At 55.6% G+C, this 57,671-nt stretch carries 50 protein-coding genes and 1 pseudogene; 31 read left to right on the forward strand and 20 right to left on the reverse strand.

All coding sequences use genetic code 11. The features are described 5' to 3' along the window. Positions 1-273: 273 nt before the first annotated feature. Positions 274-1,395 carry an adenylate/guanylate cyclase domain-containing protein gene (locus tag AC2FNR_RS19665; protein WP_496850923.1) on the forward strand — a complete coding sequence of 374 codons (1,122 nt, stop codon included), beginning with the start codon at positions 274-276 and terminating at the stop codon, positions 1,393-1,395. Positions 1,396-1,510: 115 nt separating this feature from the next. Here AC2FNR_RS19665 and AC2FNR_RS19670 read toward each other — a convergent pair whose 3' ends face one another. Both AC2FNR_RS19670 and AC2FNR_RS19675 read right to left on the reverse strand, forming a co-directional pair. After that, the gene (locus AC2FNR_RS19670; protein WP_496850925.1) at positions 1,511-1,633 is read right to left on the reverse strand and encodes a hypothetical protein; all 123 of its coding nucleotides are present in this window, start codon (positions 1,631-1,633) and stop codon (positions 1,511-1,513) included. A gap of 188 nt (positions 1,634-1,821) precedes the next feature. Beyond that, the gene (locus tag AC2FNR_RS19675; protein ID WP_496850927.1) at positions 1,822-2,349 is read right to left on the reverse strand and encodes a universal stress protein; all 528 of its coding nucleotides are present in this window, start codon (positions 2,347-2,349) and stop codon (positions 1,822-1,824) included. Positions 2,350-2,694: 345 nt separating this feature from the next. Between AC2FNR_RS19675 and ftsH the strand changes: the two genes are divergently transcribed. The 3 genes from ftsH (at position 2,695) to AC2FNR_RS19690 (ending at position 7,609) form a co-directional block, all read left to right on the forward strand. Then, the gene (gene ftsH, locus AC2FNR_RS19680) at positions 2,695-4,608 is read left to right on the forward strand and encodes an ATP-dependent zinc metalloprotease FtsH (RefSeq protein WP_496850929.1); all 1,914 of its coding nucleotides are present in this window, start codon (positions 2,695-2,697) and stop codon (positions 4,606-4,608) included. 408 nt (positions 4,609-5,016) lie between these two features. Then, positions 5,017-6,561, forward strand: a complete 1,545-nt coding sequence (locus AC2FNR_RS19685; RefSeq protein WP_496850931.1) for a GH3 family acyl-acid amido synthetase — start codon at positions 5,017-5,019, stop codon at positions 6,559-6,561. After that, complete coding sequence (locus AC2FNR_RS19690; RefSeq protein WP_496850932.1) at positions 6,551-7,609, forward strand: hypothetical protein; 1,059 nt, start codon at positions 6,551-6,553, stop codon at positions 7,607-7,609. Before AC2FNR_RS19685 ends, AC2FNR_RS19690 begins: the two co-directional genes overlap by 11 nt. A 4-nt stretch (positions 7,610-7,613) precedes the next feature. Here AC2FNR_RS19690 and AC2FNR_RS19695 read toward each other — a convergent pair whose 3' ends face one another. Together AC2FNR_RS19695 and AC2FNR_RS19700 are read right to left on the reverse strand one after the other, a co-directional pair. Next, positions 7,614-8,396: an SDR family NAD(P)-dependent oxidoreductase gene (locus AC2FNR_RS19695; RefSeq protein WP_170603066.1), complete on the reverse strand. Its 783-nt coding sequence runs from the start codon at positions 8,394-8,396 to the stop codon at positions 7,614-7,616. 12 nt (positions 8,397-8,408) lie between these two features. Further along, positions 8,409-9,632, reverse strand: coding sequence for an aminotransferase class I/II-fold pyridoxal phosphate-dependent enzyme (locus AC2FNR_RS19700; protein WP_496850934.1), 1,224 nt, complete (start codon positions 9,630-9,632; stop codon positions 8,409-8,411). A 175-nt stretch (positions 9,633-9,807) separates the two neighbouring features. Between AC2FNR_RS19700 and AC2FNR_RS19705 the strand changes: the two genes are divergently transcribed. Together AC2FNR_RS19705 and AC2FNR_RS19710 are read left to right on the forward strand one after the other, a co-directional pair. Continuing rightward, complete coding sequence (locus tag AC2FNR_RS19705) at positions 9,808-11,592, forward strand: AMP-dependent synthetase/ligase (RefSeq protein WP_496850936.1); 1,785 nt, start codon at positions 9,808-9,810, stop codon at positions 11,590-11,592. Positions 11,593-12,096: 504 nt separating this feature from the next. Continuing rightward, entirely contained in the window at positions 12,097-12,552 is a 456-nt protein-coding gene (locus AC2FNR_RS19710) for a thioredoxin family protein (protein ID WP_496851470.1), read from the forward strand. 198 nt (positions 12,553-12,750) lie between these two features. Here AC2FNR_RS19710 and AC2FNR_RS19715 read toward each other — a convergent pair whose 3' ends face one another. The 6 genes from AC2FNR_RS19715 to acsA all read right to left on the reverse strand — a co-directional run bounded on the left by AC2FNR_RS19715 (position 12,751) and on the right by acsA (position 19,753). Beyond that, positions 12,751-13,596 carry a universal stress protein gene (locus tag AC2FNR_RS19715; RefSeq protein ID WP_170666514.1) on the reverse strand — a complete coding sequence of 282 codons (846 nt, stop codon included), beginning with the start codon at positions 13,594-13,596 and terminating at the stop codon, positions 12,751-12,753. A 250-nt stretch (positions 13,597-13,846) separates the two neighbouring features. After that, on the reverse strand, positions 13,847-14,263 hold the full coding sequence (locus AC2FNR_RS19720; protein WP_170603058.1) for an Hsp20/alpha crystallin family protein: 417 nt from the start codon (positions 14,261-14,263) through the stop codon (positions 13,847-13,849). A 346-nt stretch (positions 14,264-14,609) separates the two neighbouring features. Next, entirely contained in the window at positions 14,610-14,858 is a 249-nt protein-coding gene (locus tag AC2FNR_RS19725; RefSeq protein ID WP_170418664.1) for an acyl carrier protein, read from the reverse strand. After that, positions 14,855-16,021, reverse strand: a complete 1,167-nt coding sequence (locus AC2FNR_RS19730) for a dihydrolipoamide acetyltransferase family protein (protein ID WP_170418667.1) — start codon at positions 16,019-16,021, stop codon at positions 14,855-14,857. Before AC2FNR_RS19730 ends, AC2FNR_RS19725 begins: the two co-directional genes overlap by 4 nt. Position 16,022: 1 nt before the next feature. Then, positions 16,023-18,017 carry a pyruvate dehydrogenase (acetyl-transferring) E1 component subunit alpha gene (gene pdhA, locus AC2FNR_RS19735; protein WP_170418670.1) on the reverse strand — a complete coding sequence of 665 codons (1,995 nt, stop codon included), beginning with the start codon at positions 18,015-18,017 and terminating at the stop codon, positions 16,023-16,025. Further along, a complete protein-coding gene (gene acsA, locus AC2FNR_RS19740; RefSeq protein WP_496850940.1) occupies positions 18,014-19,753 on the reverse strand; it encodes an acetate--CoA ligase in 1,740 nt (579 codons plus the stop codon). Before acsA ends, pdhA begins: the two co-directional genes overlap by 4 nt. Before the next feature lie 343 nt (positions 19,754-20,096). Between acsA and AC2FNR_RS19745 the strand changes: the two genes are divergently transcribed. Further along, positions 20,097-20,864 carry a sulfite exporter TauE/SafE family protein gene (locus AC2FNR_RS19745; protein ID WP_170649321.1) on the forward strand — a complete coding sequence of 256 codons (768 nt, stop codon included), beginning with the start codon at positions 20,097-20,099 and terminating at the stop codon, positions 20,862-20,864. A 293-nt stretch (positions 20,865-21,157) separates the two neighbouring features. Here AC2FNR_RS19745 and AC2FNR_RS19750 read toward each other — a convergent pair whose 3' ends face one another. Further along, positions 21,158-22,723, reverse strand: coding sequence for an inorganic phosphate transporter (locus AC2FNR_RS19750; RefSeq protein WP_170418679.1), 1,566 nt, complete (start codon positions 22,721-22,723; stop codon positions 21,158-21,160). A 261-nt stretch (positions 22,724-22,984) separates the two neighbouring features. Here AC2FNR_RS19750 and AC2FNR_RS19755 point away from each other — a divergent pair, with 261 nt between their 5' ends. The 3 genes from AC2FNR_RS19755 (at position 22,985) to AC2FNR_RS19765 (ending at position 25,423) form a co-directional block, all read left to right on the forward strand. Further along, positions 22,985-24,844: a Na/Pi cotransporter family protein gene (locus AC2FNR_RS19755; RefSeq protein ID WP_496850943.1), complete on the forward strand. Its 1,860-nt coding sequence runs from the start codon at positions 22,985-22,987 to the stop codon at positions 24,842-24,844. 39 nt (positions 24,845-24,883) lie between these two features. Beyond that, the gene (locus AC2FNR_RS19760; RefSeq protein ID WP_170418685.1) at positions 24,884-25,132 is read left to right on the forward strand and encodes a hypothetical protein; all 249 of its coding nucleotides are present in this window, start codon (positions 24,884-24,886) and stop codon (positions 25,130-25,132) included. A 144-nt stretch (positions 25,133-25,276) separates the two neighbouring features. Then, the gene (locus AC2FNR_RS19765; protein ID WP_170623611.1) at positions 25,277-25,423 is read left to right on the forward strand and encodes a hypothetical protein; all 147 of its coding nucleotides are present in this window, start codon (positions 25,277-25,279) and stop codon (positions 25,421-25,423) included. Positions 25,424-25,529: 106 nt separating this feature from the next. Here AC2FNR_RS19765 and AC2FNR_RS19770 read toward each other — a convergent pair whose 3' ends face one another. Continuing rightward, a complete protein-coding gene (locus AC2FNR_RS19770; protein WP_170418688.1) occupies positions 25,530-26,702 on the reverse strand; it encodes a cation:proton antiporter domain-containing protein in 1,173 nt (390 codons plus the stop codon). A 198-nt stretch (positions 26,703-26,900) separates the two neighbouring features. On the opposite strand from AC2FNR_RS19770, the gene AC2FNR_RS19775 reads away from it, so the two are divergent. From AC2FNR_RS19775 to AC2FNR_RS19790, 4 genes and pseudogenes are all read left to right on the forward strand, one after another. Beyond that, positions 26,901-27,350 carry a phasin family protein gene (locus AC2FNR_RS19775; protein WP_496850946.1) on the forward strand — a complete coding sequence of 150 codons (450 nt, stop codon included), beginning with the start codon at positions 26,901-26,903 and terminating at the stop codon, positions 27,348-27,350. Between the two features lie 109 nt (positions 27,351-27,459). After that, positions 27,460-27,612 (forward strand): annotated as a pseudogene (locus AC2FNR_RS19780) (IS6 family transposase); the annotation flags it as partial. A gap of 19 nt (positions 27,613-27,631) precedes the next feature. Next, positions 27,632-27,841, forward strand: a complete 210-nt coding sequence (locus AC2FNR_RS19785; RefSeq protein ID WP_496850947.1) for a DDE-type integrase/transposase/recombinase — start codon at positions 27,632-27,634, stop codon at positions 27,839-27,841. Beyond that, positions 27,832-28,239: a TetR/AcrR family transcriptional regulator C-terminal domain-containing protein gene (locus tag AC2FNR_RS19790; RefSeq protein ID WP_496851472.1), complete on the forward strand. Its 408-nt coding sequence runs from the start codon at positions 27,832-27,834 to the stop codon at positions 28,237-28,239. Before AC2FNR_RS19785 ends, AC2FNR_RS19790 begins: the two co-directional genes overlap by 10 nt. 68 nt (positions 28,240-28,307) lie before the next feature. Here the strand turns inward: AC2FNR_RS19790 and AC2FNR_RS19795 are convergent, their stop codons facing one another. Both AC2FNR_RS19795 and AC2FNR_RS19800 read right to left on the reverse strand, forming a co-directional pair. After that, positions 28,308-28,826 (reverse strand): GNAT family N-acetyltransferase, encoded by a 519-nt coding sequence (locus AC2FNR_RS19795; protein WP_496850949.1) that lies wholly within the window; start codon positions 28,824-28,826, stop codon positions 28,308-28,310. A gap of 272 nt (positions 28,827-29,098) precedes the next feature. Further along, on the reverse strand, positions 29,099-30,064 hold the full coding sequence (locus tag AC2FNR_RS19800) for an SDR family oxidoreductase (protein WP_496850951.1): 966 nt from the start codon (positions 30,062-30,064) through the stop codon (positions 29,099-29,101). 161 nt (positions 30,065-30,225) lie between these two features. Here AC2FNR_RS19800 and AC2FNR_RS19805 point away from each other — a divergent pair, with 161 nt between their 5' ends. Further along, on the forward strand, positions 30,226-31,116 hold the full coding sequence (locus tag AC2FNR_RS19805; RefSeq protein ID WP_496850952.1) for an AraC family transcriptional regulator: 891 nt from the start codon (positions 30,226-30,228) through the stop codon (positions 31,114-31,116). Between the two features lie 532 nt (positions 31,117-31,648). Beyond that, positions 31,649-32,704: a tyrosine-type recombinase/integrase gene (locus AC2FNR_RS19810; protein ID WP_496850954.1), complete on the forward strand. Its 1,056-nt coding sequence runs from the start codon at positions 31,649-31,651 to the stop codon at positions 32,702-32,704. A 2-nt stretch (positions 32,705-32,706) separates the two neighbouring features. On the opposite strand, the gene AC2FNR_RS19815 is transcribed toward AC2FNR_RS19810, so the two are convergent. Together AC2FNR_RS19815 and AC2FNR_RS19820 are read right to left on the reverse strand one after the other, a co-directional pair. Further along, positions 32,707-33,021 (reverse strand): type II toxin-antitoxin system RelE/ParE family toxin, encoded by a 315-nt coding sequence (locus tag AC2FNR_RS19815; RefSeq protein WP_496850956.1) that lies wholly within the window; start codon positions 33,019-33,021, stop codon positions 32,707-32,709. Continuing rightward, positions 33,018-33,281: a type II toxin-antitoxin system ParD family antitoxin gene (locus tag AC2FNR_RS19820; protein ID WP_480968042.1), complete on the reverse strand. Its 264-nt coding sequence runs from the start codon at positions 33,279-33,281 to the stop codon at positions 33,018-33,020. Before AC2FNR_RS19820 ends, AC2FNR_RS19815 begins: the two co-directional genes overlap by 4 nt. A gap of 194 nt (positions 33,282-33,475) precedes the next feature. On the opposite strand from AC2FNR_RS19820, the gene repA reads away from it, so the two are divergent. The 4 genes from repA (at position 33,476) to proA (ending at position 43,094) form a co-directional block, all read left to right on the forward strand. Then, positions 33,476-34,711: a plasmid partitioning protein RepA gene (gene repA / locus AC2FNR_RS19825; RefSeq protein ID WP_496850958.1), complete on the forward strand. Its 1,236-nt coding sequence runs from the start codon at positions 33,476-33,478 to the stop codon at positions 34,709-34,711. Continuing rightward, positions 34,701-35,636, forward strand: a complete 936-nt coding sequence (repB, locus tag AC2FNR_RS19830; RefSeq protein ID WP_496850960.1) for a plasmid partitioning protein RepB — start codon at positions 34,701-34,703, stop codon at positions 35,634-35,636. The genes repA and repB overlap by 11 nt, the downstream gene beginning before the upstream one ends. Positions 35,637-35,835: 199 nt before the next feature. Further along, a complete protein-coding gene (repC, locus tag AC2FNR_RS19835; protein ID WP_496850962.1) occupies positions 35,836-37,026 on the forward strand; it encodes a plasmid replication protein RepC in 1,191 nt (396 codons plus the stop codon). Positions 37,027-37,250: 224 nt separating this feature from the next. Beyond that, positions 37,251-43,094 (forward strand): anti-phage protein ProA, encoded by a 5,844-nt coding sequence (gene proA, locus AC2FNR_RS19840; protein WP_496850964.1) that lies wholly within the window; start codon positions 37,251-37,253, stop codon positions 43,092-43,094. 165 nt (positions 43,095-43,259) lie between these two features. Here proA and AC2FNR_RS19845 read toward each other — a convergent pair whose 3' ends face one another. After that, positions 43,260-43,625, reverse strand: coding sequence for a hypothetical protein (locus tag AC2FNR_RS19845; RefSeq protein ID WP_496850966.1), 366 nt, complete (start codon positions 43,623-43,625; stop codon positions 43,260-43,262). Between the two features lie 216 nt (positions 43,626-43,841). On the opposite strand from AC2FNR_RS19845, the gene AC2FNR_RS19850 reads away from it, so the two are divergent. The 4 genes from AC2FNR_RS19850 to AC2FNR_RS19865 all read left to right on the forward strand — a co-directional run bounded on the left by AC2FNR_RS19850 (position 43,842) and on the right by AC2FNR_RS19865 (position 46,261). Further along, on the forward strand, positions 43,842-44,093 hold the full coding sequence (locus AC2FNR_RS19850; protein WP_496850967.1) for a helix-turn-helix domain-containing protein: 252 nt from the start codon (positions 43,842-43,844) through the stop codon (positions 44,091-44,093). Positions 44,094-44,129: 36 nt separating this feature from the next. Next, on the forward strand, positions 44,130-44,858 hold the full coding sequence (locus tag AC2FNR_RS19855) for a 3'-5' exonuclease (protein ID WP_496850969.1): 729 nt from the start codon (positions 44,130-44,132) through the stop codon (positions 44,856-44,858). Positions 44,859-45,209: 351 nt separating this feature from the next. After that, entirely contained in the window at positions 45,210-45,710 is a 501-nt protein-coding gene (locus tag AC2FNR_RS19860) for a hypothetical protein (protein WP_496850971.1), read from the forward strand. 101 nt (positions 45,711-45,811) lie between these two features. Continuing rightward, a complete protein-coding gene (locus AC2FNR_RS19865; protein WP_496850973.1) occupies positions 45,812-46,261 on the forward strand; it encodes a hypothetical protein in 450 nt (149 codons plus the stop codon). Here AC2FNR_RS19865 and AC2FNR_RS19870 read toward each other — a convergent pair. Next, the gene (locus AC2FNR_RS19870; protein WP_496850975.1) at positions 46,200-47,015 is read right to left on the reverse strand and encodes a hypothetical protein; all 816 of its coding nucleotides are present in this window, start codon (positions 47,013-47,015) and stop codon (positions 46,200-46,202) included. The two genes, AC2FNR_RS19865 and AC2FNR_RS19870, sit on opposite strands and share 62 nt — an antisense overlap. Before the next feature lie 370 nt (positions 47,016-47,385). Here AC2FNR_RS19870 and AC2FNR_RS19875 point away from each other — a divergent pair, with 370 nt between their 5' ends. Then, positions 47,386-48,033 carry a hypothetical protein gene (locus tag AC2FNR_RS19875; RefSeq protein WP_496850977.1) on the forward strand — a complete coding sequence of 216 codons (648 nt, stop codon included), beginning with the start codon at positions 47,386-47,388 and terminating at the stop codon, positions 48,031-48,033. 486 nt (positions 48,034-48,519) lie between these two features. Here the strand turns inward: AC2FNR_RS19875 and AC2FNR_RS19880 are convergent, their stop codons facing one another. After that, complete coding sequence (locus AC2FNR_RS19880; RefSeq protein ID WP_496850979.1) at positions 48,520-49,098, reverse strand: hypothetical protein; 579 nt, start codon at positions 49,096-49,098, stop codon at positions 48,520-48,522. A gap of 155 nt (positions 49,099-49,253) precedes the next feature. Here AC2FNR_RS19880 and AC2FNR_RS19885 point away from each other — a divergent pair, with 155 nt between their 5' ends. The 5 genes from AC2FNR_RS19885 to AC2FNR_RS19905 all read left to right on the forward strand — a co-directional run bounded on the left by AC2FNR_RS19885 (position 49,254) and on the right by AC2FNR_RS19905 (position 54,179). Next, complete coding sequence (locus AC2FNR_RS19885) at positions 49,254-49,670, forward strand: hypothetical protein (RefSeq protein WP_496850980.1); 417 nt, start codon at positions 49,254-49,256, stop codon at positions 49,668-49,670. 357 nt (positions 49,671-50,027) lie between these two features. Further along, entirely contained in the window at positions 50,028-52,415 is a 2,388-nt protein-coding gene (locus tag AC2FNR_RS19890) for a zinc-dependent metalloprotease (RefSeq protein WP_496850982.1), read from the forward strand. Positions 52,416-52,545: 130 nt separating this feature from the next. Further along, positions 52,546-52,836: a hypothetical protein gene (locus AC2FNR_RS19895; protein WP_496850984.1), complete on the forward strand. Its 291-nt coding sequence runs from the start codon at positions 52,546-52,548 to the stop codon at positions 52,834-52,836. Continuing rightward, positions 52,836-53,066 carry a hypothetical protein gene (locus AC2FNR_RS19900; RefSeq protein ID WP_496850986.1) on the forward strand — a complete coding sequence of 77 codons (231 nt, stop codon included), beginning with the start codon at positions 52,836-52,838 and terminating at the stop codon, positions 53,064-53,066. The genes AC2FNR_RS19895 and AC2FNR_RS19900 overlap by 1 nt, the downstream gene beginning before the upstream one ends. Positions 53,067-53,093: 27 nt before the next feature. Then, positions 53,094-54,179 carry a hypothetical protein gene (locus tag AC2FNR_RS19905; RefSeq protein WP_496850988.1) on the forward strand — a complete coding sequence of 362 codons (1,086 nt, stop codon included), beginning with the start codon at positions 53,094-53,096 and terminating at the stop codon, positions 54,177-54,179. Between the two features lie 277 nt (positions 54,180-54,456). Here the strand turns inward: AC2FNR_RS19905 and AC2FNR_RS19910 are convergent, their stop codons facing one another. Further along, positions 54,457-56,682 carry a hypothetical protein gene (locus AC2FNR_RS19910; protein WP_496850990.1) on the reverse strand — a complete coding sequence of 742 codons (2,226 nt, stop codon included), beginning with the start codon at positions 56,680-56,682 and terminating at the stop codon, positions 54,457-54,459. Between the two features lie 266 nt (positions 56,683-56,948). Here AC2FNR_RS19910 and AC2FNR_RS19915 point away from each other — a divergent pair, with 266 nt between their 5' ends. Further along, positions 56,949-57,176 (forward strand): helix-turn-helix domain-containing protein, encoded by a 228-nt coding sequence (locus AC2FNR_RS19915; protein ID WP_050605659.1) that lies wholly within the window; start codon positions 56,949-56,951, stop codon positions 57,174-57,176. Positions 57,177-57,671: the final 495 nt, after the last annotated feature.

Here is a 57,671-nt window from a genome sequence, read left to right on the forward strand (position 1 = left end):
TCGCCAGCTCTCCCTCGCCTCGGGAGAAGTGAATCAGCGGTGAAAGCCCAGTTCAAGCAGAGTTTTTCAACACAATCAGCCCGGAGCTGTCGTTCAAGCCGATCGCGGCGAATGGCGGCATCGAGCCCAGAGCGGAAATTGAGAACACTGCGGCCAAGCCACCCGAGAGCAGATCGCATTCCTTCAATCTTCCCTAGCAACACGTTCGATTTGGGGTTTCGTGCTATGGTGATACTGCGAGCAGGAGACGTGGATGTGGATGCGGAGGCTCGAATGGCGGAAAATGCGTCGATCACACCAATTGAGAAGCTGGGTCCAGAGTACGAGGAAGCACTTGCGCTATCCGGACTCATTGACGATGTCGAAGACACCACGCCGCTCGAACCACGTAGATACAGGTACACCGAAGGCGAATCTATCTGCAGTGCCGGCGATCCGGCAGAGTGTCTCTGGATTATCGTTAATGGATCTGTCGCCATTAAATTAAATGGACAAACTCTTTTCGTTCGGCGGCGAAACGAAGTGATCGGAGAACAACACTTGGCCGGCAACGGGTATCAACGTGTCTACGACCTTGTCGCAAACGAGAGTATTGTCGATGTTCTAGTTATTGATCGGACCAACATAGAGAAACACCCAGAAGCGGGTATCATTTGGAGAAACATCGCAAAAATTATCTCGATCAAACTTCGAAGCGCGACTAGGAAGACTGCGTCTCTTAGCCGCCATTTGGCTGACGACACGCGCATTCTACACGCCTACACAAACCAATACGCCTTAAGTCGCCGAATGCAGTCCGGGAGTGAACAACAAGCGGAATATCTCATCGAGCGGGCTATAATTTGGTTTTCCGACGTGGTCGGATTCAGCAGGTTCACTTTGAAGACGCCTCCGGAGCGCGTCGCCGACATCGTTCAGCGGTTCTTTAACGCACAAACGTCCCCCGTCCTCGATCGAGGCGGACACATCGATAAGTTCATCGGTGACGGGTTGATGGCGTTTTGGGTGATGAAGGGCAAAGTCGAAGACGCCTCGTCAATCTGTTCGGATGCTGTTCGTGCCGCTGAACAATCGGTAAAGAACGTCAATGAGATTAGAATAGGGAACGAGCCTTTGACCCTCAGAATTGGACTACATATCGGGCTTGTCGTGAGTGGAGATTTCGGTTCTGCAACTCGACATCAGTTCACGATGATTGGGACAGAGGTCAACAAAGCAGCGCGGCTGGAACAGATCCATTCCGAAGACATACTGGACGGCCATGGTGAGCTTGGAAGCATCCGCGTCAGCCGGGAGTTCTGGAACGAACTCGACACAGTCAGCCGTAAGAAGTTCTCAAAAAAGTTGACGGCACGGGCGAAAAATATCGGAGTAATGGAGCTTTTCACGAACTGATACTGGCGCTGTAGCACACTAGACGGCCCGAAATAGATCAAACGTGCGAACCCCAATGACCGCATCGTCTGCGGGGCAGACGTTGAACTAAATCTGTCGAATTACTAAACTGAGTTCAAGGCGCGCTTCCGCAACGAAAATCGTACAGCATAAGCGGGAGCTTTGGTTCAGAAAGATCGCCGTCAATAACGTGCAAGTCGGTTCGACACGCGCCACATGCCACAACTTTGATAAGCACCTGGTTGGCGGCGGGTTTCGGGGTCGGAACGTTTCTGAGTTCCAGTTTTCAGACGGCATTGCCAAAAACCATTGCTCGCATAGTTTTTTTCCTCTGGATCTCCCTTGTTGCCGACATTGACGCAGCGCATTGCAGAAATTCTGAATGCGTCGGTACCACAGAATAGTATCCGGTTCGTTTGCTTTATTTTAGCGTACGGTAATCACCGTGCAGTCTGCACGCTGATTGACTTTTTGCGAAACGCTGCCTTGAAAGATCCGTTGAACCCGGCCCAAGCCGCGGTGGCCTATAACTATTGTGTCTGCACCGATTTCACTGGCCATTTTTAGGATGCCTTCATCGTAATCCCCAGTGTTTACCCGTGTCGAAACGCTCTTCGCGCCTGCATCCTTCGCGCGTCGCGCCGCTCCATCAACGATTTTCTCGCCAATCACTGTGATGATACGCTCTCTGTCTGCGCGTGACAGGGGGCCCGAAAATACCGCGTCAATATTGGATGGAATGTCGCCCAAATGAAGCTTCACATCGCTTTTGACTTGCTGAACCAAGTGCTCGACCTCAGTCATGCGGCCCAATTCTTCAATGCGAGCGCCATGTTGAAGAACATGGCCAATAGTCATTGGCACATCCAGTCTGAGCGCTAGGTCTGTAGCGAATTCAACGGCACGATCAGCTGTTTCAGAGCCGTCAGTTGCGACCAAGATATTCGAAATCATGGCTTCCCCTCCGTTTTGAAAGGCCAAGACTGACGGGTATCAGAGGAAGATGCATTGATGCAGGTCAATAGACTCAGTGAACTCGAAACTTGCGATTTCCGCCGTTGCCAACCTTTTGACCGAGGTTCGATTGGTGTTGAAGCCTGGAGGTTTGCCGTGAAAAGCGGTTTGTTCAAACGCATGTAACTTCAGCTAAATCTGCAATTGGTTTTGCTAAGATAATGCAAAGTCGACTATTATTTGATTGGGCCTTGATCAAGGATGCATAGTCTGTGTGGTTGGTTGAGGGTCTGAGGTTGTGCTGTCTGCGGACGCAAGTACCAGTCTGTTTGAAAGATTTCGCTTATGCCACAAGAGCCACCTAAAGATCCCGGCAATGGGCCAAAATGGCCAGAGTGGATTTATTATGTTGCGCTTGTTGCCACGATGGGAACTTTAATTGTCGCAAGTTTCTTTGCGCCGCCTACCGATCTGACCGCTACGACGATTTCATATAGCGGCGTGAAAGAGATCATTCGTGCGGGACGGGTTCGTTCAGCAGAATTAAGTGATCACAGCATAACGGTTCGCGCTACCTCTGCAGACGGGGATGGTGAGCAAGCTTTCCGGGCCGTTGTGCCAAGCCAGAGCGACCCAGATTTGTTGGCGCTGCTGGAAGATAACGGTGTTGATGTTACTGCTATTGAACCATCTGGAACCTCGGTCTTCGTCTATCTTATTCCGTGGATATTTATCCTGGCCCTGTATTTCTGGTTTCAAAGACGAATGACGGGCGGGATAGCCGGCGGTCCGGGAGGTATTTCTGGTGGTCTACTAAGCGGTCGTTTCTCAAAACCAAACGAAGCTGGAAGAAAGGTAACCTTCGAAGATGTCGCGGGGCAGGATCAGGCTAAGCGCGAAGTAATAGAGTTAGTAGAGTTTTTACGCGACCCAGAGCGTTTTGCCCGTGTCGGCGCTGAGGTCCCACATGGGGTTTTGCTTGTTGGCCCCCCGGGAACGGGCAAAACGCTTCTGGCCAAAGCCCTTGCCGGCGAGGCCGACGTACCATTCTTTTCGACATCTGGTTCCGAGTTTATTGAGATTTTCGTCGGCGTTGGCGCAGGAAGGGTGCGTAAACTCTTTGAAGAGGCGCGTAAGGCTGCTCCCTCCATTATTTTTATCGATGAGTTGGACAGCGTCGGACGTACTCGTGGAACAGGGCTTGGCGGTGGTCATGATGAACGGGAGCAGACACTGAACCAGATACTTGCCGAGCTTGATGGATTTAGTGGCCGAGAATCTGTTGTTGTGCTGGCGGCGACCAATCGGCCAGATGTGCTGGACCCAGCCTTACTCCGGCCTGGCCGTTTCGACCGTCATGTAACACTGAACTTGCCTGAGAAAGATGCCCGGCGGGCTATTCTTGATATACATGCAAGAAAACTGCCGCTTGAAGATACTGGCGACCTGGGTTGGATCGCAGCAGGAACGCCGGGGTTCTCGGGGGCTGACCTGAAAAACTTGCTTAATGAGGCCGCAATCGGAGCAGCGCGGCGAAGAGCTGATCTGATTTCTCGCAACGACCTTGATGAAGCGCGTGACAAAGTGATGATGGGGACTGTCCGCACTCTTGCGATACGACCCGAAGAAAGGCACCGTCTTGCCGTGCACGAGGCTGGCCACACCGCCGTTTGCTATTTCACGCCAGAAGCTGACCCCTTGTACAAAGTGACGATTATTCCGCGAGGTCACGCGCTTGGGGGGACACACTCATTGCCGGAAGCAGAGCGTCATACCCTTAGTGAAACGTTTCTCAGAGATCAGATTGTTGCTTTGCTTGCGGGGCGAGCGGCAGAGCAACTGTTCCTGGGAACGGTCAGTTCCGGCGCTGACGACGACATCCGAAGGGCTACCGAAACCGCCAGAAGTATGGTGACAAGGTGGGGGATGACCGAAGAACTCGGCCCAATCGACCTGCGGCAAAGCGACGACCACCCATTTCTGGGACGTACAATCGCGCAGCCGACGAACATAGCTGATACAACGGCAGCACAAGTAGACCGGGCGGTTATGAAAATGCTCATTGACGCCGAAGCCAGAGCAATTTCCACTCTCGAAGAGCACAAGCCCGAGGTCGAGACGTTGATTGCAGCGCTTGAAAAAAATGAAACTCTGGACTTCTCTGAAATTCAGGCCTGCCTGGATCCAGAACGTACAATTGAGCAGCCGCAGCAAACTCGGAGTTCGGTGACCAAAATACCGGCGGTTCCGCAGAACTGATACCAAGATTATCAACTACTGTGTTCGCTGGCCACGTAGCAAATGTTCAACTTCTTTGGTTCAGTGCAGACAGCAAAGTCAGGCCAACGGTGCTTGAGCCAAATCAATGTGGCGCGCAACTTGAACAGCTACGGTTCTCAAGTTGGGAGGCCAAAAAGATTTCGATAGAATATGCCGAAATCTGTCAGCGGTAGCGCAGGCCGAGACCAACGTATTCGTGGAAAACGGACATTTTGCTGTACAAGGCGCCGCGCTATGCGAATTTTACAACGGAGAGTCTAGCCGACAGTCAATGGCAAGTGTGAAACACTGGAGAAGTAATCGTTTTCGCAAATTAACCTTGTGAACTGGGCAGCCTAGGCGATGAACAAACCTCAACCGACACGAGCAATTAGCCGATCCAGTCGCATGATCGACTTCAGCCCATTGGCTCGTCGGTACGCGAAGGCTAGGGTTTGGAGTTTGAATCGACAGAACCCCTCTGTTGTTCAATCGACGCTGTTGACTAGGCTTGTTCGCCGCGCGTCTAAAACGAAGTTCGGACAAGCCCATGGCTTTGACCAAATCTCCAAACTCAGAGACTACCAGCAGCGAGTGCCTATCCGCCAATACGCCGAGTTCTGGCAGGAGTGGTGGCAGGCAAGATACCCCGATCTCATCGACCAAACTTGGCCGGGGCGAATTCCGCATTTTGCAATGACCTCCGGGACAACAACGGGTCGCTCCAAATACATTCCATATTCGACCGAGATGCGGCGTTCTGCGGCGCGCGGACTTCTAGATCTTTTGTGTCACCACTTTGTTAATCGACCGGGCAGCAGGGTGCTGGGGGGCTCTGTACTTGGTTTGACCGGCCCAACTGACTTGCAGCACGCCACTCCAGAGGTGGATGTGGGTTCCGTTAGTGCCATCACTGCAGGTGCAATGCCAAACTGGTTTGAGGGTCGAGTGTTGCCAACCCCCGATATTGCCGGGATCGCAGATTGGGAGGAAAAGATCCGCCGTCTGGCACCCCTATCTTTGCAGAGAGATGTGCGTTTTTTGGGGGGTTCACCAAACTGGTTGCTTATCTTTTTGGACGAACTCGCAAAAGATCGGGACACTTCGGGAGTAAAACTAGTCGATTGGTATCCAAACCTAGAGCTTATCGTTCACGGTGGCGTAAATTTCGCTCCGTATCGGCAGCGGTTTGTGGCGCTGATGCAGGGAGGCCACGCAGAAACACGAGAGATGTACTCTGCCAGCGAGGGCGTATTTGCCTACGCCGACCGAGGCGACGGGGAGGGTATGCGCCTGCACCTGAATGGTCATGTGTTTTTTGAGTTTATTCCGGCGGAACAGCTCCATTCCAAAAATCCCGAACGGTACTGGGTTGGAAACATTGAAACCGGAGTTGATTACGCCTTGGCAATTTCAACAGCCGCCGGACTGTGGTCGTATATTGTAGGGGATATTGTGCGCTTCTTGGATCTCTCGCCACCGCGCTTGTTGGTGGTCGGGCGAGTGGAAAACGGGCTGTCCGTCTTCGGTGAACATCTGATCGAAGCGGAAATCGCGGAGGCAGTAGCTGTGGCCGCATCGAACACAGGACTCTCCGTTGTCGACTATAGCGTGGGCGCAGTTTGCGAAGATCAGCGCAATCGCCATCTCTATCTCGTCGAAGTAGAGGGAGAACCTCATCCGAATGCTGCGGAAACGTTCGCTTCAAAAGTCGACAAAGTCTTGTGCAGCCGAAATGAAGATTATTCCGAGTTACGTGCAAGAGGTCTCGCTCTTACAGCACCAGTGGTGAATTTCGTTTCCTCGGGAGGGTTCCTCAGATGGATGAAATCTCGTCGTGGCTTGGGCGGTCAATATAAGGTTCCCAGGATTGTGACAGATGCCAGTTTGTTCGATGACATGCGCAAGGCGATTTTGAGCCAGTCAAACGAAGGTCAAACTCATGACGGTTGAGTTGATTTGGCAAGACCCCAGCTTACTCAGACAGATCACGCGATCGGATGAACCTTCGGCGGCAACCGTTGAATTGCTCGGACATACAGTCTGGGGGAGCCGATCCACGAAATACCGCATTATTGATGTCCCAAATAAGTTGGCTCGGTTGCGTGACCCAAGTTTTTTCGTTTTGTCTGATGCCGGGCAAGAGCTTTGCGTTTTCGTTCTGGATAAGTGTCTGAAATTGTTAGCGGGGAAAAGGTGCCATGGTTTCCACTTTGTAATGGCCTCGACTAGGCCAGATAGACAGCACGAGGGACTTGCAGGGCAGCTGATTGAGCATGTTCGGAATTATTGCATCTCGACCGTCGGGTCACCGGGGTTTGGATTTGCCTATGTCGAAGAAACGACTGAATACTCGCTCCACCTATCGGATCAGATTGGTCATACGGTTGAGGCCAACATACCTCTGGCTCTTTTTTCGCGGTTTTTTCCGCGCAAGGATCCAAAAGTGGGCATGGTCCGTCCCGAGGAAGCGGAACAGGTTTTGGCCGAGTTGGAGCAGGCTTATCAAGACCACGAATTGACCGACTTCCGCTCTTCATTCAAATCGGATGAGTGTTTTGCTGTAAGAGAAGGAGACGCGATAATAGCGCTTGCTCAGGCAGAACTGTTGAGGTGGTCGATCGTCTCGATGCCCGGAATCCAAGGGGCATTTTTTCTTAGGATTCTCCCATATTTGCCTGGGCTAAATAGCGTTTTCTGTTTGCAGGATCTTAGGGTCGTCAGATTTGGAAATTTGGTCGTGAAAGAGGGACAGGAAGCGGTGTTCTTTAAGCTATTGGAAGCCTGCTTGCATCATTACCAAGCCAAGATTGGCCTGATAATGCTTGATGAACGAAGCGGCGTTTTACGTCGCATTCGAGAATGTGGAAAAATGGGCCTCTTATCTCATGCCATGTCAGGCTCAGCTAAATTGAGGATCGACGTAGTCGGAATGGGCGAGGATATGATCGCGAAGTTGCGAAACGGTCCTGTAATGGTGAGTGCTGGCGACGTCTTCTGATCGGTCACTCGCCAACTATCTTGCGTCCCAGCGAACCGGGTATGATCTTGAAGAACAATGCCACAGCCTTATTGAAAAAACCCGGGATACAGATTGGTTGGTTTTTTTCTACGGCGCGTATCGCGGTAGCCGCGACATCATTCGGCTCGCTCCACATCCACTTTGGGATCGTGACGGATTCTACTGTTCCACCTGCTGCGGCCTGAAATCCCGTGCGTGTGAAGCCGGGGCACACAGCGGTAACGTGCACGCCGCTTGGTTTCATTTCCGCCCGCAATGCGATTGAGAATTGAGCAAGGTACGATTTTAAAGGGTAGTACAGTGTTCCTCCTGCGTGAGGTGGAACAAATGCCGCCAGCGAGGATACGTTTATGATCCGCCCTGATCTTTTTTCCTGCATTGCGGGAGCAATAAGATAGCATAGTCGCACTGGAGCCGCGCCCATGACTTCGATGGTTTCTCGATGCCTGTCCCATTCCACCTCACACAGGTTGCCAGGAACGCCGAACCCGGCATTGTTCACAAGGATGTCCACTTGGATGTTTTGCTCAATCAGATAATCGAACAAACTTTGAGGCGTCTCAGGGATAGCAAGGTCTCCAACCCAAACTTGGACGTCTATTCCGTATTTTGATCGCAGTTGTGACGCCAACAATTGTAAGGGATCATTCCGACGTGCGACGATGAGTAAGTTGACGCCTTCGGATGCGTATTCTTCCGCAAATGCCCGCCCAATCCCCGAAGATGCTCCTGTAATGAGCGCCGTTCTGTTGTCTAGCGGTTCCAACGTCACGCGCTCCTAAAGGTTCAGGGTCTCACGCATTTCGGCAAGACAACCCAGCAGGAAGTCAATCTGCTCGCGTTCGTGTTGACAGGTCATTACAAACCTGATGCGAGCCTGGCCGAGCGCAACAGCGGGGTAACGAGCATGTGGTGCGACGATACCGCGATGTCTAAGCAGGCGGGTAACCTCGGCCGCTTTTAGTTCGTCGCCAATCAAGGTTGGGACAATGTGTGCTTCGCTGCCAAGAGTTTCATACCCACGGGATTCCACTTCACGTCTGAAATAAAATGCATTCTCAAGCGCTTTTTCGCGTCTCCAGGGCTCGCGTTCAGCAATGTCGATAGCTTCGGTTACCCCGGCTGCGATGGCTGGCGGCAATGGTGCGGAGAAGATGTATGTCCGTGCAGAAATACGCAAAAAGTCGATTACTTCCTGATCCCCGGAAACATATCCACCGACGCCTCCAAAAGCCTTTGTAAATGTCCCCATTTGCAAGTCCACGTCGGTTGTGGCGACCCCGTGGTGTTCGAGGCTCCCCCGTCCATTGGCCCCGAGCATACCGACCCCGTGTGCATCATCGATCATCAGCATGGCATTGTGCTCGCGAGCCAAATCGGCCATCGCAGGGATTGGAGCTATGTCTCCATCCATGCTGAAAACGCCATCACTTACCATAAGCTTGGAAGGCATTTTCGATTCGCCAATTGCCTTAGCGAGGTATTTCATATTCTTGTGTGGGAACCTGCTGATCTTCGCCTTAGCAAGGCGGACGCCGTCTACGACGCTTGCGTGGTTCAGTTCTTCACTAAACACCTCCCAACCAACGGCGTCATTTTCTCCAAGCTTGTCTTGGCTGGGATGGCCAAGATGGGTTTCGGCCAAAGACTGAAGAAAGTCTACTTTCATAAGCGCAGGGATCACCCCGACGTTAGCCATGTACCCTGCCGCAAAACAGATCGCGTCTTCTTGGCCAACGAATTCGGCGATACGCTGCTCGAGCGCTCTGTGAACATCGATGTTCGCTGCCATCTGTCGTGATCCGCCGGAACCAAGCCCGTAGCGCTCCAGTGCTTTTTGGGCCGCTGCTTTGACGTCTGGGTGGTTGGAAAGGCCTAGTAGGTTGTTGGAGCAAAATAGCAGATGATCTCGACCGTCGACCCATATCACAGGCTCGGTCGTCGCGCTGTTTACGATAGGATTGTTTGGGTACAGCCCTGAGTTTTGCACGAGTTTCGTCAAGGACATTATTCGTGTAGCTGGTGAAGAAGTAGTTCCTGCCATAAGTCGAACCTTTCTTTCCAAGCTTCGAATTGTCGAGCCGTTCAAGGCGCACTCCGACAGGTTAACCCGCCAAACGTTGAATGAAATTGATATGAATCATGGAGGTTTTGAACGCGATCTCGGAAAATTAAACATGCTTGAGAAATTGCCAACCAGCGGGGTGGATGTAGCGCTGTGCCAGACGATTCCCGAAGCATTCGAAGCAAGGGTCAACGATACGCCTGATAGCCCCGCCTATATTCAATTCGTGAACGGTGCCTGGCAGACACTGACTTGGCGCATGGTGAATGAGCGGGTTGTCAAACGCCGCGCTGCCTTCGCGCAAGCTGATTTGCGCGCCGGGGATAGGATCGGGATTTTCTTACCGAACTGTGTCGATTGGATAGTCACTGATCTGGCGGCCATGTGCGAGGGGTTGGTAACTGTTCCGGTCTACACGCGGGATAGTGTTGCCAATATTTGCCACGTTCTGCGCGACAGCGGTGCAGTTTTATGTGTGACCGACAGTATCGATAGATGGGAAGATTTGGGGTCTGAACGTAAGTCCTTGACCGTATTGAAACAAGTTTGGCTGGTCAGTGGGGAAGGGCCGAATAAAGGTCGAGCGATGGTTTGCCCCGACATAGAGATCGGAAGTTACAAAGAAGATCGAGGTGAATTTGGTTCGCCAGATGATTTGGCGACACTTATTTACACCTCCGGCACTACGGGGCCTCCTAAGGGTGTGATGCTAACTTACAAAGCGCTCCTCTGGAACGCGGCGACTGTGGGCGAAATCAATCCAATTTCCGAAAAGGACTTATTCCTGTCCGTCCTTCCTTTGGCCCACGCATTCGAGAGAACCCTGGGCTATATCTGTCCCATGCTAGCGAACAGCCCGGTGGCTTTCGCGCGCTCCATTCAAGACTTGGCTGAAGACATGCGGGCTCTGCGTCCGACCGTCATGCTTGCGGTGCCGAGACTCTTCGAGAGAGTCCATGATAAAGTGATTTCGGAAGCAGAAGGTTCGGTAATAGCCAGCAGGCTGTTAGCTTGGACAGAGGCAATCGGCTGGCGCCGTCGGCAAGTTGTTGAAAATAAACTGCCGCCTCCTTCTATTGTGGCTAACCTTTATTGGACCCTGATCGGTAGACGTGTCAGCAGGCGTGTGCACGAAGCTTTCGGGGGGCAAATTAGAATGCTGGTTTGCGGTGGTGCGCCTTTGTCCGCAGATACGTCTAGGTTTTTCGCAGCAATGGAAATCCCGCTGCTTCAGGGGTACGGACTCACAGAGGCTGGACCTGCAGTAACCGGGTCGACAATTGATGATCGTCGCTGTGACAGCGTCGGCTTCACGCTTCCGGGCAGCGAACTAAAAATAGGTGATCGGCAAGAACTGTTGATCCACTCACCGAGCGCTATGATCGGCTACTGGAATAACCCAGACGCGACAAACGATGCCTTCGATCAAGATCATTGGCTTCGTACAGGCGATGCGGCCGAGATAATCGATGAGCGTGTTTATATAAGGGGAAGAATAAAGGACATCCTCGTGCTATCGACCGGGGAAAACGTCAATCCAACGCCTATAGAAGCAGCTCTGGCTGCCGATCCTCTGATCGAACAGGTCTGTGTGTTGGGTGATAGCAAGCCATGGTGCTCGGCGGTTGTCGTTGTAAATGCACCGAAATTCCAAGCTTGGTGCGAAAAGACGGATGTTTCTTTAGCTAACCCAGTGTCCGAAGAAGTTCGACGGAATCTGGTTGAACATCTAACAAATAGATTGGAAGATATCCCGCCCTTTGCCCGCATCCGCGACATTGTCATCGAGACTGAACCATGGGGTCTAGAAAACGGTCTAATCACGCCGACACTAAAGCCTAAGCGAGCTAGAGTTCTAGCAAAGTATGAGAAAGCACTCTCAGATCTTTACCGCTGAATACATATTTCTTGTTGCGCCTAACCACCATTGGCGCACGCGCAATGCAGGGTCTTTTTATGTGCCAGCGGGTGACAAATACGAAAACGGTGTGAACTTTCAAACGAATCCAATCCTTGGTCATCTGCCCCACATCAAGGAGTTGGACGGGTTTCGAATGCTAAGATTGGCTTGTTAAGTGGTTAAGCTGTTTTTCGCTTTTTTCTGCCCGCTCCAATAGCCGTTTCCGAAGTCAACGAAAACAAGTGGAGTTGGCACCCCTATTCCCGCAACATTCTCCCGCGAGAGGATATGCCGATTATTGTCGACCTTTTGGACAATGAAATGAGTGAATTCGATAGAGGCAATGGTGAGCCAATCCTAATGCCCACTAAGCTGATCGCGATCGCAAATTACCTTGAGGCACTGCAGGATCCCACTCCAAAGTCTTTTCTTCCCTGAAGAAATTTGGAGCTGAGCGAAAGGCTAATTATTGATGAACAGAAGGATAAGGGGGATTGGCATATGAGTTTGAAGCTTGCTTGTCTCGCCTGTGGTCAGGGAAATAGGGTTCCGGAAGGCCGTCTGCGCGCTTCTCCTAAATGTGGAAAATGTGGTGCCCTGCTCGTGCCCCGGGCTCCCATCGATGTCTCTCTCGACGTTTTACAGAGGGCGGAACGTGTCGACGACGTTCTATTGATTGTGGACTTTTGGGCCGCATGGTGTGGGCCTTGCCGCATGATGGCGCCAGAGTTCGCCAAGGCCGCTCAGGCGCTCAAAGGTCGCGCGCGCCTCGCCAAGCTCGATACTGAGGCATTTCCGACGGCGGGAGCCCGGTATGGCATCCGTGGCATTCCACTTCTGATTGCCTTCCAAGGTGGCAAAGAAATCGGACGGCGGACTGGCGTGATATCCGCAAGCGACATAGCAGACTGGGTCGGCACAAGCACTGGCACGACACTTGATGGACATGCGGAATGAGCGATGATCCTTGCTAGGTTTTGTCAGAAGCACTTGGCTTGATGCGGAGCAGGGGGCTTTCGTGGCCTCAGCTTATGAATAAAAGATCGCCATTAAAGTACTACAAAACCAACCCCGAGATCATTCGTCTGGCCGTTAACCAGCAGGTTTGTCCGCAGAGTGCTCGTTCAAAAAAAAGCGGATCCCGCTGGGGGTTTCTCAGTGGGCGAGGAAGACCGGTAACTTGGTCTGTTCGACCATCGACCGGGTCGTTCCGCCCAAAACAGTCTGGATCATCCGGGCCTGACCGTACGCTCCCATCACGATCAGATCTGAGCCGGCTTCCGCCGCGCGGTCCTGAATAACATCGGCGACGGAGCGTCCACCGCTGGGATACTGTGACAAGGTTACCAAGCATCCATGATGGCTGAGCCATGTGGCCACATCGGTTCCGGGATCCTGCCCGTCACGGTTAACCGTGGTCACAGGGTCGATACATCCTATAATCACCTCGCGCGCGTCCAGCAGATGCGGTAGGGCGGCGTGAACTGCTGCAGACGCGGCCTCGCTGCTGTCCCAGGCGACAAATATGCATTCGGAATTTCGTGCTAGGTTGGCATTGATCCGAATTCCGATCGGTGAGTGGAACAAAACGCCGGATGCCGCTTCGGTCATCAGATCGCGGGTCTCCCGCAGACTTTGAGAAAAGATCGCCTCATCGCTGACACGGGCAAAACGCGCAACGACATGTTTGGTATCCATGCTTGCAGTAAGGACAGCCTCAACCTCCCCCGACGCATTTCTCTGTGCGAGCAGCTGTTCAATGATATCACACCTGAATTTGAGATTTGCTTGCGTGGAGGCTAGGGTCTCCTTCCAATCGTCCGGAATATTCAGCCCGCCATATGGCGGAACCGAGTAGGAATATGCAGGCAAGGCTGGGGCCATATCAAGCATAAGACAAAGCAAATGATGGTCCTCTCTTGCGGCCATTTCCGCAACCTTGCCGATCTCGTGGTCCTCGGTTTTAACATTCATAACAAAAAGTATGGTTCGGCGTTCCATAGGGGTCTCCGTTGAAGTTTGGCGCCAGTCGGAGGCCTTCAACTGTATCATGAATTGTATTTCGGCCACACGTCTTTCGCCGTCGTATAGAATTCTAACCTTTCAATTCTCCCATGCATTTTGGGAGAGAGGCGCTGACACGGAAAGCGGCAACATCGTCCGCGTTGTGGTCAAGGCCATATTTTCTTCCAGCGGCTGCTAGCTCACGAAGCAGCCGTCCCACTGAGTGTAACGTTCAAGTTGTATCGCCCTAGGATCTGCGGATCTGCACCTTGGTATCTTCCGACTTTGCCGGTGCGACCTTAGGAATAGTGATGGTCAGCACTCCATCCTTTAAGTGTGCATCGACACTGCCGGCATCCGCGTCCGGCGGCAGCCGAAAAGACCGACTGAAAGAGCCATACTGCCTCTCAGAGAAGAACCATGTCTCACCTTTCTCTTCGCGTTCGGTCTGCTTTTCGCCCTTCAGCGTTACAACACCGTCATGAACACTCAAGTCGATGTCTCCTTCAGCCACCCCTGGCAGTTCGACGCTTATACGGTAAGTGTCTTCCGATCCTGAGGCCTCTGATGCGGGGGCCAACCATTCGGATACACGCGTCCCCGCCTGCCGAAGAGGTTCATAAAGCGAAGGCCAGAAGCCACTGGTGTGAGATTTCTCAACCATTATTAGGTTCTCCTCTTTGATAGGTTGGAGAGATGTTGAGCTGGCCGCCGTTCCCCGTCCTTGATACGGATCAAAAGGGCTTGGCTGCAATGTCCGCGGAGCAGTCGTTCACACCGAGTGCAGCGAAGGTTCGCTTCTGAGCCCAAAGCAGACTTTAACGCAGTTACAGCAGTTGGCATTACGGCCGTCGGACCTTCACTATGTGGGAGGAATAATCACATCGCTCACTGCCTCGACATTCACCTTGGAAAAGCACTAAATTTAGAGAGAAGTGAATGCGCATCCCACATCAGAATTTGCCGTGTCGACGATTTCCGCTTTGCTTCAACGTAATTGGCGTTTTGAATCATTGCCCGCGTCTAGAAGAGAAGTACTTAAGCGCCTTGGTTGGCGTTTCGATCTGGGCATAGTCGGTCTCAGGTATCGACACGCCTAAGCGTGCGTGCAGGGCTGTCACAAGGTTCAAAATATCCATCGAGTCGAGCTCCAGATCATCTTGCAGATGGTCATCATCAGACACATCCGCCGGTTTTATGTCCGGCGCGATTTTGTGGATTTCCTCCAGAAAGGCCTGTCTAATCTCACTGTCGTTCATAGTTCCTCCGGTCTCGAAAGCTTTTCGGCCAACACTGTAAGGAATTTTGAGGCCTTCCTGCCGTCGCAGACGCGGTGGTCTGCAGAGAGCACAAAGTTCGTGACCTCACGGGGGGCAACTTTCTCCCCATCCACCCAAGGGCGGATTTGTGGGGCGCCGACCGCCAAGAGGGCAACCTGAGGAGGGAAGATCACTCCCGTCATACTGTCGGCACCACTCTCACCAAGGCTGGAAATTGTGAACGTTCCGCTGGTCAGTTCTGAACTACGCAATCGTCCGGATCGAGCACGGGTCACCAGATCACGCACCCCTTCCATGACCTCCTCAAGGGACATACGGTCTGCGTTGAAGAGCGCTGGGGCGACCAGTCCGCCGCCACGGAGGGCGATGGCGACTCCTGTATTGATCTTGTTACAGGGGACAAATGCTCCATTCACAACATGACCGTTCAGCGATTTGACGGCCTGCGCTGCGAGGGCGGCGGCCTTCACGATGGCCGCGCCGAGCAATATCCGTTCTGCCGGGGGCCGGTCCTTGTTGCGTGCGGCCAGCCATTCAGACAGGCCCTGAGTTTCAATCGTGTGTGAGACGTAGAAATGTGGAATTTCCTGCTTTGCGCGCGTCATCGCTGCGGCAACCGCCTTGCGCATTTCGGATAGGCCGTCCGTGGCTTGTTTGGAACTGGCCGCGTTTTTCGCGAAGATCTCAACATCGGCCAAAACAACTGCCCCATCCGGGCCGCTGCCTCGGAGTTCAGACAGCTTGAGGCCAGCATGCCGTGCTGCAACGCGGGCCGCCGGGCTGGCTGCCATAACCGCCGCCGGTCTGGGTGGCGTGGCCGAGACCTTTTGTGCATCAGGGCCATGAGATGGGATGCCTGGAAGCGCAGTGTCGGACGGGTCTGGCAAAACCGCTGGTGCTTCCGGCGCGTCCTCTCCTATACGGGCTAGCGGCTCTCCCACGGGAACGGTTTGACCGACTTGCGCCAGTAATTCTGAGACGCCCCCGGCTTCAAAGCTCTCGATTTCTATGGCGCCTTTCTGTGTCTCTACCACGGCGACGACATCCCCCCGGTGCACCTCGTCCCCTGGCTGAATCAGCCACTCGACCAACGTACCGGCCTCCATATCTGCACCTAGCGAGGGCATCCGAAAAATACTCATGTCAGCTTTGCCCCATCACACTCTTGGCCGCCGCGACAATCGCAGGAACCTGTGGTATCGAGGCGTCTTCCATATGTTTCGGGTAAGGGATCGGAACTTCTTCCGAACACACCCTTTCAACTGGGGCATCGAGCGTCCAAAAGACCTGTTCGGTGATCCGGGCCGAGATTTCAGCTGCCAGCGAGCCGCTGCGCCATCCTTCGTCAACAATGACGGCGCGGCGCGTCCGGGCAACCGATCCCATGATTGTTTCGTCGTCAAGCGGACGTAGCGAGCGCAGGTCGATGACTTCAGCGCCAATCCCTTCTAAGGCTAGCGAATTTGCCGCCTCTAATGTCTTGTGGAGCGACCCGCCATAGGTAATCAGCGTCAGGTCTTTGCCCGGCCTGCGAATAGCCGCGCGGGAAATGTCGACAGGGCCTGCGCCCGAGTCAATTTGACCGCTCAGATTGTAGAGCATAACATTTTCGAAGATAAGGACTGGATCGGGATCCTGCAGAGCGGTCCAAAGCATGCCGCGCGCATCTCCCAGCGTCGCAGGCGCGAGGACTTTAAGTCCCGGAATATGGGCGTACCATCCTTCAAGGCTATGGGAATGCTGGGCCGCGAGTTGCTTGCCCGCCCCGGTTGCCATACGGATGACCATCGGTACGCCGAACTGCCCTCCGGACATGTGCCGGAGGGTGGCTGCGGTGTTCAAAATCTGGTCGAGGGCCAAAAGGCTGAAGTTGACGGTCATCAGTTCAACTACGGGGCGCATCCCGGCACATGCAGCCCCGATCCCAGCCCCGGTGAAGCCTGACTCGGAGAGCGGCGTGTCACGCACCCTGTCCGCGCCGAATTTGTCCATCAGACCTTTGGAGACGGCATAGCATCCGCCATATGCACCGACGTCCTCGCCCATCAGGAAGACACGGGGGTCGCGAGCCATGGCGTCGGAAATCGCGGCCCTAATGGCTTCACGATAGGTGGTCTCGACCAGCTCACCGGTAGGGGAAGAGGCCTCAACAGTTGTCGCGGATGGCGCCATTACGTCCTTAGTTAACGACGACACAGGCTCCCAGGTGCCGGCCTCGGAAAAAGCGACGGCTTCGTCGATTTCAGCATCAGCTTGCTTTTCGAACTCCCGGATTTCTTCTTCGTGGATCAGCCCATTTTCTAAGAGCCATGACTGGAATCGCAGAATTGGCCCCTTATTACGCCATTCCTCAACTTCGTCCTTTGGTCGGTAAAGTTGGGCATCAAACATCGAATGCGCCCGGAAACGGTAAGTTCTACATTCAAGAAAGATTGGCTTTCCCGTTTCGCGGATTTCCTGCAGCGCCTGTGTTGCGGCCACTTCGACCGCGACAATGTCCATACCATCGACCACACGCGCCTCGAGCCCATAGGCGGCGGCCTTGCGGCTGACATCGGTCTCAGACTCGGAGCGCGCCAGAGCCGTTCCCATTGCGTAGCCATTGTTTTCGCAAACAAAAAGAACAGGTAGCCGCCACAGTGCCGCGAGGTTAAGAGTCTCGTGAAACTCGCCCTCGGCCACGGCGCCTTCGCCAAAGAAGCAGGCCGTCACGCCTGTGTCGCCGCGCATCCGTTCGGCTAGAGCCAGCCCCGCAGCCAAAGGGAGACCGCCACCGACAATGGCATTGCCGCCATAGAAGTTCGTGGCGGCGTCAAACAGGTGCATCGAACCTCCGCGTCCGCCCGAGCAGCCTTCGGTCTTGCCATACATCTCGGCCATGACCGAGGACATTGAGACGCCGCGCATCAGCGCATGTCCGTGCTCTCGGTACGTGGCGACGACGCGATCTTTGTCCGACAAGAGCGGGATAATCCCAGCGGCAATCGCTTCCTCTCCATCATAGAGGTGCAGGAAGCCGCGAATTTTTTCCTGAGTGTATAGCTCCGCACATTTGTCTTCGAAACGTCGGATACGGATCATGTCACTCAGCAAGCGTTTCACATGGTCGCGGTCCAGTCTTGGTTTGCCTGTGGTCATTTCTCGTCCGTCTCCAATGTAGAGATGTCACCTTCTGGCAGACCAAGTTCGCGCGCCTTCAAAAGGCGGCGCATGATCTTGCCAGAGCGGGTCTTGGGCAGGGCATTTCGGAAAACGATCTCGCGGGGGGCCACAGCCGCTCCAAGCCGTTTGCGGGCAAGGCCGCGAATGTCGCGCTCTAGCTCCTCATCCTCGGTTTGGCCGGGATTCAGGGTCACGAAGGCTTTGACGATTTCGCCCGCAGTCTCGTCTGGAATACCAATCACAGCGGCCTCGGCGATGGCTTCATGCTCAATCAGCGCACTTTCAACCTCGAAGGGGCCGACCAGATGGCCCGACGTTTTGATTAGGTCATCGGCTCGACCGACGAACCAGAAATACCCATCACTGTCCCGCATCGCGAGATCGCCTGACAAGTACCAGCCATCATTAAAGCATTTTTCGTACCGCGCCTGTTCGTGAAGATAGTCCCGCATCATCGAGGGCCAACCCGGTCGCAGAGCAAGCTCTCCGATCTCGCCATCCGGTAATTCTCGCAAGCCCCCGTTGTCTGGTTCCACAATGCCGACAACAACGCCAGGCAGGGGTCTGCCCATCGATCCAGGCTTGATGTCATGCGCTCTAGTATTGGCAATCATGATGCCGCCGGTTTCTGTCTGCCACCAATTGTCGTGGAACGGTCGACCGAATACCTCGTTGGACCAGACCACGGCTTCTGCGTTCAGAGGCTCACCGACGCTTGCAAGAAACTGCAGAGCGCTGAAGTCGTACCCGCGTGCGGCCTCACTGCCAGCGCGCATCATCATGCGGATGGCTGTTGGGGCTGAATACCAGACCTCAACGCGTTCCCTTTCAACGATCCCATACCAGCGTTCGAGATTGAACTCTGCCTCGTCCACAATCATCGTCACGCGGTTCACCAGTGGTGAGATAATTCCGTAGGTCGTTCCGGTGACCCAGCCCGGGTCAGCGGTGCACCAGTAGGTCACGCCGGGCTGCAGTTCGAGCGCGTAACGACCGGAGAGCGCGTGGTGCTGAACTGCGCCATGCACGTGAACCGCACCTTTTGGCCTCCCGGTGGTACCCGAGGTAAAATGAATCAATGCCGGGTCTTCCGTCTGTGTATGGACCGCCAGAAATTCTGTCGAGGCCTCTTGCAATGCCGGGGCCAGTGCGACGCAATCATCAGGAGCTTCGTCGCCAACGATGAGGACCAGACGCAGCGACGTCATTTCCTGACGCCACGATGCGATTTTGCGTTTGTAGAGTGACTTAGTCGTGACCAGAACATTGGCATCGCCGATTTCCATCCTGGTTCTCAGGGGTTCTGGCCCAAAGGCGGCAAAGAGTGGCGTAAAGACCATCCCGGCCTTTAAAGTGCCAAGGGCTGCAGCATAAAGCTCAGGCCGGCGCCCCATCGCGACAAAGACGCGGTCTCCTTTTTGTTGTCCGTGGTCATAGAGCAGATTTGCAAATCGCGACGACATGGCTGCGAGATCGCCATAGCTGAGCGTTTGCTGCGCTCCGTCCTTGGATAGCCATATCAGGGCAGTATGGTCTCCATGCCCCTGAGCTACGTGGCGATCGACAGCTTCAAACCCGATGTTGATCGAGCCATCTGGCAAACCTGTGAGAAGTTCGCGGCCAAGGTCGTGTGTCGCCTGCTCTAGGGCATCCGAGGTTGGTTGCCAACACGCAGCGGCGCGCTCTTCGGGTGATTTCCGGATGGTGCTCATAGCTACATCCTCCCACAGAAAGTCTGGCGGGGAGATCTGGGGGAAGACAATGACTCAAATCAAAGCGCGCAATATGGACTCATCTAACACGGTCTTTAACGTTTCGGGCAAGGTCAGTGCGCGCGCGATTATGTACGTACCATGGTTTGTTAGGACTACATCAGGTCCTTATGGCCTTTTACATCTTCAATGATAGACTTGTGCATCGTTTCGACCGACTGGAAGCATATTTTGAAGGCCTCCCCGAATATCCGATTGTCACCTAATGCACGGACCTGCATATCTAACCGCGTGCAAGATCGCATAAAGAACGGCGGCAAGGCCGGTCTTTCCAGTGGGCAGCATGATTAGTGATTTTGCCCCGGATGCGTCTTTCTTGACCATTGTGCTGGCCGGAGTTGTGATCTTCGCAGCCTCTTTTGCTCGGGGTTATTCGGGGTTTGGGTTCTCGACTATTCTGATGGTGGGCTTGCTCCCGGTCATTCCCGCTTCACAACTCGTGCCATTGTCCATTGCGCTTGAAATTCTCGCGTCCAGTAGTCAGGCGCCGCGTATCCTGCCTGATATCAACCGCCGTTATCTCGGCATTCTTCTTGGCGCCAGCCTGATTGGTGCGCCAGCCGGTATTTTTCTACTGTCCTATGTCGCTGAAAGTACACTGCGGATGATTGTCTACGGTGTGGTGTTTGCCTCAACGGGGTTGCTGCTCTTGTCTGCTTCCCGGCCTGTATCCATTACGATGCCGAGGTTGGTTCTGGCTGGCCTTGTCGCCGGGGCGGCAAATGGGGCGACCGCGCTGAGCGGTCTTGTATTGGCTTTGTTTTTCACCTCCTCGACTATTGAGTCAACAGCGATGCGGGCAACGCTTATCGCCTATCTCTTCTTCGTAGATTTGATTACAGGAGGGTTGCTTTTCGCCGCCGGCCACTTTGAAACAATTACGTTCTGGCTAATTCTGGCGGCAATACCCGTGATGCTGGCGGGCATTTGGCTGGGCTCGCGCCATTTCTTCGCCACGCCATCGGACTCGTTCAAGACAAGGGTCCTCTGGCTTCTGCTCGCCTTTTGTATCGCGGGTGTAGGCCAGATGCTAGTTTACGGCTTTCGATAAATTTCCATTTCGTCGGGTATCGACAAATTCGGGGAACGGCGAAAGGGAGATTTGGCCAAATGATTGGCGTAGCAGTATAAAGAACTGTCATCGCTTTAAGCTCACGGCCGAATGTGCCGGTATACGCGCGTCGAAAAAAACAACTGATTGGTGCCTGAAACAAGCGCCAATTCAGTAAACGCCATAACCGTTTACAAGTGCACTACCACTAGCAGACCTCAATACGTTAAAAACAGGCACATCAACCTGTTGCGAGTTATGGATTTCCTTCGGTTTGGTTTGTCTCAGAATACCTAAGGCAACAACATTCCGCGGATCATGAAAAAGAACATGGCTGCAAGAGTGCCGGCCAAGGGGACCGTGACAACCCATGCAGCTGCAATTCGGAGCAATAGGTTTCGCTTGACCAATTCGATCCGATGCACCCTGCCGAGAGCTTTTCGTTCTTTCTTACCCAAGACACGGTCGGAGGAAGCCTGTGCCTTCATATCGCGTAATATCTCGCCCTTAGTCGTGACGTCAGCAGTTTCAAATCTTTCGAGGAATGCTTCAACCGCTTCTGGGTCATGGTCCGCGTGGTGCTCTCTAATTTCGTCCAACATGCGGGCGTAGCTGGACTTGATGTATTCACGCAAGAATCCGACGCCAAATACACCCCCCACAGCGATATGGGTGGAACTGACTGGTAACCCCAGCTGCGAGGCGACAATAACCGTAATCGCCGCCGCCATCGCGATGCAATATGCGCGCATTTTATCAAGTTCGGTGATCTCGCTTCCTACGGTTCGGATCAATTTGGGTCCATAAAGCGCGAGACCGAGAGAAATGCCTATGGCTCCAACCGCCATTACCCATATCGGAATAGAGGCTTTCGTGGCCACGGCACCGGCGGCGATCGCTTCGTTGATACCGGCTAGCGGGCCCACTGCATTAGCGACGTCGTTGGCACCATGAGCAAAACTCAGGAGTGCTGCTGCAAAGATTAGAGGAACGGTGAAGAGATCGTTCACGCTTGATTTTTTGTTTTCCAGACGCTTTGTCGTGTTTGCGACATACGGACGAATAAGAAAGTAAACGACGATCGCAAGCAACAGGCCAATCACCAGCGCGGTAGGGAAGTCGACCTTCACCAACTTCTTCACACCCTTGAGCATAAGATACGTGCCGAAGGCCCACGCCATAACGGCAACAAGGAATGGCACCATTCGGTTGGCTGCAGTCAATACATCCGATTTATAGGTTATTGTACGCTTGATGACGTAAAGGAATGTTGCCGCAATAATTCCTCCAAGGACGGGAGAAATAATCCAGCTCGCCGCGATCATCCCAACCTGATACCAGTCCGCTATGCTCCAGCCGGCCGCGGCTATCCCAGCCCCAAGTACGCCACCGACGATTGAATGCGTTGTGGAAACCGGGGCACCGACAGCTGTGGCGAAGTTCAGCCACACCGCTGCCGCGAGTAGAGCCGCCGTCATCAGCCAGATGAATGTGTCTCGGTCCGCCACCAAGTCCGGGTCGATAATGCCTTTTTTTATTGTGCCGACAACATCGCCCCCCGCAATCATGGCGCCGCCTGCTTCAAAGAAAGCCGCAATCAGGATAGCGCCGGTCAAAGTAATTGCTTGGGACCCGACGGCGGGGCCAACATTGTTTGCCACGTCGTTCGCGCCAATGTTCATAGCCATGTATCCACCGATCATTGCGGCGACGATCAAGAGCACTCCGTCTGTTCCGCCTTCTGATCTGGCTATTGCTACCAGCATGATGCCGACGATGAAGAGCAGAGCCGTACCAAACCGGAATAGTTCTTCGCGGTTTAGGCGAACTGCTTTTTCTACTCTTTCAGTTCTCAACATGTTTGGTCCATCGGTGTCATGTAGCAAGTCAGTCCAAACATTTGAGCAAGTAGAGTTCCTACGCCATGATTTGAATCAATGAGACATGCACGTTGCGGTAGTAGAAACATCGAGGTCAGAAAGCGCCCGGGTTTGGGATGTGGTATCTGCTGAGAATCTTGGCGCTGCACGAACGTTGGTTGAGGTTAGTGTGCGGTCTTCCTGGAGGTCGAAATTTGCGCCATGCGGTGTTTTTGCGATCCAAAAATTTGGATTGATTGAATGATCAAGTACTACCTACCGGTCGCAATTGGCGCGCTACTAATTGCCTTTTGGGTAAGTCCTGACGCGCAGGTGGTTGCAGCTGGGATCGCTATCTTTTTGTTTGGCATGCTTATGCTTGAAGACGGCTTCAAGCTACTTGGAGGCGGAACACTAGAACGAATGCTTCAGCGGGCGACAAAATCCGTTTCGCGATCTCTCTTATTCGGTTTCGTCTCTACTACGTTGTTGCAGTCCAGTTCACTGGTTTCGGTCATAACGATTTCATTTTTAAGTGCTGACCTGATTTCTCTGGTCGGTGGGGTGGGCATAATCTTTGGGGCCAATATCGGAACGACGACGGGTGCGTGGTTGGTTGCCGGGCTAGGATTGAAGGTGAATATCGCAACCTATGCCATGCCAATTATCGGCCTTAGCATAATCCTTGTGTTTCAGAAGCCGAAGGTGCTCCGTGGGATTGGTTACGCTCTTGGCGGACTGGGTTTTCTGTTCCTAGGCATTCATTACATGAAAGAGGGTTTCGACGCGTTCAAGGACCAGGTCGATCTAATGCGATTTGCTTTGTCGGGATTTTGGGGGCTGGTGGTCTATTGTTTGTTGGGGACTGCCGCAACCGTGATTATGCAGTCGAGCCACGCGACGATGGTGCTTACTCTCACTGCGCTTGCCGCTTCACAAATTAGCTATGAAAACGCGCTGGCTCTCGCGATCGGGGCAAATATTGGAACCACGATTACGGCGATTATTGGCTCGATCAGCGCCAATTTTCAGGGCAAGCGACTGGCATTGGCGCACCTGATCTTCAATACAATAACTGCGGCGGTAGCTTTGGTTTTCATAGTCCCGCTACGTGAGATGGTTGACCTAATCAGTGGTGCCGTGGGTATAGGTGCGGAAGATTTTGCTCTGAAGTTGGCAGTGTTCCATACTATCTTTAACGTGCTCGGCGTCTTGCTCATGTTACCATTGATGCGGGGGCTGATCTACTTTCTAGAACGCAGTATTATCGAACCAATCCCGGATGTTAGTCAACCGCGTTACCTGAACGATGCGGCCGATGATTTCCCACAAACTCTTGAGATTGCACTTCGAAAGGAGGTCATGCACCTATACGAAAACGCGATGACGTTGATCTTGCATGGCCTGAATCTGCATAGGAAGGATGTGCTTAGCGCGAACAGTGTTGCAGAGGTGGTTCGAAGCAGTCGAACACCTACCGACATGGATATTGAGGAAAGCTACCGGCGCAAGATCAAGACACTCTATTCCGCCATTGTCGAATTCTCGACGCGCGTCGGGGAAAAACGTGTCGAACCAGATGTAGCGGAACGAGTTTATGCCCTGAGAGATGTCGCTGGCGACATCGTTCAAGCGGTTAAGTCGGTCAAACACCTGCGAAAGAATATCTTGCGTCACACTGTACGGTTTTCCGGGAGTGCAACCGAACTGTATGATGACCTCCGTACTGAAATTGCCAGAATACTCATTGAGATTCAAAAACTTGAAGAAGCAGAACCGGATGAGCGTAGTGCGCTCTGGCTTGATCAGGAACGTGCGCAAATAGAAGAAGATGCTCGGACCGCTACGCGCCGTGTAGAACAGCTCATTCGAAAAAACCAACTCACTCCCGATGCCGCAACTTCATTTCTCAACGACTCCGATTATGCCTATAGCGCGATGCGTAAGCTGATCGAAGCAGCGAGAACCTTTTACATCGAACGAGACAGCGCCATGGCCGAAGTCGAACGTTTGTTGGCTTTAGAAGAAGAAGAACTCGGTGAGTATAAAATTGAAACCGATGCGCTCTCTAAGGAAGAAGAATCCGAAAAACATCACAGTAAAGTCGTAGAAAGCAAATAGCATGCTGAAATTTTGCGACGATCTGCGGGGGGTATTAAGATGGGATTGAAAAAACTTGCCGAAAAATTGGTCGAGTACAACTCGCGTCTTGAGGCAGGCAAAGCGGAGAAAATTAAATTCAGCCATGTTCAAAAGGTACTCAAAAAGCTGCGCAAGAAGGTGGCAGATCTTGAAGCCGAAATTCATTTGGAGAAGAATTCTGACAGGAAAGCCAGACTGGTTCGAAAACTCGGAACAGCGCACGAGAGTGTCAAACGGGCTGAGTGGCTGTTGAGCGAAATTGACTAATACTCTGGTTCAGGCTTTAGAAATTTGAGGACTCGCGACGAGTGCCTTGGTGGCCATTTTGAACCTGATGCCAACACACCTAAGCAACTGGAGTGCCCCATTTTATTTGGACCACCGTTACGTCTGAGAAACGGAGGGCCGAGAATGGCGAACAAGAGACATAAGCCGGAAGAAATAGTTAAGAAGCTGCGGCAAGTTGATGTGCTTGTCGGCCAGGGAATGATGCGTGTAGATGCGATCCGCGAGGTTTGCATATGGTGGCGAAATGCCAGTCTTTGGCGCGGTGTTTGAGACAGACCAACAAATCACGGTGGCTCTGCCTAATGGGCAACCTATAATGGTAGGCCTGCCGTTGGCGAATTTGCTCGCCTTTCTTGAATCGATCCAGTCTGAATAGTCACTGACCAATCTGCTCATCCGTGTCAGCCGTTCGTCTGATTGACATGAGAGTCAACGGCGGCCCCAACACCTCGAAGGCCACAGTACTGACTAGAGTAAAGGCCATGATCGACGCGGCCCAATGTGGAAATTGCTCTCCGGCGACAAGGGCCATTCCTACCGCGACACCGGCCTGTGGTAACAAAGCTGGACCGTACCAGCGGGTCTGACGGCTAGGCAGGCCGCCAAGTCTCGCTCCGTAATAACCCCCGACGAGGCGGGCGACGGCGCGCAAGAATAGGAAAAGAGCACCAGCCCAGCCCATCAAGCCGAAGGCTTCAATATCCAACGTGGCGCCAGCCAACAGGAAGAACAGGATCATGAATGGCCACTGAATGTGCTCGATCTCATGGAAAGCACGCTCGTGATGGCGGGCGAGATTCCCGATAACTGCGCCCGCAACCATGCCTGCGACCAAGAATGAAACCTCCAACCAAAGCGCGAGGCCCGCTGTAAGAAAGACTATGCCCACTGCTTCTGCCTGCATTGGCTCTCCCGGTTTCAAGCGACCGGTCAGGTAAGCGGATGGCACGCCTAGTGCGGAACCCAACAAAATAGCCCCTCCGAAATCCCACATCGCTGTGGTCGTGATGGTGGCCCAACCGTCCGAATGACCGGCCAGAACCAGGGCGATACTGAATACGATCAGACCCCAAGCGTCATCAATTGCGACTATGCCCTTTAATGTCTCGGTGAAGCTGTTGGACACCCCAGATTGTTTGATCACGTCTGTCATGGCGGCCGGAGCTGTAGCCGTAGCAATTGCCGCCAGCACCAGCGCCAACCCGAAGGGCACGCCAATTGCGGCCAGTCCAGCAGACACAATAACAAGGGTTGCAACCACGGTTGAAATCGAAATCGTCAGAATGGCTCGGCCATGCCGAACTAGGTTCTCGCGGGTCAATGATCCTCCAAGAAGAAATGCGACCATCGTCAATGCAACGATGGATACCTCATCGAACCACATTGCAACGTCGAGTGGGATCAACCCCATTCCGGCATTCCCTGCGATCAAGCCAAGGAAAAGTAAGGTTGTAACACGAGGAAGATGCGTGGCCCGGCCGAGTTGGTCGGCGGCCAATCCGGCAAGGAAGAGTACACCAAGGGTAATCAGAAAGCCGGCAATGTGCATAGAAAACCAAGCATTAAGTTCTTGTCTAGACTACTCTAACCCCAACCCTGCCTGCTAGGAACCGATGACGGAGAAAATGCGAGTGTCCCGTCGCAGCTTAGGCCGAAGATCCCTAAAAAGGGATATTGATCTGTATTAAGGCGAAAGCGCGCCGCACTTGGCACAATAACTCATTCAGGAAATGAGGAGGAACTTTCGATGCCGACAAAGAAATTTAACACAAATAGCCCGACCTCACTTTTGGATGTTTTCAAGCAAATGCAGCCGCCCATGTCTGGCAATCCGGCCTTCGGTGCCCAGATCGAACAATTTTGGGACGCACAAGAAAAATTGCTCGAAGAAACAGAGGCCTTTGCGCAGCATTGGTTCGAACGGCGTCATGAGGCCGTCCGGACGGCTCTACAAGCTGCACGCAATGTGTCTTCCGCGAACCCGTCCGATCCATCGAAAGCCCTTCAGAGCATGGCGGAATGGCAGCGCCATTCGGCTGAGCGGTTGGTTGCTGACGCGCAGGAATGGTTTGAAACCGTGTCCAGTTGTGCATCTTATGTTGCTGAAACCGAAGCTGAAGCTGTTGAGAAAACAGTTGGTGATGTTGCAGCCTCTACAAAGAGCGCGGGGAAATCTTCAAAGTCTAACCCTGTGTAGGGTTCCTGCTTCCGAAAAACCAAACTGAAATCATCGGAGCAGTAGCTGGGAGGGTCTTGTCCGAATAACTTTGCTTGAGCGGGGTAGGGGTGTCGCGTAGCTTTTGCCCATGACCAGACCTGCCTCTTTCAAGTACTTCAAAACCAGTCCCGAGATCATCCGCCTTGCAGTGATGCTGTACATCCGCTTACCGCTCTCGCTTCGGAATGTCGAAGATCTGTTGCACGAGCGAGGCATCGACGTGAGCCACGAAACTGTCCGGTAAGGCTGCGCTCAGACAATTGGGTGCTCTTGAAAAACAATGGTCGGGCAGTTGGCTAAACAACCGCGTCGAGAACTCACACCTCCCGTTCCGACGACGAGAAAGCGCAATGCAGCGTTTCAGGCGTATGCGAAGTCTGCAGAAAATCGGTCCACTCCTCCGTCTACAACCACTTCAACTAGGAAAAACTGCTCGCAAGCAGAGGCTCTGTGGCGGTACATCGCGGTGATTACCGAAGAGACGGCTATCGGGTTAAATCGCATGGTCCTATCAGAGCTGATCCGCGATTTCGACCGGTCCCGGAAGTTCTTAACGGAGACAGAAACCCACGATTACCCGATGACGAGATTGATCGGCGAAGCCATGGACGCAGGCGTGATCCGAAAGGCCGATCCGACCTTCGCAACCAACCAGTTGCTGGCTCTCGTCAAAACTTTTTCTTCTGGCCAGAGTTTTTCCTCGGCGAGAACCCGACACCAAAAGACGTACTGGACGATTGCATCGCTATGTTTTTGGCGCACTACAAAGCAGACATTTGATCGGTCATCACGAACGGCAGGAAAGTCCGCACAGCGGTCATTGATGCACTGCGCAGCGAACGTCTGCTTTGAGCCTAAAAGTGACTGATGCTGCAAGCGAGACAAATGTCCACTAAGCATATCAGTGGGTTGGTTCGATGCGATCAACTTTCGCGGCTACCGAAGCGAACGTTCCATGAAATAGACCTTGTCGCGCCATTCATCTGGGAACCCATTAGGATGTGCAATCGGGACAAATCCAGCATTCTCGTACATGGTGCGCGCATGCGTTAGGAATGTTGCTGATGAATAGAATACACGCTGGTATCCGTCGACGGTCATCTGCTCAAACATGGCGTCCAACAATTTGCGACCAAGGCCATGGCCTCGACCAGAGACACTGACAAACATTCGGTTGAATTCAGCAACTCCCGGTTCTGCTTCACTGTACATAACACATCCAGCGGGCTTCCCATCCACCAAGGCAATCAAAATACCGCCTAGGGGTCGCTTGTGAATGTCAGGTAGTTTTTCAAGGGTCGCTTCGAATACAGCAGGGTTCATCGGATGGTCGTCACCTCTTGGCCAATCCGGCGGGTAGTTTTTCCAATGCCAGTCCAACCAATCTCGACAGAGTGCGCGTACCGCTTCCAAATCCTTCGCATCGCGTGATAGCCGCACAGATATTTCCGTCATGTCAAAACACCTCGAAGTTCACCAAAGAACGTTGAGTGTCGGCAGAACAAAGTCAACTCAACTGCGCTGATTAGGCGGACATTAGTTGGAAGAGTTTAAAGGGTAACTTTGGCCGCACCTTACCCGTTCGCTGAGGCTGATGCGGACGGCAGCGATTTCCGGTAGCTCGCATTCGTGCATCGCGCGGCGGATTCAACGAAAGAGCCCAAACCTCCCACATGTTGCACAGCGCACCAATGTTCGTCTCTGAACTGGTGCGCTGGAAGCTGACTTCAATCAAGTGGTATGAGTTCCCACTCGAACCCAACAGCTTTTTCAGACTCCTCCCAAAGCCGTGTCATGACAGCCTTGTCATGGGCGTGAGCGTTCAGCGTGCCCTTGCCGACCGGGCCGACCGCTTCCATTCGGCCCGTCGGGCCGTAGAGGGCCCGTTGCTCGGTCAGGGCCTCTTCTGTCGCGCACATGACCTCTGGGTATGAGCCCTGTTCCGCAGTCTGTACCATCGGCGTCTTGGTCATCAGCCACCAGATGAACCGCATCGTGCGGCTGCCGCTGGTGGTTATCAGCGATGTGGCTGATGAGCCAGGATGACAGACTAAAACCTCAACTTCTCTGCGCCCAGCAGCGGCCAGCCGGTCCTGCAACTCGTAAGCAAACATCATCTGCGCCAGCTTGCTCTGCGAATAGGCGGTGTTCGCTCCGTAGCCCTCATCCCAGTTCATGTCGTCGAACTTGATGATCTTCAGACCCATGTTGTAGCCGAGGCTGGCGACGACCACGATCCGGCCTTTGCCTTCCGCGATGCGGTCAAAGAGCAGACCATTGAGCAGAAAATGTCCGTAATGGTTGGTGCCAAGCTGGCTTTCGAACCCGTCGACGGTCAGCTTGCGCGTCGGCACCTGCGCGATGGCCGCGTTGTTGATAAGCGCGTCGATCCGAGGCACCGTCTTCAGAACTTCTTCGGCGGCCTCGCGCACGCTGTCCAAAACCGATAGGTCCGTGCGGACGAAGCTCACGTCGGCTTTCGCGCCGAATTCCTGTCTCAGGTCCGCGATTGCCGCATCGGATTTCTCGGCCGAGCGGTTCAGCATCACCACCTTGGCGTTCTTCTTCAGAAGAATGCGCGCGGCTTGAAAGCCTGCGCCAGCATTGGCGCCAGTGATGATGTATGTCTTGCCTGACTGGTCGCCGAGGCACTCGGGTGTCCAGCCTTTGGGTCCGAATGTCGTATCTGCCATTTACTATCTCCTGCAAGCCCAAGCTGGCGGTTTAAGGTGTTGTTGCTTGAATGCACAGATAGAACCTGACCGGGCACGGAAATAGGCGATATACTCTCTATTACTTGCCCAATCGTCTCAACCCCATTGCAAAGATGAAAGTCCTCTGCCAGCTAGAGTGCATGAACAAAGACCAGATCAAAGAACTTATCGAGCGACGTCTGCCAAAGGCAGGCCTCGTCGATACCGCGTTGAAAGGCGTCCAGCTTTTCCGGGTGACCGAGGCCATGCCCTGCGTGCCTGCTGTCTACGAGCCCACGGTGGTGGCTATTCTCAGTGGCAGCAAGGAAGCTGTTCTGGAGGGTGAGCACCACGTCTATGGCAGCGACAAATACCTGCTGTGCCCCATGACTTTACCGGTGGAAGCGGGCACGCCATCGGCGTCCAAGGACGATCCTCTGCTCGGCGTCGTGATTACGCTGGAGCCACGGATGATGCGCGAGCTCACCATGGAGATCGAGGCCGCCGCTGGTGGCAGCAAACAATTGCGGGATGGCGCGCCATCGGCTTTGGCATTGGCGTCCTGGGATAGTGGTTTCACGCAGGCACTGCTGCGGCTTCTCGATCTGCTCGATAATCCGGTTGATCTAGAGGTGCTCGGGCAGGGGCGAATGCGCGAGTTGTGTTACGCGGTGCTCATGGGCGAGGCCGGGGCCTCCGCAAGACGAGCCTTTGGCGTCGGCAACGACATCGCGCGCACCATCGACTACGTCTCAAACCACTTGAATGAACAGGTCACCATCGACGATATGGCCGACCACGTCGGCATGAGCCGGGCGGTCTTCCATCGGCGTTTCAAAGAAGCCACGACAATGTCTCCAATACAGTTCGTGAAATCTATGCGGCTGAACAACGCCGCCATGAAAATTGCCGAAGGAAAGACCGTGTCAGAGGCGGCATGGGACGTGGGCTATCAAAGCTCGTCTCAGTTCAGCCGGGAGTTCAAACGGATGTACGGCCAGTCGCCCCGGCAATGGAGCCATGCGGCGCAGGGGTCCGAACGAATGGCCTAAGGTGCAACAGTGAGCTTACGTTTGAGACGAATGTCCGGTTGAGGTGGTGCTACGGTCATTAGGTGCGTTGTACCGAATAACGGGTTTGTCCGCGCCTTCCCCCTTCACTGGACGGAACTGAATGTCCGAAATACACCCTTTGTGCTGAATACTACCTGTCGAGAACAGAGATATCGATGACTTAAGCCCCCCGCCCCAACCAACTGAATTTCGCCCGGGGACGTTCAGCCCCCGAGCGCAGAACGTACTGAAAACACTCACTCACGGTTAAACCGCCACCGTAATATAGCGTTAGGGTTGGTCGAAAGCTTGACAAACATGGGGAAGAGTGAAGTCAGAATTCCGGATTATGCTGTACAGCGCCAAAACGCTTAAGAACCCCAAGAATTTACAAGCCCCTTTCCCGTTTGTGCGCATTATTTTAAGTTTTTGATCTTTACTTTAGCCGCACAATAGAATCCCTATTATATCCGATAAGTATCCCTTATCGTGATTAATTGATTTTTCCGCGAAAACCGCGCAGAATGGGTCCATGACCGCTCCTACGCCCTATCTTCCCGCGCCCTCCCCGGCCCTGTCATCGGCGGACCAGAACGCGCTCACCGATCTCTATATCCGCGGCACGCCCGCCAATACGCTGCGGGCTTATGAGCGCGATCTGCTCTACGTGACGGCGTGGAAGATGGTCCGGTTCGATCTGGCGTTGCGCTGGCCCGAGAGCGAGGCCACGGCGCTCGCCTTCATTCTCGATCATGCCCGCGATCTGACCGACGCCGCCCCCGAGGACCGCGCGCGTCAGGTGGCCGAGGCATTGATCGCGCAGGGGCTGCGCAAGTCCCTCGCCTGCCCGGCCCCGTCAACGCTGGACCGGCGCATCGCCTCCTGGCTGGCCTTCCATCGGATGAAGAATCTTCCCTCCCCGTTTGACGCGCCTCAAGTGAAGCAGGCCCGGTCCAAAGCCCGTCGCGCCGCCGCCCGGCCCCCTGCCCCGAAATCTGCCCATCCAATCACGCGTGAAGTGCTGGAGCAGCTGCTGGCCACCTGTCGCGGCTGGCGCCGGGATTGCCGCGACCGGGCCATCCTGATGCTGGGCTGGGCCTCAGGTGGTCGGAGGCGGTCGGAACTCACTGGGCTGATGCGTGAAGATGTGTCATGCAAAGAATTCGAAAAGAGCGGGGTGGTCTGGATTTCGCTGCTGGAAACCAAGACCACGAGCAGGGGTGAGACGCCAAGACTGGTGCTGAAGGGTCGCGCGGCCCAGGCGCTGGTGCATTGGATCGAGGTTGGCGGGATCGAGGACGGCCCCCTTTTCCGCCCCATCTCCAAAGCGGATCGGGTTCTGAAACGTCGGCTTTCGCCGGACGCTGTTTATCAGATTGTCAGGCGCCGGCTGAAACTGGCAGGGTTGCCGGAGGACTTCGCCTCGCCGCACGGTCTGCGTTCTGGGTTCCTAACCCAAGCCGCACTGGACGGTGCCCCGATCCAGGCTGCCATGCGCCTCTCGCTGCACCGCTCCATGGCGCAGGCGCAGAAATATTATGACGACGTCGATATTGCGGATAACCCGGCGACGGACCTGTTGGGGTGATTTCAGCTGCGACGACCAATGCGCGAAATCCAGTCTGCGCCGCCATAGGTGATTGCCAACACATGGACCTCTTGCGCGTCGTCATCGACCGTAAAGACGATGACTGCACGGCGCGCAGCGGGGATGGCGCGCAGGCCGGGCAGGATATGATCGCGCTTAGTGCCGCGATGAGGCAGCGTGCTCAGGCTTTGGGCAACGTCGGCGATCTCGGTCAGTTTGCGACGCGCGATCTGCGGGCCGGAATAGTCTTCGATCAGATCGGAAATAGTCAGCAGATCATCCGCCACTGACGGATGATAGCGCAGTTGATATGTCACGCGTCGCGATCCAGTCGCCGCAGCGCTGGCGCAAAGACATCGTCATGGTCAACGAAATTGGCACGCGGTGAGGCGGCGCGCCGTCGGATTTCTTCGGCCATGGCGTCCAGCGCGACCTCGCGGGCTTCCTCATCTTCAATCATCCGTTCGACAGCAGCTGCAACTGCGGCCGACGCTGATGCATAGACCCCCTCGCCTACTTTTTCCTTGAGGAATCGGTGATGACGGTCGGTGAAGCTGAGAGTGGTTTTAATGGTCATGATGCACCTCCATAGTCATACTTTGTCATACTATCGGCATAAGTCAAGCCCGCTCGCCTTGTGGTTCGGATGGTTTTGGCCACAGGATATGGAAAAAACACTTGCAAGAATCGTAGGTTCTGCCCCATTACTTACGGAAAGCAGTGAATAAAACGGCGACAAGCGTAACAACGAAGCGCCAAATGAGGGCAGAGATGGAGCAAGTAACCGCAAGTGCCACCGTATTGGAGCCGCAGCATTCTGGCCATACACAGGAACGCATAGACCTTCTGGTGGGCGATCACGCCCGGCGTTTGTCCGAGCGACTGCAGGCGCACCGGGCGCAGTTGTTCCCGCCTGACGCCAAACGATCCCTGCGCAAATTCACATCCGGAGAAGCAGCCGACCTGCTGGGCGTAAAAGACGCCTATCTGCGCAAGCTGCATCTGGATGGCCGCGGTCCTTCGCCCGAGACCCGTGCCGGAGGCCGCAGATACTACTCACCCGAAGATATTCAGGCGCTGCGTGAATTGCTCGAGGCCGGAGCCAAAGCGCCCGGCACTTATCTGCCAGGGCGGAGGGTCGGTGATCATCTGCAGGTGATCACGGTCATCAATTTCAAGGGCGGCTCGGGCAAAACCACGACCGCGGCGCATCTGGCGCAGAAGATGGCGCTGGATGGCTATAGGGTGCTGGGCATCGATCTGGACCCGCAGGCTAGCTTGTCGGCGCTTCACGGATTTCAGCCTGAGTTCGACCTGCTGGATGGCGGTACGCTCTATGACGCGATCCGATATGAGGAACCGGTGCCTCTCCGCGATGTGATCCAGAAGACTTATTTCACCAATCTGGACATTATACCCGGTAATCTTGACCTGATGGAGTTCGAACACGACACCCCCCGCGCGCTGACGCAACGGGACGGCAACCTGTTTTTCACAAGGATCGGCGACGCGCTTTCATCCGTGGAACAGGAGTATGATGTGGTTGTCGTCGATTGCCCGCCGCAGCTGGGGTTTTTGACAATGTCCGCACTGTCGGCGGCCACAGCTGTGTTGGTCACGGTACACCCGCAAATGCTGGACGTGATGTCGATGTGCCAGTTCCTGCTGATGACCTCAAACCTCTTGGGGGTGGTCAGCGAGGCGGGCGGCAACATGTCCTATGACTGGCTGCGCTATGTTGTGACTCGCTATGAACCCGGCGACGGGCCGCAGAACCAGATGGTCAGCTTCATGCGCTCGATGTTCGGGGATCATGTGCTGAACCATCCGGTGCTGAAATCAACGGCCATTTCAGATGCCGGGATTACCAAACAAACGCTTTATGAGGTGGAAAAGGGCCAGTTTACCCGATCCACCTATGAGCGGGCTATCGAAAGCCTGAACGCAGTGAATGGTGAGATCGAAGCGTTGGTTCAATCTGCATGGGGACGTGGTCATGGCGCGTAAAAACCTGCTCAAGGGGCTGATGGATGCGCCCCCTGCCCCGCCCACCGATGAGGCGCCCGCGCGCGTTGATGTGGCCAAGCCGCGCTATGGCTCGGGCGCGATCGGAGCGGTCAGCCAGTCGATCTCGGACCTGAAATCGCGCGCGGTGCAGGAGATTGATCCGCGCACGATTGATCAGGGCGGTCTGCAGGACCGGCTTGAGGAAAACGCCGGTCTGGCCGAACTGGTCGAGTCGATCCGTGAATATGGCCAGCAGGTGCCGGTGCTGTTGCGGCCCAATCCCAATGACGGCGAACGCTATCAGGTGGTCTATGGCCGCCGCCGCGTCGCCGCTCTGCGCGCGTTGGGTTTGCGGGTCAAGGCGCTGATCCGGGTATTGGACGACCGTGCGGTGATCCTGGCACAGGGGCAGGAAAATACCGCGCGCCGCGATCTGAGTTTCATCGAAAAGGTCAATTTTGCCCGCCAGATGCAGGATATGGGCTATGAGCGCAAGGTGATTTGCGACGCGCTGCACCTTGATAAGACCTTGATATCGCGTATGCTTTCGGTATCCGACCGTATCCCGGAGCCGTTGATCCAGGCAATCGGAGCTGCCCCGTCGGTGGGCCGAGACCGCTGGCTGAAACTGGCAGAGCTGTTGCCGAAGGGTCAGGAACAGCGCGCCGTTGAGGCCGCACAGGGCGAGACATCCGATGACCGGTTCGAGGCGGTTCTGACTGCCCTCACCCCACGCAAGCCCCCTGCCCCGCGGGACGCCGCGCCGCTCAAAGGCGCGGACGGAACGGTGCTGGGTCAGGTGCGGCGCAGCGGCAGCAAGACGGTGTTGACGCTCAACACCAAAGCAGCCAATGGGTTCGAGGATTGGTTGGCCGAGAATATCTCAGATCTTCATCACCGCTGGAAAACTGGTCGGGATGAGTAACCCGCAACACGCGGGATAATCGTGGAGCAGTGGCAAGGAGGCACGAAACAGACAGGACGGAAAGAAAAGACCCCTCAGAACCGAAGTTCCAAGAGGCCTGAATTGGTGATTTAGCACCTCCGATTCTATGGCTTGTAGTTGACGGTTGTCAACTGGCGTCGAGTCCGGCGGGTAAAAAAGTTTTGTCTCGTGACAGCATATGGAACACATCACAACGACGCCCTTTGGGCGGCGGCCGGTGACGGCTGGTCTGATTGAACAGGCGGTAGCCCTGCAAGCCGCACCCGAGGTAACGCACATCGACAAATGGGAACTGTTGCGCGATCTGTGCACGGCCCGACGCGCCTTTGAAGTGACGGACCGGGACCTGGCGGTGCTGAACGCGCTGGTCTCGTTTCATCCAAACGTGGCCTTGTCGGACAATGACAGCCTGATTGTATTTCCGTCAAACGTGGCGCTGTCTGAACGTGCCCATGGCATGGCCGAAAGCACCCTGCGCCGACATCTGGCGGCTTTGATCCATGCGGGTCTAATTGCTCGTCACGACAGCCCCAATGGCAAACGCTATGCCCGCCGCGGCGCGGATGGCGAGATCGCCCGTGCCTTTGGCTTCGATCTGCGCCCGCTGCTGCACAATGCCGCCCGGATCGCCGAGGCTGCTCAACACGCCCGTGCTGATCAGGCCCGTCTGGCCGCCGCGCGCGAGAAGCTGTCGCTGCTCAAGCGGGATGCATTGAAACTTGCGCTCTACGGGCAGGAAAACGCCCTGCCCGGCGATTGGAAGGATTTTTTGGCATCACTGCTGGAGATTCACAAGCTGATGCGCCGCAAACTGGAGCTTGAGGAGGTGGCGGTTCTCGAGCAGCGCGTTGGGGATATCTTGACGGACATTCAGGCATTGCTTGCGATTGAATCAAAAGAAATGAGCGGCAATGACGTTGAAACTGAGCGGCAGTATCAGAATTCAAAAGCAGATACTCTTGAATCTGAACTTTACCCAGAAATGGGCAAGGACGAAGATCAGGGGATTACAGAACCCGATCCGGATCGCGATTTGCCGAGGGTGCCATTGGCACTGATCCTGAAGGCGTGCCCGGATATCCTGCCGTATTGCGAACGGGACCCGCGGAATTGGCACGATCTTGTCGTGGCGGCCAGCTATGTGCGCGGCATGATGGGGATTAGCCCCTCGGCCTGGCATGAAGCGCAAGACTTGATGGGACCTGAAACCGCAGCCGTCACCGTGGCCTGTATCCTGCAACGTTTCAGCGATATCAACAGCCCGGGCGGGTATCTGCGAGCCCTTTCCACCAAATTCGCGCTTGGTCAGTTCTCTACCGGACCGATGGTGATGGCGCTGTTGAATGGTTCAGGCCGCGCTGCGGCCTGAACGGTGGCGTTCTGCGGCAGCACAAAGTTGACAGCTGTCAACGCGTCGGGTTCTGGATGGATTGGCAGAGTTGTCATCTGTCAACTCTGCACCTCGTCGAACACTTGCAATTGCGCGAATACAGGTGTTTTTTGCTAGTTTCCATCTGATACATCTGTTTAAGGTTGTATTTCAGGATTGATAACGCGTTACCCCGCAAAACGAATTTAAGTGATACCGATTAAATGCAGAAATCTGAAACTGGCTTTGCCCCTGGTGAGACTGATTTACCGCCTGTCGAGGCCGAAAAAGACATAGATCTTGGTTTTTCCATGCAGGCTGCGGGTCGGGTCAATTTCGCCTCGGCCCAGAATGACATTCCGGTTCTCAGGGCTTTGTCGCTGACCAACAAGGGGCGTCTTGTGGTTGAGGCAATCGAGGTCACGCTTGAGGCCCATCCACCGGTGATCAGGCCCAAGACCTGGGTGATCGACCGGATCGCGCCGGACGAGGATCTTGCACTGTACGATCTGGCCACACCGCTCGACATACAGCATCTGGCCGGGCTCAACGAAACAGAAATCGGATCTCTGACCCTGACAGCGACCAACGCCGAAGGGCAACTGGCCCGTGAAACCCTGCCTCTGGAGTTGCTAGCCCGCGATCAATGGGGCGGCCTGGGTGACATGGACCGGCTACTGGCGGCCTTTGTATCTCCGAATGATCCCGTGGTGGCTGCGATCCTCAAAGAGGCATCTTTGTTGCTGGAACTCGGCGGGCATGATGGCTCGCTTGAAGGGTATCAATCCGGTGATCCGCAGCGCGCGTGGATGATCGCTGGCGCAATCTGGTCGGCCGTGACCGGTATGGGGCTGACCTATGCCAACCCGCCTGCGTCGTTCGAAGTTGAGGGGCAGAAAATCCGTGCTCCCGAACGTATTCGCAACGAGGGGTTGGCGACGTGCCTGGACACCTCTTTGCTGTTGGCCGCAGCGTGGGAACAGGCCGGGTTGCATCCGGTTGTCCTGTTCAGTCACGGCCACGCCTGGGCCGGGGTATGGCTCACCAAACGGGACTTTGGGCATGTGACCGAGCCTGACGTGATCACCGTGCGCAAGGCGGCGCAGGCGAAAGAATTCATTCCGGTCGAAACCACGCTGCTGACACAACGCCCGACTGCCGGATTTGAACAGGCTGTTGAGGCCGGGCGGTCCCGTCTGTCCGAGGATCGTGAGCAGGAATTCCTGATGGCCGTTGACATCACCCGGGCACGCTCGGCCCGGATCCGTCCGTTGGCCAGCCACGCGGCAACTGAAGCAAGTGTTGCCGAGCATATTGAGGCTGCTCCAGCGAAACTACCGGACCCGATCGATTTTGGCCTGTTACCTTCCGAAGTGATTGAACAGGTGCCCGACACGCCCAAAGGGCGGATCGAGCGTTGGCAGGCCAAGCTGTTGGACCTATCGCTACGCAACCGCTTGCTGAACTTCAAGCCAAGCAAGCAGACAGTGCCCTGCTTGGTGCCCGATGTTGGCGCTCTGGAGGACGCTTTGGCCGCGGACCAAGCATTCCGCGCCTATCCACTGATGGAGGATGATCCCATTGGCGAGCGTCAGCTGTCGCGGCAGGAACGGGACGAGATCATCGCCAGCGCAACGAAAGATGCGTTCGATCGCGGTCAGATCACGATGCCGCTGGATCGCAAGGATGCTGATAACCGCATGCTGGCCCTGTTTCGCAAAGCCAAAAGCGATCTTCAGGAAGGTGGGACAAATACTCTGTTTCTGGCAGCAGGATTCCTGCGCTGGCAGCGAGAGGGCGAAAAACGAAGCTATCGCGCGCCGTTGCTGCTGATCCCGATCAAGCTGGAACGCAAATCGGCGCGGTCGGACTTTAGAATCCTGCACCACGAAGACGAGGTCCGGTTCAACTCGACCCTGCTGGAATTTCTCAAGCGTGATTTCGACCTGACCTTGCCCGAGCTTGAGGACGAATTGCCCCGTGACGACAGCGGCATCGACCTGCCGCGTATCTTTGAATGGATGCGCCAGCGGGTGCGCGACGTGCCTGGGTTCGAGGTTGTGGAAGAGATCGCGATCTCGACCTTTTCATTCTCGAAATATCTGATGTGGAAAGATCTGGTCGAGCGCACCGATCAGTTGCGCAATAATCGGCTGGTGGCGCATCTGGTCGACAACCCGGACAAGACCTTTGAGATCGGGGCAGGGGACGCGATCCCGGCCGAACAGATGGATCACCGACTGGCACCCAAGGATCTGGTTACGCCTCTGCCCGCTGACAGCTCGCAATTGTCAGCCGTTGTTGCAGCGGCTGAGGGGCGGGATTTCGTATTGATCGGCCCGCCGGGCACCGGCAAAAGCCAGACCATCGCCAATATCATCTGCCAGTGCCTTGCCCATGGCAAAACGGTGCTGTTTGTCGCAGAGAAAGCTGCAGCCTTGGATGTTGTGCAACGCAGGCTTGAGGCGCACGGATTGGGCGACGCGGTGCTTGAGCTGCATTCCAACAAGACCGACCGCAAGCGGGTTCTGACGCAGCTTGGCCGGGGATGGGACAGGGCCTCGGCCACCAATGAACAGGACTGGCTGGACATCACCGAGAAACTGCGGATCAAGCGCGACCAGCTCAACACCTATGTGCAGGCGGTTCATGCCAAGGGCGCGCAGGGGTTTTCGGTCTTTGACGCGATTGCATGGACGGCGGGAGCGCCAAAAGGGTTGAAACTGTCCTTTGCGGATAAAGATGCCCATGATCAGCACAGCTTTGACCGGTTGCTTGAGATCACTGAGGAACTTGGCCGTACCTATACAGCTGTAGGTGGTGGCACACCGCTGCCATTGGTCGGTGAGGCCGAATGGTCACATGCCTGGGAAGACCAGATCATTGACCAGGCCAAAACCCTGAGGGCGTGCATCGACCGCGCCATGCGATCATCTTCGGATCTTGCTGGGCAGTTGGAATTGAGCCCGGACCGGACGCTGATGCCGGAACGACGCGCTTTGCTGACCGGTCTGTCGCGCCGTATTGATCCCGACGCGGACGATCTGCGCATGGTGCCGCGCCTGTCAGAGCGTGATCTGCACGCCGAAGTGGATCAATTCGAGACCGCGCTTGTTGCGTTCATGGATGCGCAAGACCAGTGCAGTGCGTCCTATACCGAAGACAATATGAAACGCCTTCCGCTGGATCAGCTGGATGCGGAATGGCGCGCGGGTGAGGCGGGGTTCTGGCCATTTTCCGCCCTGAAAAAGCGCAAGACCCGCAAGCTGCTGCAAACCTATGCCAGCTCGGGACAGGTTGAACCGGGCAGGGATCTGCCAGCGTTGGAAGAAGGTCGCAAACAGCTGGCAGTGCTGCAGGATAGCCCGGTAGCTGATGCCGCCGGTGCAGACCGGTCGCTGCACAGATTGAAGGGGCGTGTGGCTCAGGCGATTTCCTTGCGCGCCACTCTGGCTGGTGTGCAATCCGAGATCACAGACACCGTGGCATTTGGTGCCATTGTCGCTGCGCTGGAGGAAGGGCCCACGGGCGCGTTGCGACAGGCGATGGAAAGCTGGCAGGCGGCGGACAACGCATTGAATGCGGCGATCACCGAGTTCGCGAGGCTTGGCGGCTCAGTGGATACAGACCTGCCCTTGCGCGATCTGATGGAGGGCGTGGACCAGACGCTGGCGCAACGCGGGCGGCTTGCCGACTGGACCCGTTGGGTTGCCATTCGGAACAAAGCCAAAGCCGCCGGGCTGACGCCTCTGGTCGATGCGATGGAGGCGGATCAGTTGAAAGGTGACCCGGTCCCCGAATGCCGCCGCGCATATGCCCGATGGTGGTTGCCTCTGGCAATGGATGCTTCGGACCCGCTGCGCCAGTTCGCTCATTGGGAACACGAGGATATTGTTGCGGCCTTTCGTAAGCTGGATGACGAGGTTGCCGAACATGCCCCACGGGAAGTCATGCGGCGCATTCATCACCGTCTGCCTGCACGGGACGGGGTGCCCAGAAAATCGGAACTGGGCGTGTTGCGGCATCAGTTGGGGCTGAAACGCCCGTCGATGGCGATCCGGCCTCTGCTGGAAAATCTGGGCGACGTTCTGCCCAAACTGGCCCCTTGCGTGCTGATGTCGCCGCTGTCGATCGCGCAGTATCTTCCGGCAGGGCAGGCAACGTTCGACGTGGTGATTTTTGACGAAGCCTCGCAGATTACCACGTGGGACGCCATTGGTGCCATTGCGCGGGCGAAACAGTCGATCATTGTAGGTGATCCCAAGCAGTTGCCGCCGACGAACTTCTTTGGCCGCAGCGACGAAGCCGAGGATGACGGCGAAGGGATGATTGGCGACATGCCGTCGATTCTGGATGAGGTGGCGACCGCGGGTATCCCGACGCGCAGGTTGGATTGGCACTACCGCAGCCGGGATGAGGCGCTGATCGCGTTCTCGAACCATTTCTACTACGACGGAGGCCTTGTCACCTTTCCTGCACCTAGCACGGGCAGTGACGCTGTGAAATTCCACAAGATCGACGGCACATATGCTCGCGGGGCAGGGCGCACCAATGCGGATGAGGCCAAGGCGATTGTCGCGCTGATCCGACAGCGCCTGACTGCCTGGCTGGACCTCCCCGAGGAGGACCGGCCGACGCTGGGCGTGATCACTTTCAACGCACAGCAACAGGGGTTGATCCTTGATCTGCTGGACAAGGTGCGGCGTGATGCACCCGAGCTTGAGTGGTTCTTTGCAGAAGAGCGTGAAGAACCGGTGATCGTGAAAAATCTTGAGAATATTCAAGGGGATGAGCGTGACGTGATGCTGTTTTCGATCACTTTTGCGCCCGACCTTACAGGAAAACTGTCAATGAATTTTGGTGCGCTGAATGCGGATGGCGGCGAAAAGCGTCTGAACGTTGCAGTCACGCGGGCCCGGTGCGAGTTGCATGTGTTCGCCTCGCTGACCCATGATCAAATCGATCTGTCGCGCACCCGGGCGACCGGGGTGCGTGATCTGAAAACCTTTCTGGACTATGCCGAACGCGGCTCGGTTGCGCTGGCCGCGCGCGAGGAAGGATCGCTTGGACCGGCCGAAAACCCGTTCGAAGAAGCCATTGCCAAGGCGTTCCGCGCTAAAGGCTGGGAGGTACGGACCCAGATCGGTGTCTCGGGCTTCCGCATAGATCTTGGAATTGTGAACCCGGATCGGGCAGGGGCCTATCTGGCCGGGATTGAATGTGATGGGGCCACCTATCACAGCTCTGCCACAGCGCGTGATCGAGACAAGGTGCGTCAGGCCGTGCTGGAAGGGTTGGGTTGGACGATCCTGCGCATCTGGTCGACCGACTGGTTCCGCGACCCGGCGGCGGTGGTTGACCGATTGCATGAAAGATTGGACGCACTGCTGGAAGAAGACCGCGCGGCGCGGCAGGTAGCGGAATTTGAAGCAGCGGAAGAAGATCTGCCAGAGGTGCGGGCCTTGCCCGCGCCCGAGCCGCCTCAGGCCGACAGCGTGCCGCAGGAACCCGCGCCGGAAGAGGTTGATGGGCCTCAGACTTTCGCCTCGAGGGTTCAAGCGCCCGAGTTGCACAAAGATGACGGGCCAAAGGCCGACCCGGACCGTTTTTTTGATCTTGGGTATATGGGGATTCTGCGGCAGATCGTTCACGAGGTTTTGGTTGATCAAGCCCCGATGCCGCTGCGCAATCTGGGTCGCGAGGTCGCAAACCGCCACGGGTGGCAGCGCACCGGGCGCCGGATCATGGACAGGGTGGAACACGCGCTTGGCGCGGCTGAACTGCATGATGAGTTCGGCACTCCGTTTGTCTGGCTGGCAGGCACCTATCAGGATCGAATTCCGTATCGCGGGCTGGAAAACCGCGCCATCCGCGATGTGTCCCGCACCGAGGTGGCGGCGGTTCTGGATGAGATCGGAGCGGACCTGAAAGCCTCAGAGGATCCGGCGGGGGATTTGGCCCGCCACCTTGGCCTGTCGCGGGTTAGCGGGTCAGCGCGTCAACGGATTGAGGAGATCATTCGGTGGTACGAGGACCAGACGGGCAGTGAAGATTCTGCACACAGCTGACGTTCATCTGAATTCACCGCAGATATCTCTGGCGCGGCGCGATCCGGAATTGCGTGAACGTATACGCGAACCTTGATATAGGTTGTTCGAGTGATCTGCCCGTATGGATGGCGAGGCGTCCCGGTTGGATAGCGGGGTCGCCTCGACTATTCAGCACCACTATTACTAGTACACTGCGCAGATTAACTGGTCGCCTGCAAAGAAGAAGGGCAACTCACGGGAACCGGTCGCGATCTCGCAGACAATCGCGGCGCCGGCCAGAAAGGCACTACGCTGGTCGGGGAAGGGCATTCGCTCAGGCGTACCGACACAGTTTGGCAGGCCCGGAGGGACATGCCGAAACGTCACGTTTGCCACCCAACCGTCAGAGCGCTCGTCGATGTGGAGTTCAAGAAGGTTGTCGCGTGTAGCGTAAGGTAGATCGCTAGCTTCGGGTGGAGGGAATGCCAGACGACCTTTGGCTTGGAGGGCCTGAAGTATGAGCTCCATCAGGCTGAAATCGTCTCCGGGGTTTTCTGTGTATGCGATCATATCTAAGCCTTTGTTTTTTGTGTTTGAGTGAGGGAATGTCTCCCGGCGTGAGAATGACGTGGGAACAAATTGAAAGCGTCAAAACGGGTTTGTTGAACTTTTTTTGAAAAAGTTCGATCAGCCGATTTTTGACTGTCTCTTCTGGAGCGAGCCTGTCCCTGAGATATTGCTGTAAGTCATTGACTTTGGTACATTCATCCAGTGGGAGGCCCACAAATGAACCCTGATGAATTGATTGAGAAACTTACGGAACACCGTCCCGATCTGACGGATCACCTCGACCGGAATGCACCCAAGAGAAACCTGGCGCTTGCATTGCACGCAGCGCGCAAGACAGCCGGGATGACACGAGAGCAGGTGGCAGAGCGCTCTGGTTTGTCGCTGGCTGACATTGATGGCCTGGAGGCACCATCAGGGCGCTTTCCGGGAAGGTCGACCGTGACGCGCTTTATGGCCGTGTGCCGATAGTGGTGATCATGTTCAAAGGTTACAGGGTTGTACCCCATGTCTGATTTGGACGCCGACAAATTCATGGAAAAGATGGCGAAACCAGGGACGGAAGAGGAGGTTTTCTTTGCAAGACGCCGGGCACTTGGCCTTGGTGTTGGGGTTGACGCAGACGGAAAGCCTGCCCGTTCGAAAAGCCTCATCTTCATTGACTTCGAGGCCTCGTCCCTGAGCCCGGAGAGCTGGCCGATCGAAGTGGGTATCGCCCAACTCAAAGATCGGTGCGTGATAGTCGAGAGCAAACTGGTTCGACCACACGAAACCTGGCCTCTCGACGATTGGTCGGACAAAAGCGCTGCTGTGCACAACATACCCTTCTCCGAATTGGAGACTGCGATGCCTGCCGATGAGGTTGCGCACTGGCTGATTGAGCGTGTTGGAGACAACATTCTTGTCAGTGATTGTCCGGAGTTCGATCAGCGTTGGCTCGACCGGCTGTTAAGCACTGTCAACGAGCCCGTGAGACTGGAGATTCAGGACTTCGACCGGATCGCGTGGATTGCGTATTCGCGGGAAGAGGGCGTTCTCGCGCCTGGTCAAATTGGTCGGGTGTATAAGACCAAGACCAATCGAGGCACGACCCATCGCGCCGGTGCGGATGCAGCCGACTTAGCGTATGCCTTCCGATCCGGGCTGCCCAAGACGGTGTCACCGGATTTTCTGGCCCCGATGTCCGAAGAGGACTTGCACCTCTGGGAAGGTGGCGATGAGGAAAACAGGGTATGAGACGCGGTTCGTAGCTTACCATCGCTTGTCGCGTGGACAGGGTTTAATGTTCGATTTCAAGGCTTGCGCACTGCGCGTGGGGTGATGGTCGTTCGAATGAAAGAGTTGCTGGAACATCGAAAGCACGGAGAAACTGAAACGACCCCGAGTATCTGAGCAACGCCGATTTCTCGCCAACTTTCAAAGGTGCAACTGCGTCGCTGACCTGTGCTTTCTGCACGATCTCAAACAGGTGATATTTATCCCTCGTCGCTCTCATTTGGTCCGGGTGTCTGGGTTGGCACCCGGACCAAATGAGCCGATCGAGGTTCAATGAAATCTGGTTGCCTTCAACAAAAGAAGGAAGCCATCATGCCCAACACTCCCGCCTGCGAACGTTTCTCCACTGGTGATCTTGTCGCGTTCGACTTTCCCTTCAGCGATGGCGGCGCAAAGACCCGCGTCTGTCTGATCGTCGCTGAAGATCCCGATCTGAACGAGGTTGTTGTTGCATATGGGACAACGAACCTGCGTCTCAATCAAGACCGCAGGAACGCGGTGATCCTGAATAATCCATCGGATTGGTCAGCGGCGGGCCTGCACCGGGCAACCCGGTTCCAGGTGGATCGCCGCATCCGCGTCTCGATGGATGATTTGCGGTTCAAACAGAACCGATCCCTCGGAACGGCTAAAGTCGGCCGGTTGTTATCAGGCCGGATTCAGCAGCTGATGACATGTTACAGCCGTTTGAAACCCGTTTCTTGCGCTCAGGAGCGACTGGGTATCCATCCGAAACCACAGGTGCACAAAGGTCGCCGATCGTTTCTACGTCGCCGGCCCGTACGACACGATGCGGGTTCTGCCGCCGCCTGATTTTAGGCTTCTCGGAACGCGGTGGGCATCAAAAGAGCCAACTCAAGCCCGTCCCCGGGGCGTTCCGGCTAACGCCTGCACACACTCAACAGGAACAAGAAATGAAGAGAAGCAAAGAGACTCAAACAGATGGGTGCGCGCCCAATAATCGTGCGGATGCTGGCGGAGATGAAAGCTACAGGAAAGGAGTAGAAGATCTGATCGAGCGCGACCGCCAAATGACCGAGGCGCGTGCAGAAAAACTTCGGATTCTGCACGATATAGTCAAAGACACGTTCGATGCCGTGGTCCTGTTCGAGCAGCACTATAGTGGACGGCTCGATACGATTTGCTCATTCTCGGTGTTTCACGAGGACCTGGACGCCCGAGCCACCGTGAAGGCCTTCGTAAAGGACGCGCTGTCACGAATTGGCGTTGCGATTATTTGGGAGGGCAGGGATGTCATTGACATTCCGCTCCGCAAGGATCGGGCGACGGCGCATGAGAAGGTCAGGATGTGGGAAATCCTGAAACCATGTGCGCGCCGATTGAATCCTGGAGACAGCTGGTAACCTGCCGGTTCTTCGACACAGCATTGCGGTTTCGGACAAGGTCATAACAATCCCAGATGTCCTCCGCGGTTGGACGCGGGCGGTCAGGTAGATGGTTTTTGCAGTGGCTCTCGGACACCCGGCTGTACTGCTGCTCGGATGTCGCCCAATTCGGAACATCAAAGGAGCCGCCCGGAGCAACCGTCTCGGGGTCGTATTCGGAAACCTCATCCAACGTCCCGGTCATTAACACGGTGACCGCGTAAGGTAAGTTGGGCGTTAGTTCGGGTTCCGATGTCATGGTTTTGCCGTTGATGTTCATTACGGTCAGGGTCTCTGACGTCAGGTAGGCTTGTCCCGTCAAGAGCTGGTGGTGGTAGAGCTGAGACATTCTCTGAACGGCGTCGCCCGTGCCGCACGACAACGCGCCTTGCATACAGTTTTCGAAGTCCTTCAGCATTGATCGAAAACTAATTGGCAGGTCGTCTGCCTCGATCCGCAGAAAGCGCGCGCCAGTCCAGACAACCACGGCGTCAAAAACGAAGCGGCTCAGCTCAAATGGTGCATCCGTAAACACGTAGGAGACGGCCCGGATGGATGTGTTGGTGTCTGGCCAGTCGGCAAAGAGCTGCATCAGCATGGTGCGCCATTGCAATTGTTGTGTCCGAGCAGATGATGATCTCGGGAGGCCGTCCCACGAAAAGCAAAGCATGGCGTGCCCGTTTTGCGCCTGGTTGATGAGGTTGGTCAGTTCGGTGTCTTTGGACAGGGTCATAGGGGTCTCTTGTGTTGATGCGTAAAACGAGCCTCCAAATCCAGGCAAAGCGGATCGGGCAAGGCTGCTGTGGAAGCAACGTGGGAACATGTTCGCAAATTGTGAAATCGTGATTGCGAGAAATCTGATGAAAAGGGCAGGGGAGACGGATCCGGGAAGATTGGCAGCGCCGGCTTCCACCCGTTTCACGATCTTCGATGTGTCACATCTGTATTCTTTGGAACAGTGTTGAGTGCTTGCCTCACGCTGCGACGCGCCGCAGCCTGGAGAGGTGGGTCGGGGTTCAGACGGCAGATTTCTTGGAGCACAAAATCTTTTTCAGAAAAACCCACCAAACCGGCTTTGCAAAATCCGATACCGACCGAACCTTATGATCGCACTGGGCGATCAAGGTGATCGGGCGGGTGCGGAAACCGGGCGGCGTCCCAAAAAACAACAAAAGGGCAACCTGATGAGCGAGCACTATATAAGCAAAGCGATCCTGCTGGACGAAGCGGAACTGGCCGCGAGGTTCGCATTTGAGCCGGAAGATTTCGAAGAGTTTGTAGATATGGCGAAATACGGGGTTCGTGGCGAGCTCGGAGACAGTGAATATCCAAGGTTGGAAGTCCTTGGCGTTTGCTCCGAGCGTTTCGACCGGGCGGATATCCAGAACCCGGACTATCGCACGGAATGGGTGGAGACAGGTAAGAGCTGGAACAAGACATTGTCCTGCCTCTTCCGAAAACTGGGTGGCATCAATGAAGATCTGAGTGCGCGCTTTCTCAGGTCGGAAGACACAGGTGTGTTGGTTTCCAGCATTATTGAAGACCTCAAGCGAGATGTTGAGCAGCAAGACTTTTTCAACGCGAGGCGGCGTATTTCTTCTCTGGAAAACCTGAAGGACGCCGGATTGCCGTGTTTTCGAAGCGCTGGGGACCTGACATTGGGCGGGGACGACGACGCCCACGATTGCCGTGGCCGCAATCGTGGGCCTGGAAAGAGGGTGATTGTTGAGATTGCCTATGTGTGGGGATAGCCGCGAGCGCGGCGGCCCCAAGGGAACGGCTTAATAAGGCTATCGTGATCCCTCCGTGGGCAGGGGTGGCGTGCAAAACCTAAGTTGAAGCTTGGATGCCGCTAAGCTCTGCAGCCACCCGCCGTTGACGACTCATTCGGTCTGATGGCACGCTGGTGCAGCCTGAGTAGGGCGACCGGGTCGGTTGTCCGGGTGGCGAGAGGTCGTCGTCGCGTGCGTGGTTAGGTGAGTGGGCTACGCGCGGTGACCCCGGCTGGTGGAGGTGGATCTGCTCGAAACCACCTCCACTTTGCAACCGGCAGGGGTCACGCGGCTTGTGGCCATTTTACATCGATACCCACGTCTTTGTTTTGTCCCTTCTTTTTCTGACGGGCAGAGAACCTTACGGACTGTTTCCAACGTCTGGGCAAACACCCATCCCCGCCCAGGCGGGAGGCGGCCGGTCCTGTTGTCGCCTCCACCCCATCACCGCCGCTGCGCCGAAACCTACTCCAGCCTTTCCGGGCATGCGAACGGGACAAACGTGCTTGCCATACCTTCACTCATTGTCATCACCGTCAGCATGTTTGCCATTTCATGTTCAGCGTCGCTTCGGGGGCAGACGGCGATGTTCTCAGTGCAGCCTGAGGAAACAAATGCGATATTGTCCGCGATGAACTCTTCACCGATGCCATCGGGGTCGACACTGACATAGGCCCAATCCCAGGCACGTTGATAAAGGACGCATTTCTGCTCGGTCCATGTCAGGGCGTTCATGTCGTCGGCCAGGGCCGCACCCGAAAGGGACCCCAACAGCGACATACACGTAAATACCCGGGTGAAGATCATCGGCGGAATACCTGTATAAAAACGGTGGAAATGCCCGGGTACAAGAAAATCGGTGCGCGTGCGAGAACCAAACCCCTGTTGCGAAAATTTACCCCGATTTTGGCGATAAAGTTGCACCGCTCCGGCTGAATGTGCCGGTTTCAATAATTGCCTGATCATGACCTGCCGAGCGTTCCCATGTGGCGTTGCAGCTCTGTTGGTTGAGAGCGGCAACGCCAAAGGCAACTGCTTCTTCAATTCGAAACCTACAACCCCAACCGCGCGCGAGGAGCGGTTGCATTTGGACCTGTGGCATCCCGCCCCAGGCAATAAAGGGAGAACACTATGTTCTATTCCCCAAAGACCGAAACCGGTCCGCTCCAGTGCATCGCCAGCGCAGTGGAGGTCGGTCAATGAGCGTTTTCGAAGATCCCCTTCATAAGGCGCTTTTTACAGCGCTAAACGCTACAGACACCGCCAAGAATGCTGTGTTTGATATAACTTCGGGTTCCGATTGTCCGGAGATGCTGCACGCGGTCGCGGAACGTTTCTTCGAATCCGAAGACAACGAACTGATCGCTTTAAATGTGATAGAAGATGTCGGATTACTGATGAGGATGCTGCACGAGGCTGCCGCAGCTGAGACACAGTCGGGTTACGTAGCGGATCAGCATTGCATGTCCGGTGGTGGTTACGAGGTCACGCATCTTTCGGATCTGGGCCAGCAATTCGAAACCGCGCGGGCGTCCACAGCGGCGTTGTATTCCGCGCTTTATGAAGTGAACCTTCATTTGCGGGCCGAACGCCTGTCCGTGTCACTGCGCGCATAAACAAAAAGGGGCGGCAGGGTCGCCCCTTCCTTGATCCATCAGTGGTGTCGGTCGTCAGACGGTTTGAGCTTTACCGCGCCGCGGAGAAGGTCAGCTGTGAGCTCAAATTGACCGATGCTGCATGCCGCACTAGCGGCGGCCATGCAGACCCTGCGGGCATGGACGCAGAAGCGGTTAAGTTGGGCGGTTTCCGGAGCTTGGCCGCGGATACGGCCTATGGCGGCTTTGTGAATTCTCAAATTCATACTTCAGTGTTAGCATTTTCGAATGTCGGACACTTGCAACACTACCAGACTGGAACGTCCGATCTCTGAAAACGTGAGCTTGCTCGAAAAATCGTCGACAAGGAGGCCCATTATGCGCCTGGCATTCGCACTTTGCATTACCTTTGCAGGTCTGCTGATGCCCGCTAATGCCGGGGCGCAATCGGCGAGCTTTCAGGAGCGTATAGCCGGTGCCGAGATTCGATCTGGAGCTTTCGACCTCTACCAAAAAGACGGCGATCTGTTGCTTGCGATACCGCGCGACATGTTCGAACGCAGCCTGATCTGGTACGCCGAAGTTTCCGGATATCCTACCGACGCAGTGGCATTTGGCGGAAACGCCCTGGGGGCCCGCCTGATCCAGTTGGAACGGCGGCCCGATCGGGTCATGGTGCGGTCCCTTTCAGGGACCTCGTTCGAAAAGGTTTCGGGCGATCCCTATTACACTGGCGAACGTGACAGGCTTCGCCCCGTGAACCTCGCTGTGGAACGTGCCAACCTTGGTCCCCTCATAGTCGATTTCCCGATCCTCGCGGAAAGCGACACTGGCGCCGTACTTGTGGATTTGCAGGAGGTGTTCGAGGGCGATATCGCGGGTTACTCGGTCGCCGCCCAATTGGCATCTACGGGCCTCGCTCCCGGGCCGAACGACCCCGACCGATCCTATGTTGCTGAAGCATCAGTTTATCCCGACAACCTCTTTGTCCGCTCACAACTGACCTTCGAAGCGACCGATCAGGCCGGGCTGGCACAGCCGATTTCGTTGGAAACGGCGCATTCGATTGCCGTATTGCCAGAAACCCCGATGGAGCGTCGCCCCTATGACGACCGGGTTGGATTTTTCTTCACCGAATATCTGGTTTTTGAAAGCGCGTTCGGCGAAGTGCAATCACGCGACCGTGCCGCACTTCGCTTCCGCCTGGAACACGCCGATCCGGATGCACCACGCCCGTCGGACCCGGTTGAACCGATCGTTTTCTATCTGTCCCGCGAAATCCCTGATCGGTGGCGTCCCTACATTCGCCAAGCGGTTGAGGACTGGCAGACCGCCTTCGAGGCTGCGGGCTTCACCAATGCAATCATAGCGCGTGACGCGCCAAGCCGGGATGAAGTCCCGGACTGGTCCCCGGAAGATGTTCGCCACAGCGTGATCCGCTGGGTTGCACAGCCGGTGCAGAACGCGATGGGGCCGAATATTCACGACCCCCGGTCCGGCGAGATTCTCTCCGCCCATATTCTGGTTTGGCCGGACGTCGTGAACCTTTTCAGCCGCTACTACTATTTGCTGATGCACCGGACCGATCCCGCCGCGGCCAAACTGCCGCTGCCGGAGGAATTGCAGGGGCGCATCCTGCGGTACGTCGTGTCACATGAGGTAGGCCATACGCTCGGGTTGCGGCACAACCACCGCGCCTCGACGGCCTGGTCGACAGCACAGCTCAGGGACCCGTTATTCACTGCGGAGAACGGCAGCACGTCATCCATTATGGCCTATGGGCGGTTCAACTACGTGGCGGGCCCGGATGATGGCGTCACGCAACTCATTCCTATCATTGGCTCCTACGATCGGCACGCCATCCGATGGGGGTATTCCTCGGATGTCGACGCAGAGGAGCTTGATTCCATCGCGGCGGAAGCGGAGGAGCGCCCGGAACTCATTTGGGGAGCAGGCGAACGTGGCGAGGAGTATCTTGCCCAGTTCGATCCTCGTGTTCAGACTGAGAACATTGGGGCAGACAGGATCTCGGCAACACGCGCGGGGATCGCCGCGCTGCACGCGAGCCTTGCGGCGTTGCCCCTGGCAGTAGAGGACGCGCGCAATCCACAAGCCATGCTGGAGGAGACCTACGGAGACGCGCTCAATCGCTATGTCGGTTTCGCTGGAAGCGTCGGCAAGCTGATCGGCGGTGTTACAAAGACCTCCGGCGACGACCGACCGTTCGCCTATGTAGACCCTGAAGAGCAGAGGCGGGCCGTAGAGTTTCTTACCGGTGAAGCCATCCATGGCCTCAATGCATTCGCTGACCCGGACTTGCTCGGACGTTTTCGACCCGTCGGCGGGTTGATTTCGGTCGAAAAAGCAGCGGCGCAAATCATGGACGAAGTCCTGAACCGGAAGAGCGTCAGGATGGTCTACATGCAACGTCGACTCCTGGGTGACCCAGCTATGTCGCTACAGGAATACGTCTCGTTGGTCACCGAAACACTATTGAGCGATCTGCCGCCAAAGGAACTGGTTTCGCCAGCGCAGAACGGTGCAATAATAGCCTATATCGACATCCTGACGGACCTAACCACCGAGGATGGCAATGCCGAGGATCTTGTCGCACTGGTCGATGCCGAGTACCCCTTGGAGGTTGCCATGGTCGCAGCTGGCGGATTGAAGGGAACCTCTATCGGGGAGATAGCGAGCGCGGAACTCGACCGTGTGAACGCTATGCTGGGTAAGGGTCTTTCCGAACAAGACGCAGAGAAGCAGTAGCGGTGCTGGCTCGTCGGTCCAGCGCAAGTATTGAAGGCCCAGAAACAACCTATTCTGTTTGACGAAGTCTGATGGCGAACTAAGCTTGAGCCTAAGCTGGTTGATATGGAAATCTGAAAGGACATTTTCAATGCTAAAAACTATCGGCGCCTGTCTTATACTCGTGGTTGCAGCCAATGCTGCTCAAGCCTTTGACAGGCAGACAACCAACGCCCTCAAAACCTGTCACGACTACCTTTGGCAAGTTCCTGAGTTCGCCGATCTGCCCAATGCTGCAATTTCTGTGTTCCCCGCTTCGGAAAACGGCGACACCGTCGTCGTGAACTGGAATGTCAACTGGGACCAGCCGACAATTCAAGCCGCAGGTAACTGCACAGTCATCGGCGGCAATGTCGAAGGGTTCGAGGATTACACCAAGTGATGTCGCAAAACAGACGAGCTCTGGCACCGGCAATCGTCATCTGTCTGAGTGTGCTAGCCGCCTGCGACTCCAGCGAAGACGAAGTGCGGACGGCCGCGACTATCGGGACCTCGGCTGCGCTTGCAGCCGAAGTCGCTGAGGAAGCCAACAAAGCGACGGATTACGATGTGATCGCACAGGAAGCTGTCGCCAATGTGGATACATCCGATTTCGATGCGCTTACGAAATAATCGCGTTGTACAGGGGCCGGATGAGTTATGAAATGGTTGGCATGGGCTGGGACCTTGTCCTGTCTGACCTTTGCGGTCGTCGTTCTGGCCGTTCCACAGGTTCGGTTCCTGTTCTTCGGTCTTCCGGAGCAACGGCTGGAAGGTAGCGCAGTTTCCAAAGCCGAAACAGGATCGGCGCCTGTTGCCGAGGCGACCCGAGTTCAAGTGGAACAGGCGTTGCGAGATGCTCAGCTGAGCGAAGAGCCAGTTCTGGGCGACATTTCTATCTCCGGTCATCTCGCCCGCCTCGATGACGGTGTGGTCACATCAAAGCAACTGATGGAGTATGCCGAGGGGCTCAGGGCGCTCGCTCTTCGAACCGGTGATTTCGGCCGCCAGATTCCATCGACCTTCTGGGACGTGGATACCGAACAGTTGCGCGCAGATGGTTGGGATGCCTATCGCGTTGTCGACGCGCTTGCGTCAGAAGAGGGCGAACCATACCTTGAAGCGCTCGGCGGGGCCTACACCCGGTTTCACGCCTTCAAGCTGGCCGATATGTCAGGGGGCGGCACTGATGACACGGCGCTCGACACGGCGCTTGACCTGTTCGAGGCAGCAATCAAACTGATTGATATAGTTCCGCCGGAGCACATGCTGGAGACTTCGGAATACATTCGCGGAAGGGAGCAGGCGGCGCTCTACCTCTGGCAGCAGTTGATTGTGGGGTCCTCGCGCCGCAACCCACTCACACATATCAAGCTGTTCAACCACGGATTTACCACGCGGTTCCATGTCGGAACGATCTGGCAATACGAAACCGGGATCGCACTGGACAACTCATCGATCTGGGGCGTTTCCGGCTTTGCACCCGAGTTTGTTGGCCCGCCGGAGAACAACAACCAGGTCGAACATATGTCGATCAGCATGACGGTTCAGGGCATCCTGCGAGAGCCGCTTCTGGTCCTTGAGGCCTTTGAGGAGTTCGAGATCCTTTCCGGATCGGCCACCGCAGCCGAGGCTGCTGCCGACGACGCGTTGAATGCCGCGATCCAGCAGGCGTTCATTCCCGGTTTCGAGGACGATCTTCCGTCTGCAGTTGCTGCGCTGCGTGGGCAACTGCATGAGCGCTAATTGTTTCAATCACCAGTAATATCTGCAGCTTGCAAAAACGGTTTATGAAACCCACCTGTGACCAGCACATTTTGCAAAAAAGGTGCCCTTAGCGGTCGTCCGCTTTGAATTTTGACTAATGGCCGCACTGCGCCGTTCGCTACACGCGGAGTTATGTTGCACTTGCGAAGCCGTCACAATGAGAGAAGACCTGTAAAGCTCAGTTAACCGTCGTCTGGCTGAGTCTGGTGAGCGGCGAATTTGTCCCGCGCCGCCGACATATTCTTAAGTGATCCCTTTAAACACTCAGTTCGGATTCCGACATGCACCGGAAGTGCTTGAGTTTGCCCCAGATGCGTTCGGCAGTCTCCTTTTTTGGGTCACTTTGGGTGAGAAAAATCACAATTTCCGATCTCGCGTACCGGGCCACGCGCTTTATCTCGGCGACGACAATGCGCGCGCAGTTGTTATGGGTTGCTGTCATGGAACTACGCAACTTTGGCATTTCCCTGCCACGTTTCAGAAATGTGCGCGCCGCCTCGATACTCGAAAACACCCTCGGCGCTCCGTCGGCCAGACCCTGCGGCGACATCCGGATCGCGCCGCGCGTAAGCAAGCCATCTGTAATTGCGGCATCGAGACGGTTTGGTTCCAGCTCCTGCCAGGGCACCAGTCTGTCCACCGGGATACCCGGGATCGGGATGTTGCAGCCGATGATCACTTTCTTTGGATAGTCTGCCCGCGCCAGACGCAGCCTTTCGATCAATTGGCGCGTCGACAGCTCGCGGCTTTGCAACTGCAGTCGGCGCACGCGTTGATCCGGGTGGCACGGCACCAGAACGGCTTTCGACGAGCCATCAGTAATCTCGTAAGAAACCGGTTCTTCGGGCATGCGCGTCTGGCCCAGTGAGTCCGAGGTCAGCAGATTTAGCGGGTTCCTGGGTGTGTCTCCCCAGAGCGCGCGAGCTTGGTCTTCGAGCGCAGAAACCGGGAGTTCTTCCCGCCCGATGACGATAACGGTTGAGCAATTCTGGTAACGATTGGACCCCAGGGCCCGGCCACCGAACCAGAGCCATTGCGCGCCGTGCAGCTTGGTGTCCAGCATGAACTCCGAAATTTCCGTTTCGGACATGCCCTCGAATCCATGACCTGCCTCCTCGAAGAAGGCCCGCACAACCTTCCGCGTGGCGCCAACAAGGACGCCAGCGGTTTTGTCCAGGCGATCCATCAGAACCTCCCGCGCGATGATCCGCCGCCAGCTCTCGCGCAAGCCGGAATTCCTAAGAAGGCTTCCATTCGTCATTCTGCGATCATGCAGCTGGGTCACAAGCGCATTAGGGCGCAGCGTGACGTCATGAACTTTGCGGATGTCGCATTCAAGCGCGGACAGGATGCCGATGTCAGCATCGGCATCGAGGACCAGCATGGGTTCCTTATGCCTGAGTGGTTTTTGACGCAGCACGCGGATGAAGAAAGCGTCGTCCTCGACAATCAGCCTCAAACGCTCAGTCGTACATAGGCCCGCTGCCTTTGCATCGGCCAGCACCCCCCAAAGCGCAGCGAACCTGGAAACATACCGGTGGTTCTGTTCCGCTTTTCCAAGCAATTTTGCCTGATACGCCTCATTTTGCTCGGGAGACAGGTCGGGGCAGGGTGCTTTCCCCATCCATTCCAAGTCACGCAAGCGCAGATAGTCCTCGCTGGAGAAGGACAAAGACAACGGGGATGCATTGTCCATCAAAGCCGCAACAACCTGTTTCGCGGCGTCCAGCAAGCTGGCGTGCTGCCCGGCCATTGCAGCGGGGAAATGCGCGCGCGGATTTGTAAACGCGGCCGCTGACACATTCTGGATCGACAGGAACTGCTGCCAGAAGGTTTCATCGACGATCCGCAGATCACATTTCTCCGTGGGGTCCGGCAGGGACAGATAGCTGGTCGCAAGGAAACGGTATTTCGTCACGTTGTTGAACTGCTTGAGATAGGCACATTCCTCAAAATGTGGGCAGAGCTTTGCGGTCCCATCACTCTCCTCGCGTCGGCAGAAGCTCTGCTGTGCCGAGAGACCAAGGCGGTTGGCCCGCTCCACCAGCTCAGCTCGCGCGCACATGCGTCTCCGCCCATCCGGGTGCGGTGCCGAACGCCCCCGGATCGCCTGGGCATCCAGACCCAAAGCCCGTGCGTCTGACGCGGCTTCTTCGGCCAACGCGAGGGTTGGCAGGTGAAAGGACACATGCTGGTCGGTGCCGCCTTTTTCCTTTTCGGCCAGGAGCAGTCTTGCAAGTCGGCTCTTACCTGCGCCAGGACTGGCGCGACAGACGACGGTTGGGACCATTGTGTTGTCCCGATACGATGGAGCCAAGATCTCGTCCGCAGCTTCCAGGGCTTCCCGCAGATCCAGATCTGCATCTTCCAAAGAGGTGAAATTCGTCGCTGGGGCTGGTGCGTTACTGTCGAACGCGCCTTGCCCGGTGAAACGCCCCGTCTCGTCTCTTTGCGGGTGTCGTTTGGTATCTGTGATGGTCATCGCCAGTCTCCGTGTTGTCGTTGCTGGCGATGACCTGTGTCTGCACCGGAAATCTGGGAAATTGAGGTTTGGTTTGGAAGATTTGGGGCGGACCGGAAATAGGGTTTCTATTACCGGCGTGACCCAAAAGGTGTTGAAGCGGTGGTGGTTCGATCTGGGCTCGACTGCATCGAAATCGGGGTAATCAACGGCAAAAACTTTCCTTCGAAATTTCCGCCAGGCACCGATTGGACCCAATTCCTCCTCATAAAAACAGGAGGTAAAGGATGCAGGCTCCCAAATACTACTCGGTGAATGAAATCGCCGAAATCTTCAGGCGCGATCCCCACACGATCCGGGACTGGATCAATCATGGCTGCCCGACGCCACACGGGGTGATCAAGCTGCAAGCCGCAAAACTGGGGAAATCCTGGACCATCAAAGACGAGTGGCTCGCGATCTTCGAGCTTCGCGTCCGGCCTGACCAGGGAAGGCCGGATCTCGAACTCGAATGACCGGTCACCAACAACATGACGGAGCCAGGATCTTGACCCCTGCACAGGAATTGAAGACATATCTCGAGACCAGTGGAGAGTCCCAAAGGGCGCTTTCGCTGCGCGCAGGGCTGAACGCAAAAGCTGTCTCAGACATCCTGAGTGTGCCGGATATGCCACGCCGAACGTCTGTCGCGGTCTGCAATCGCTGCACCGGTTGCAGACACCGCCAAGAATGCTGTGTGTGATACAATGTCCGGCTCCGATTGCCCGGAGACACTGCTTGCGGTTGCGGAACGTTTCTTCCAGGCCGGTGACAGGGATCTGTTCACAGAACCTGTGATGGAAGATGTCGCTTTACTGATGGGGCTGCCGCAGCTGAGACACAGTCGGGATACGTAGCGTATGAGCATTGCATGTCCGGAGGAGGCCATGAAGTCACGCATCTTTCGGATCTGGGCCAGAAATTCGAAACCGCACGGGCGTCCACCGCGGCGCTCCATGCCGCGCTCCATG

This window comes from Ruegeria sp. SATB045 (assembly GCF_059613525.1).

Bases quoted from the DNA above. Each gene is read 5' to 3' on its own strand.
- AC2FNR_RS19675 (WP_496850927.1), bottom strand. From the start codon at position 2,349: ATGATTTCGAATATCTTGGTCGCAACTGACGGCTCTGAAACAGCTGAT.
- AC2FNR_RS19745 (WP_170649321.1), top strand. From the start codon at position 20,097: ATGATTAGTGATTTTGCCCCGGATGCGTCTTTCTTGACCATTGTGCTG.
- repB (WP_496850960.1), top strand. From the start codon at position 34,701: ATGGCGCGTAAAAACCTGCTCAAGGGGCTGATGGATGCGCCCCCTGCC.
- repA (WP_496850958.1), top strand. From the start codon at position 33,476: ATGGAGCAAGTAACCGCAAGTGCCACCGTATTGGAGCCGCAGCATTCT.
- AC2FNR_RS19805 (WP_496850952.1), top strand. From the start codon at position 30,226: ATGAACAAAGACCAGATCAAAGAACTTATCGAGCGACGTCTGCCAAAG.
- AC2FNR_RS19720 (WP_170603058.1), bottom strand. From the start codon at position 14,263: ATGGTTGAGAAATCTCACACCAGTGGCTTCTGGCCTTCGCTTTATGAA.
- AC2FNR_RS19810 (WP_496850954.1), top strand. From the start codon at position 31,649: ATGACCGCTCCTACGCCCTATCTTCCCGCGCCCTCCCCGGCCCTGTCA.
- AC2FNR_RS19765 (WP_170623611.1), top strand. From the start codon at position 25,277: ATGGCGAACAAGAGACATAAGCCGGAAGAAATAGTTAAGAAGCTGCGG.
- AC2FNR_RS19690 (WP_496850932.1), top strand. From the start codon at position 6,551: ATGACGGTTGAGTTGATTTGGCAAGACCCCAGCTTACTCAGACAGATC.
- AC2FNR_RS19890 (WP_496850982.1), top strand. From the start codon at position 50,028: ATGCGCCTGGCATTCGCACTTTGCATTACCTTTGCAGGTCTGCTGATG.
- AC2FNR_RS19850 (WP_496850967.1), top strand. From the start codon at position 43,842: ATGAACCCTGATGAATTGATTGAGAAACTTACGGAACACCGTCCCGAT.
- AC2FNR_RS19725 (WP_170418664.1), bottom strand. From the start codon at position 14,858: ATGAACGACAGTGAGATTAGACAGGCCTTTCTGGAGGAAATCCACAAA.
- AC2FNR_RS19910 (WP_496850990.1), bottom strand. From the start codon at position 56,682: ATGACCATCACAGATACCAAACGACACCCGCAAAGAGACGAGACGGGG.
- repC (WP_496850962.1), top strand. From the start codon at position 35,836: ATGGAACACATCACAACGACGCCCTTTGGGCGGCGGCCGGTGACGGCT.
- acsA (WP_496850940.1), bottom strand. From the start codon at position 19,753: ATGAGCACCATCCGGAAATCACCCGAAGAGCGCGCCGCTGCGTGTTGG.
- AC2FNR_RS19885 (WP_496850980.1), top strand. From the start codon at position 49,254: ATGAGCGTTTTCGAAGATCCCCTTCATAAGGCGCTTTTTACAGCGCTA.
- AC2FNR_RS19905 (WP_496850988.1), top strand. From the start codon at position 53,094: ATGAAATGGTTGGCATGGGCTGGGACCTTGTCCTGTCTGACCTTTGCG.
- AC2FNR_RS19795 (WP_496850949.1), bottom strand. From the start codon at position 28,826: ATGACGGAAATATCTGTGCGGCTATCACGCGATGCGAAGGATTTGGAA.
- AC2FNR_RS19775 (WP_496850946.1), top strand. From the start codon at position 26,901: ATGCCGACAAAGAAATTTAACACAAATAGCCCGACCTCACTTTTGGAT.
- AC2FNR_RS19845 (WP_496850966.1), bottom strand. From the start codon at position 43,625: ATGATCGCATACACAGAAAACCCCGGAGACGATTTCAGCCTGATGGAG.
- AC2FNR_RS19800 (WP_496850951.1), bottom strand. From the start codon at position 30,064: ATGGCAGATACGACATTCGGACCCAAAGGCTGGACACCCGAGTGCCTC.
- AC2FNR_RS19710 (WP_496851470.1), top strand. From the start codon at position 12,097: ATGAGTTTGAAGCTTGCTTGTCTCGCCTGTGGTCAGGGAAATAGGGTT.
- AC2FNR_RS19755 (WP_496850943.1), top strand. From the start codon at position 22,985: ATGATCAAGTACTACCTACCGGTCGCAATTGGCGCGCTACTAATTGCC.
- AC2FNR_RS19855 (WP_496850969.1), top strand. From the start codon at position 44,130: ATGTCTGATTTGGACGCCGACAAATTCATGGAAAAGATGGCGAAACCA.
- AC2FNR_RS19685 (WP_496850931.1), top strand. From the start codon at position 5,017: ATGATCGACTTCAGCCCATTGGCTCGTCGGTACGCGAAGGCTAGGGTT.
- AC2FNR_RS19750 (WP_170418679.1), bottom strand. From the start codon at position 22,723: ATGTTGAGAACTGAAAGAGTAGAAAAAGCAGTTCGCCTAAACCGCGAA.
- AC2FNR_RS19705 (WP_496850936.1), top strand. From the start codon at position 9,808: ATGCTTGAGAAATTGCCAACCAGCGGGGTGGATGTAGCGCTGTGCCAG.
- AC2FNR_RS19715 (WP_170666514.1), bottom strand. From the start codon at position 13,596: ATGGAACGCCGAACCATACTTTTTGTTATGAATGTTAAAACCGAGGAC.
- AC2FNR_RS19730 (WP_170418667.1), bottom strand. From the start codon at position 16,021: ATGAGTATTTTTCGGATGCCCTCGCTAGGTGCAGATATGGAGGCCGGT.
- AC2FNR_RS19900 (WP_496850986.1), top strand. From the start codon at position 52,836: ATGTCGCAAAACAGACGAGCTCTGGCACCGGCAATCGTCATCTGTCTG.
- AC2FNR_RS19915 (WP_050605659.1), top strand. From the start codon at position 56,949: ATGCAGGCTCCCAAATACTACTCGGTGAATGAAATCGCCGAAATCTTC.
- AC2FNR_RS19820 (WP_480968042.1), bottom strand. From the start codon at position 33,281: ATGACCATTAAAACCACTCTCAGCTTCACCGACCGTCATCACCGATTC.
- AC2FNR_RS19895 (WP_496850984.1), top strand. From the start codon at position 52,546: ATGCTAAAAACTATCGGCGCCTGTCTTATACTCGTGGTTGCAGCCAAT.
- AC2FNR_RS19770 (WP_170418688.1), bottom strand. From the start codon at position 26,702: ATGCACATTGCCGGCTTTCTGATTACCCTTGGTGTACTCTTCCTTGCC.
- AC2FNR_RS19870 (WP_496850975.1), bottom strand. From the start codon at position 47,015: ATGACCCTGTCCAAAGACACCGAACTGACCAACCTCATCAACCAGGCG.
- AC2FNR_RS19865 (WP_496850973.1), top strand. From the start codon at position 45,812: ATGAAGAGAAGCAAAGAGACTCAAACAGATGGGTGCGCGCCCAATAAT.
- proA (WP_496850964.1), top strand. From the start codon at position 37,251: ATGCAGAAATCTGAAACTGGCTTTGCCCCTGGTGAGACTGATTTACCG.
- AC2FNR_RS19665 (WP_496850923.1), top strand. From the start codon at position 274: ATGGCGGAAAATGCGTCGATCACACCAATTGAGAAGCTGGGTCCAGAG.
- ftsH (WP_496850929.1), top strand. From the start codon at position 2,695: ATGCCACAAGAGCCACCTAAAGATCCCGGCAATGGGCCAAAATGGCCA.
- AC2FNR_RS19875 (WP_496850977.1), top strand. From the start codon at position 47,386: ATGATCGCACTGGGCGATCAAGGTGATCGGGCGGGTGCGGAAACCGGG.
- pdhA (WP_170418670.1), bottom strand. From the start codon at position 18,017: ATGACCACAGGCAAACCAAGACTGGACCGCGACCATGTGAAACGCTTG.
- AC2FNR_RS19860 (WP_496850971.1), top strand. From the start codon at position 45,210: ATGCCCAACACTCCCGCCTGCGAACGTTTCTCCACTGGTGATCTTGTC.
- AC2FNR_RS19760 (WP_170418685.1), top strand. From the start codon at position 24,884: ATGGGATTGAAAAAACTTGCCGAAAAATTGGTCGAGTACAACTCGCGT.